45 protein-coding genes and 3 pseudogenes are annotated in these 53535 nt (G+C 44.0%); 11 read left to right on the top strand and 37 right to left on the bottom strand.

Features of this window, described 5'->3' with window-relative positions; genetic code table 11:
- Nucleotides 1–161 precede the first annotated feature (161 nt).
- The 14 genes and pseudogenes from BK127_RS45185 to BK127_RS36840 all read right to left on the bottom strand — a co-directional run.
- A pseudogene (locus BK127_RS45185) lies at nucleotides 162–349 on the bottom strand (sugar ABC transporter permease); the annotation flags it as partial.
- 192 nt (nucleotides 350–541) lie between these two features.
- A complete protein-coding gene (locus tag BK127_RS36900) occupies nucleotides 542–982 on the bottom strand; it encodes an HIT family protein (RefSeq protein WP_179097735.1) in 441 nt (146 codons plus the stop codon).
- Entirely contained in the window at nucleotides 975–2603 is a 1629-nt protein-coding gene (locus tag BK127_RS36895; protein WP_076237684.1) for a response regulator transcription factor, read from the bottom strand. Before BK127_RS36895 ends, BK127_RS36900 begins: the two co-directional genes overlap by 8 nt.
- A 28-nt stretch (nucleotides 2604–2631) precedes the next feature.
- The gene (locus BK127_RS36890; protein ID WP_076237683.1) at nucleotides 2632–4497 is read right to left on the bottom strand and encodes a sensor histidine kinase; all 1866 of its coding nucleotides are present in this window, start codon (nucleotides 4495–4497) and stop codon (nucleotides 2632–2634) included.
- Nucleotides 4498–4699: 202 nt separating this feature from the next.
- The gene (locus BK127_RS36885) at nucleotides 4700–6286 is read right to left on the bottom strand and encodes an ABC transporter substrate-binding protein (protein WP_076237682.1); all 1587 of its coding nucleotides are present in this window, start codon (nucleotides 6284–6286) and stop codon (nucleotides 4700–4702) included.
- An 82-nt stretch (nucleotides 6287–6368) separates the two neighbouring features.
- The gene (locus BK127_RS36880; RefSeq protein WP_076237681.1) at nucleotides 6369–7193 is read right to left on the bottom strand and encodes an ABC transporter permease; all 825 of its coding nucleotides are present in this window, start codon (nucleotides 7191–7193) and stop codon (nucleotides 6369–6371) included.
- Nucleotides 7194–7246: 53 nt separating this feature from the next.
- Nucleotides 7247–8191, bottom strand: coding sequence for an ABC transporter permease (locus tag BK127_RS36875; protein ID WP_076237680.1), 945 nt, complete (start codon nucleotides 8189–8191; stop codon nucleotides 7247–7249).
- Between the two features lie 4 nt (nucleotides 8192–8195).
- A complete protein-coding gene (locus tag BK127_RS36870) occupies nucleotides 8196–9212 on the bottom strand; it encodes an ABC transporter ATP-binding protein (protein ID WP_076237679.1) in 1017 nt (338 codons plus the stop codon).
- Nucleotides 9209–10201, bottom strand: a complete 993-nt coding sequence (locus BK127_RS36865; RefSeq protein ID WP_076237678.1) for an ABC transporter ATP-binding protein — start codon at nucleotides 10199–10201, stop codon at nucleotides 9209–9211. Before BK127_RS36865 ends, BK127_RS36870 begins: the two co-directional genes overlap by 4 nt.
- Before the next feature lie 292 nt (nucleotides 10202–10493).
- Nucleotides 10494–11216 (bottom strand): GntR family transcriptional regulator, encoded by a 723-nt coding sequence (locus BK127_RS36860; RefSeq protein WP_179097734.1) that lies wholly within the window; start codon nucleotides 11214–11216, stop codon nucleotides 10494–10496.
- Between the two features lie 119 nt (nucleotides 11217–11335).
- Complete coding sequence (locus tag BK127_RS36855; RefSeq protein ID WP_076237677.1) at nucleotides 11336–12340, bottom strand: SIS domain-containing protein; 1005 nt, start codon at nucleotides 12338–12340, stop codon at nucleotides 11336–11338.
- A gap of 29 nt (nucleotides 12341–12369) precedes the next feature.
- On the bottom strand, nucleotides 12370–13191 hold the full coding sequence (locus BK127_RS36850; RefSeq protein ID WP_076237676.1) for a PfkB family carbohydrate kinase: 822 nt from the start codon (nucleotides 13189–13191) through the stop codon (nucleotides 12370–12372).
- A gap of 27 nt (nucleotides 13192–13218) precedes the next feature.
- On the bottom strand, nucleotides 13219–14955 hold the full coding sequence (locus BK127_RS36845; RefSeq protein WP_076237675.1) for a hydantoinase B/oxoprolinase family protein: 1737 nt from the start codon (nucleotides 14953–14955) through the stop codon (nucleotides 13219–13221).
- Nucleotides 14952–17027, bottom strand: coding sequence for a hydantoinase/oxoprolinase family protein (locus BK127_RS36840; protein ID WP_076237674.1), 2076 nt, complete (start codon nucleotides 17025–17027; stop codon nucleotides 14952–14954). The genes BK127_RS36845 and BK127_RS36840 overlap by 4 nt, the downstream gene beginning before the upstream one ends.
- A 291-nt stretch (nucleotides 17028–17318) precedes the next feature.
- Between BK127_RS36840 and BK127_RS44180 the strand changes: the two genes are divergently transcribed.
- Nucleotides 17319–17549, top strand: coding sequence for a hypothetical protein (locus BK127_RS44180; RefSeq protein WP_076237673.1), 231 nt, complete (start codon nucleotides 17319–17321; stop codon nucleotides 17547–17549).
- 18 nt (nucleotides 17550–17567) lie between these two features.
- Here BK127_RS44180 and BK127_RS36830 read toward each other — a convergent pair whose 3' ends face one another.
- Nucleotides 17568–18356, bottom strand: a complete 789-nt coding sequence (locus BK127_RS36830; RefSeq protein WP_076237672.1) for a DeoR/GlpR family DNA-binding transcription regulator — start codon at nucleotides 18354–18356, stop codon at nucleotides 17568–17570.
- Nucleotides 18357–18611: 255 nt separating this feature from the next.
- Here BK127_RS36830 and BK127_RS36825 point away from each other — a divergent pair, with 255 nt between their 5' ends.
- Genes BK127_RS36825 through BK127_RS36805 form a run of 5 tightly spaced genes read left to right on the top strand, consistent with a single transcriptional unit; the run spans nucleotide 18612 to nucleotide 24382 of the window.
- Entirely contained in the window at nucleotides 18612–19391 is a 780-nt protein-coding gene (locus tag BK127_RS36825) for an MBL fold metallo-hydrolase (RefSeq protein ID WP_076237671.1), read from the top strand.
- Between the two features lie 30 nt (nucleotides 19392–19421).
- Nucleotides 19422–20750 carry an ABC transporter substrate-binding protein gene (locus BK127_RS36820; protein ID WP_076237670.1) on the top strand — a complete coding sequence of 443 codons (1329 nt, stop codon included), beginning with the start codon at nucleotides 19422–19424 and terminating at the stop codon, nucleotides 20748–20750.
- Nucleotides 20751–20802: 52 nt separating this feature from the next.
- Entirely contained in the window at nucleotides 20803–21738 is a 936-nt protein-coding gene (locus BK127_RS36815; RefSeq protein WP_256711603.1) for a carbohydrate ABC transporter permease, read from the top strand.
- The gene (locus tag BK127_RS36810; RefSeq protein ID WP_076237688.1) at nucleotides 21738–22568 is read left to right on the top strand and encodes a carbohydrate ABC transporter permease; all 831 of its coding nucleotides are present in this window, start codon (nucleotides 21738–21740) and stop codon (nucleotides 22566–22568) included. The genes BK127_RS36815 and BK127_RS36810 overlap by 1 nt, the downstream gene beginning before the upstream one ends.
- Before the next feature lie 32 nt (nucleotides 22569–22600).
- Nucleotides 22601–24382: a metallophosphoesterase family protein gene (locus tag BK127_RS36805; RefSeq protein WP_076237669.1), complete on the top strand. Its 1782-nt coding sequence runs from the start codon at nucleotides 22601–22603 to the stop codon at nucleotides 24380–24382.
- Nucleotides 24383–24668: 286 nt separating this feature from the next.
- Here the strand turns inward: BK127_RS36805 and BK127_RS36800 are convergent.
- The 3 genes and pseudogenes from BK127_RS36800 to BK127_RS43235 form a co-directional block, all read right to left on the bottom strand.
- Nucleotides 24669–24863, bottom strand: a pseudogene (locus tag BK127_RS36800) (aldo/keto reductase); the annotation flags it as partial.
- A 1490-nt stretch (nucleotides 24864–26353) separates the two neighbouring features.
- Nucleotides 26354–26485, bottom strand: coding sequence for a hypothetical protein (locus BK127_RS45890; RefSeq protein ID WP_179097733.1), 132 nt, complete (start codon nucleotides 26483–26485; stop codon nucleotides 26354–26356).
- Nucleotides 26440–27045, bottom strand: a complete 606-nt coding sequence (locus BK127_RS43235) for a sulfatase-like hydrolase/transferase (RefSeq protein ID WP_076237668.1) — start codon at nucleotides 27043–27045, stop codon at nucleotides 26440–26442. The genes BK127_RS45890 and BK127_RS43235 overlap by 46 nt, the downstream gene beginning before the upstream one ends.
- Nucleotides 27046–27249: 204 nt before the next feature.
- Here BK127_RS43235 and BK127_RS36785 point away from each other — a divergent pair, with 204 nt between their 5' ends.
- Nucleotides 27250–31551 carry an S-layer homology domain-containing protein gene (locus BK127_RS36785; protein ID WP_076237667.1) on the top strand — a complete coding sequence of 1434 codons (4302 nt, stop codon included), beginning with the start codon at nucleotides 27250–27252 and terminating at the stop codon, nucleotides 31549–31551.
- 42 nt (nucleotides 31552–31593) lie between these two features.
- Here BK127_RS36785 and BK127_RS36780 read toward each other — a convergent pair.
- A pseudogene (locus BK127_RS36780) lies at nucleotides 31594–31802 on the bottom strand (SDR family oxidoreductase); the annotation flags it as partial.
- A 326-nt stretch (nucleotides 31803–32128) separates the two neighbouring features.
- On the opposite strand from BK127_RS36780, the gene BK127_RS36770 reads away from it, so the two are divergent.
- Both BK127_RS36770 and BK127_RS36765 read left to right on the top strand, forming a co-directional pair.
- Nucleotides 32129–32467 (top strand): ArsR/SmtB family transcription factor, encoded by a 339-nt coding sequence (locus tag BK127_RS36770; protein ID WP_076237665.1) that lies wholly within the window; start codon nucleotides 32129–32131, stop codon nucleotides 32465–32467.
- A 2-nt stretch (nucleotides 32468–32469) separates the two neighbouring features.
- On the top strand, nucleotides 32470–32919 hold the full coding sequence (locus tag BK127_RS36765) for an SRPBCC family protein (protein ID WP_144026666.1): 450 nt from the start codon (nucleotides 32470–32472) through the stop codon (nucleotides 32917–32919).
- Nucleotides 32920–32983: 64 nt separating this feature from the next.
- Here BK127_RS36765 and BK127_RS44170 read toward each other — a convergent pair whose 3' ends face one another.
- The 16 genes from BK127_RS44170 to BK127_RS36685 all read right to left on the bottom strand — a co-directional run bounded on the left by BK127_RS44170 (nucleotide 32984) and on the right by BK127_RS36685 (nucleotide 48846).
- Nucleotides 32984–33199 carry a hypothetical protein gene (locus BK127_RS44170; protein WP_179097732.1) on the bottom strand — a complete coding sequence of 72 codons (216 nt, stop codon included), beginning with the start codon at nucleotides 33197–33199 and terminating at the stop codon, nucleotides 32984–32986.
- Nucleotides 33186–33905, bottom strand: a complete 720-nt coding sequence (locus tag BK127_RS36755) for a metallophosphoesterase family protein (protein WP_076237662.1) — start codon at nucleotides 33903–33905, stop codon at nucleotides 33186–33188. Before BK127_RS36755 ends, BK127_RS44170 begins: the two co-directional genes overlap by 14 nt.
- 46 nt (nucleotides 33906–33951) lie before the next feature.
- Nucleotides 33952–35427 (bottom strand): DUF4340 domain-containing protein, encoded by a 1476-nt coding sequence (locus BK127_RS36750; RefSeq protein WP_076237661.1) that lies wholly within the window; start codon nucleotides 35425–35427, stop codon nucleotides 33952–33954.
- Nucleotides 35428–36867, bottom strand: a complete 1440-nt coding sequence (locus BK127_RS36745; RefSeq protein ID WP_076237660.1) for a GldG family protein — start codon at nucleotides 36865–36867, stop codon at nucleotides 35428–35430.
- A gap of 2 nt (nucleotides 36868–36869) precedes the next feature.
- The gene (locus BK127_RS36740) at nucleotides 36870–37733 is read right to left on the bottom strand and encodes an ABC transporter permease (RefSeq protein ID WP_076237659.1); all 864 of its coding nucleotides are present in this window, start codon (nucleotides 37731–37733) and stop codon (nucleotides 36870–36872) included.
- Nucleotides 37717–38673: an ABC transporter ATP-binding protein gene (locus tag BK127_RS36735; RefSeq protein WP_076237658.1), complete on the bottom strand. Its 957-nt coding sequence runs from the start codon at nucleotides 38671–38673 to the stop codon at nucleotides 37717–37719. Before BK127_RS36735 ends, BK127_RS36740 begins: the two co-directional genes overlap by 17 nt.
- A 14-nt stretch (nucleotides 38674–38687) precedes the next feature.
- Nucleotides 38688–39554, bottom strand: a complete 867-nt coding sequence (locus tag BK127_RS36730; protein WP_076237657.1) for a carbohydrate ABC transporter permease — start codon at nucleotides 39552–39554, stop codon at nucleotides 38688–38690.
- 9 nt (nucleotides 39555–39563) lie between these two features.
- Nucleotides 39564–40469, bottom strand: a complete 906-nt coding sequence (locus BK127_RS36725; protein WP_076237656.1) for an ABC transporter permease — start codon at nucleotides 40467–40469, stop codon at nucleotides 39564–39566.
- A gap of 107 nt (nucleotides 40470–40576) precedes the next feature.
- Complete coding sequence (locus tag BK127_RS36720) at nucleotides 40577–42142, bottom strand: extracellular solute-binding protein (RefSeq protein WP_076237655.1); 1566 nt, start codon at nucleotides 42140–42142, stop codon at nucleotides 40577–40579.
- Between the two features lie 41 nt (nucleotides 42143–42183).
- Nucleotides 42184–42912 carry a histidine phosphatase family protein gene (locus BK127_RS36715; RefSeq protein ID WP_076237654.1) on the bottom strand — a complete coding sequence of 243 codons (729 nt, stop codon included), beginning with the start codon at nucleotides 42910–42912 and terminating at the stop codon, nucleotides 42184–42186.
- A 186-nt stretch (nucleotides 42913–43098) separates the two neighbouring features.
- Nucleotides 43099–43992, bottom strand: coding sequence for a dihydrodipicolinate synthase family protein (locus BK127_RS36710; RefSeq protein WP_076237653.1), 894 nt, complete (start codon nucleotides 43990–43992; stop codon nucleotides 43099–43101).
- 202 nt (nucleotides 43993–44194) lie between these two features.
- Nucleotides 44195–44929, bottom strand: a complete 735-nt coding sequence (locus BK127_RS36705; RefSeq protein WP_256711604.1) for a PHP domain-containing protein — start codon at nucleotides 44927–44929, stop codon at nucleotides 44195–44197.
- Between the two features lie 236 nt (nucleotides 44930–45165).
- Nucleotides 45166–45342, bottom strand: coding sequence for a hypothetical protein (locus BK127_RS43230; RefSeq protein WP_144026665.1), 177 nt, complete (start codon nucleotides 45340–45342; stop codon nucleotides 45166–45168).
- 1631 nt (nucleotides 45343–46973) lie between these two features.
- Nucleotides 46974–47432 (bottom strand): DUF2269 family protein, encoded by a 459-nt coding sequence (locus tag BK127_RS36695; RefSeq protein ID WP_076237650.1) that lies wholly within the window; start codon nucleotides 47430–47432, stop codon nucleotides 46974–46976.
- Between the two features lie 14 nt (nucleotides 47433–47446).
- Nucleotides 47447–48175 carry an NAD(P)-dependent oxidoreductase gene (locus tag BK127_RS36690; protein WP_076237649.1) on the bottom strand — a complete coding sequence of 243 codons (729 nt, stop codon included), beginning with the start codon at nucleotides 48173–48175 and terminating at the stop codon, nucleotides 47447–47449.
- Nucleotides 48176–48513: 338 nt separating this feature from the next.
- Entirely contained in the window at nucleotides 48514–48846 is a 333-nt protein-coding gene (locus BK127_RS36685; RefSeq protein ID WP_076237648.1) for a winged helix-turn-helix transcriptional regulator, read from the bottom strand.
- Nucleotides 48847–49269: 423 nt separating this feature from the next.
- Between BK127_RS36685 and BK127_RS36680 the strand changes: the two genes are divergently transcribed.
- Nucleotides 49270–50490, top strand: a complete 1221-nt coding sequence (locus tag BK127_RS36680) for a leucine-rich repeat domain-containing protein (protein ID WP_076237647.1) — start codon at nucleotides 49270–49272, stop codon at nucleotides 50488–50490.
- A 250-nt stretch (nucleotides 50491–50740) separates the two neighbouring features.
- Here the strand turns inward: BK127_RS36680 and BK127_RS36675 are convergent, their stop codons facing one another.
- Nucleotides 50741–50926, bottom strand: coding sequence for a MerR family DNA-binding transcriptional regulator (locus BK127_RS36675; RefSeq protein ID WP_076237646.1), 186 nt, complete (start codon nucleotides 50924–50926; stop codon nucleotides 50741–50743).
- 75 nt (nucleotides 50927–51001) lie between these two features.
- Between BK127_RS36675 and BK127_RS36670 the strand changes: the two genes are divergently transcribed.
- Nucleotides 51002–51583 carry an SDR family NAD(P)-dependent oxidoreductase gene (locus BK127_RS36670; RefSeq protein ID WP_076237645.1) on the top strand — a complete coding sequence of 194 codons (582 nt, stop codon included), beginning with the start codon at nucleotides 51002–51004 and terminating at the stop codon, nucleotides 51581–51583.
- Here the strand turns inward: BK127_RS36670 and BK127_RS36665 are convergent.
- The coding region (locus tag BK127_RS36665) for a 3-keto-alpha-glucoside-1,2-lyase-like domain-containing protein (RefSeq protein ID WP_076237644.1) at nucleotides 51522–53535 on the bottom strand (2014 nt) is incomplete at its 5' end. The genes BK127_RS36670 and BK127_RS36665 overlap by 62 nt on opposite strands.

Genomic DNA, 53535 nt, shown 5'->3' with positions numbered 1-53535 from the left:
CTCTTCGACATCTTCTGTGGAATACTGGATAAAAAAGATTGAGGCCCAGGGGTTCACTGTTAAAGTAGAATCCACCGAAGCCTCTTAAAAATTTTTTAACATTCTTGTTTTAATAGAGGAGTGTCTTTTTGCGCTTTTTTCAGACATTCATTTTCGTATAAAAAGCCAAGGAAAGGCTGATAGTCTTTGAACGCAATAAATATTCCGTACATGGGCCAGTACTTGAAGATCAAAAAGTACAGAACACCAGGTAAGACCATGAAATAGAGCATCGGTTCCGCTGTAGTTTTTTCCATAGCGTGGATGAGTTCGAAGCCGCTGGAATGCGTGCTTCCATACTTGTTTGCATATTACTTCCTTCCTCTCGTTTCTCTTTTCTCATGACTAATGCAACAGTTACAAATTTCGTAGCCTTATCATAATGGCGAGGTTCGATTGCCGTCCATAGTCCCTATCTCATCAACAAATAACCGTCCCCAATTTGAAGCTTCTCTGGGCACGGCATTATTCTCTTGAGTATAGATGATTATTTCGACTCATTTTATTGAACTGATTTGCCGTTGAGTACTTGTACTCTCTCTATAAACTGCTGGATATCCGCTTTACTAACAGGTTGACCCGTCCCCATGGGGCCAGCTGCCCGTTGAATCAACTCGAGACCATCGATTGCATCACCTGCGCACCTCGGAATGAGATGGATATGCAGATGTCTGACAACCTCTCCCACTGTCAACGTGTATACCCTCTCAGCCTGAATTTCCTGATAGAGCATTTTTTCCAGCTGTGCAATGATCTCAGGAAGCTCGCTTTTTTCATCGGATGATAATTCGTGCCACGATTCAACATGCCTTTTCGGTTCAACATACAAATAACCAACCAATTGCTTCTCTACAGGAGCATGGTAAATCACATAATGACCTATCTCCATAACGAAATACGGATCTGAGCTTTGTTCCTTCAAGCAAATTTTGCAATTACTCATAAGTACCGCCTTTTCCTTTAATTTTCCCCGGACTGACTCCAATATATTTTTTAAACAACTTGCTGAAGTAGGCCTCATCCTTGATCCCTACTTGCTCCGCCGCTTCATACACCTTCAGGTTTCTTTTTATAATCAAATCCCTGGCTTTTTCCATCTTGGTTCGATTCACAAAATTAGTAAAGCTATCACCCATTTCTTTCTTGAAAATGTAGGAAAAATAACTTCTACTCATGTTCGAAAATTTGGCTGCATCCTCAAGTGAAATAATTTGTTCAATATTGTCGTAAACATACCTCTTGACGTTCATAATTTCAGGTCTTGCAGCTTCTCCCTTGATGGAAAGCATAGATTGTATGAAACCGGCAATGAATTCATCTACGCATCCTTTGATGTCGTGCAGTGTTTCTGCGTCCAAGATCATTTCCGTCCACTTCATGTTTGAATCGTTGTATGCCGGAGGCATTTGCTCCTCGTAAGGCTTGAATACTTTCATGAAAATATACAGCACATTTAAAACCGCCATCTTAACTCTCATCGGATGATGGATCCCATTGGACAAAATCGTGTTAAAAAACCGTTCGATGACAATCTTCACTCCGTCATAATCATTAGCGTGAATGTATTCAATCAACAGCTTCTCTTCCTCTAAGCCGAAAATAATTTCTTTATCGATGAAATCCGTCATACCGTCAGCAAAAATAATACATTCTCTCCCTTGATAGAAGCGGTAGCCGGAAGCGTGTTTGGCTTTACTGTAGAGTGCAGGAACATCCTTCAGGCTAGTGGTCTTTCCGGAAACCGCAAAAGAAACAGTAATGTTTAAATAACGCTTGAGCGAATGATTCATTTTCCGATAAAATTCAGTCATCACTTGATGATTTGAAGCCGCATGGACCGAGGCATCCAGCAATATCAAATAATCCCCATCGTCCAATTCTGCAAACTCGGCTTTCGTAAATTCAGTTAGCCCTTCCTTCAAAATATTGAGAAATGAGGAGCTTAGTAAATGGCTGTCTCTCAATCTGCTTTTCGTAGGGGCATTAAAATAGTCATCGATGGTACAGTAAATGACAAGAAATTGGGTGAAATCCGGCTGAACCTGCATAATCGATGCTTCTTTTTGAAAGTCGGAATAAGCCGTGGAGCCGCTCACTAATTTCTTATACAAACCGTTTTTTATCACCTGTTTATTCGCTCTTAACACCGATTCAAAATTGATTTTCTCTTCATTTTGCAGCCTTTCCTTTTCCACCTGCGCCTTCGTTTTGAGCAGCACCTCCAAAAGACTATCTGGCTGCATAGATAGCTTCAATATATAATCCTCGGCTCCAAGTCTCATCGCCTTTTTGACGGCATCCATCTCATTATGACAGCTTAAAACGATGACTTTGATATGCGGGTAACGGGTTGACAGTTGTCCAATCAGCTCCAGGCCATTCATATTCGGCATTAATATATCGGTAAGCACGATATCAGGACGGGTTTTCTCAATCAGCTCCAACGCCTGGACTCCATCCTCCGCTTGTCCGACAAATTCAAAATCGTACTTTTCCCATTCAATACATGACTTGATGCCTATTCGGACTAATGCTTCATCGTCCACGATAATGACTTTTAGCATTGGACTGACCTCCCTTTCCTTCAAGCCCTTAATATGAACTGTCTTCCTCTTTGATAGTCGCCGGAATAGTCACAGATACCGTTGTCCCTTCTACCTCGGATGACGATAGCCGTAATCCGAACGGCTCACCGTATTTAAGCTGCAGTCTGTCATGAATATTTCGAAGACCTACGCCGCTGAATTTATGTTGAGTTCCTGTAACTTCGTTCGTATCATCAAAAATTTCATGGATTCTTCGCTCTTCAATTCCTTCCCCGTTGTCGGTCACATCGATTCGCAAGCATCCCACTTCCAGTTGTGCACATATTCGGATTCTGCCGCCGGTCTTTTTGTTCTTAAGCCCATGTAAAATGCAATTTTCCACCACTGGCTGCAGCAGCAGCTTTATGATCTGGTATTTCTCCAAGCTGGGATCGATATCAATTTGCAATTCAATGCTGTCATTATAGCGTGCGCTTTGAATGTTCATGTACGCTTTAACGAGATGCAGCTCTTCTTTTAAGGTGATTTCTTCGTCACCTTTCTTCATGCTGACTTCCAGAAGCCGTCCCAAATCGGCAATCATATTCGAGGCATTAACCGCTCCGTTCATCATAGCGGTCCATTTAATAATATTCAATGTGTTAAACAGAAAATGCGGGTTAATCTGCGCCTTCAACGCTTCATATTTCAGTTCTTGTTCTCTGCTTTGCTCTTCGACTACCTTAAGAACCAACTCGTCAACCCTTTTAAACAGATGGTCAAAGCTTCTTACGATACTGTTCACATCGTTGGAGTACGTAATATCCTTAGTTCCCAGGCTGTACACCCCGATTTTTTTCTTTCTTAAATCTTTAATAAGAAGCTTTAAAGGGTTTGTTATATAAAGGATCAGCGCGACGCTTGATAGTAGAAATAAACCAAATACAATATAATTAATAGTCAAAACCTTGTTTTTAAGGCTGGACGTATTTTTCATAACATCCTCATAAGGAATAACCGATACGACCGCCCAATTAAGCCGGTTTAAAATATAATAAGTAACCATATAACGCTTGCCGTCGGAGGTTCCTATAAAATAACCCTTTTGCGTACCGTACAGCTTCAGGTCTTTTTTTACATTATTGATATCGCCTATCTCTATCTCGCCGGAGGACTTGATGATTCGATCCTGGCTATCCAACAACAGGATAGAGCCCTTGGAACGAACCGTAAATAAAGAGACGAAATTATCGAGGTCCAAATTTATCATTACGACACCCAGCATTTCGTTGGTAAAGCTGCTTTTTATTGACCTGGCAAGGGATACGTATTGTTTATCATCATTTAATTTGGACGAATGGTACATGTATGGAACCGTCCAGACCGAATCTCTTTCATGCCGTACGAGAGAATTAAACCACTCATCCTCTTTTAACCAAAAGCCGAATTCCTGCTTGAAATTCAAATAATCATGATTCATATCGATATCGCTTACGATATTGCCCATCACATTACTGACAATTCCGTCTGAACTGATCACGACCATATGCGCATTATAATTAAAGAAATTGTTGTTTTTCGTAAAGGTTAAACGGTTTTCGATCTTGGACATTCTTGAATAATCTTCAGTTGTCAGCTCTTGTGGAAGCTTCATCCTACTGAATGCTTTAAAATCCGTACTTCGTGAAAAAGCACTTAAATTCGTTGTGATGGTATCATCCAGACTTAACACATTAGATAGCTTCATCATGTCCAAGGTAACATTCTCAACTTGATTGCCAACCTGCTCAAGGTTGCTGATTAACAGGTCAGAGGTTTCTTTCTCAAATAACGTTTCCGTATGCTTAAAATTAATGTTCAGCGAAAAAAAGACGGCGGTAAAAACAAGTATGACAATGGAGATGATGATCCGAATCTGCAGATTACGATACAAAAAACCAATCCATTGCTTAATCTTGTACAGAATCGGGTTCTCCTCCTAAGAACTTTCCATACGGAAAGTTTACTTCGTTAGCAAAACTAGCTTCGTAAGCATGGTGTTGTATCTTATTGTACTGGACTCCTATTGGACCAGCAACCATTATATATGCAGCCCCCAGACACATGTTCTGGGGGCTGCATATGTTCAAGCGCCATTACTTAATAACTGTATCTTCTAGCGTAATGCCAGATTGGAACGATAAGAATCCCGGCATGTTCTTAAATCCTTCGACGTTCGCCTTCATTCCGAAGGCTTGCTCACGCCACGATAAATACACGAACGGCGACAAGTCCAGCGCACGGTCAATCAATTTTTCATAGATTTCTTTACGTTTCGTATCATCCAGCTCTTTTCTTCCGTCGACCAACAGTTTGTTAATTTGTGCGTCGTCAAAGTATGCTGAGTTGTTAAGTCTTGCCGGCCCACCGCTATAAAAATTACTGAGCCAGTCCGCGTCCGTAATATCCCCTGATGTACCCGCCACGACAAAATCATAGTTGCCTTCGGTATTTTTCTTCACACGGGTGGCCCAATCCGGAAGATCAAGCTCAATGTCAATCCCAACCTTCTTTAGCTCCGACTGAACAGCAACCGCCGTTTGCTGGTGGAAAGAAAATTGTGAAGTAGCTAGCAAGCGCGCTTTAAAGCCGTTAGGATAACCCGCTTCTGCAAGAAGCTTCTTCGCCTTTTCAATATTGTACTCGAAATATTTCTCATTCTTTTCATTATAACCCATATAGCCTTGCGGGATAGCCATACCGTAGATCGGCTTCCCGCGACCGTTGAACGCTGTGTTGATAATCGACTTGCGTTCGATCGCATATGAAATGGCTTTTCTGACTCTTGGATCGCTGAACGGTGCAAACTGCGTATTGAATTGCAGCTGCATAAAAGGTCCGCTTACACTGTCAAGCTTCAGCTTCGTGTCCTGCTCAATCGCAGCCGCGTCCTTCCAAGGCACATAGTCGATCAAATCCACATCGCCGGCCTTAAGCGCATTGACTCTTGTGTTCTCATCCGGATAAAAAACGAATCTTATATTATCCAGCTTACCCTTATCCTTCTTATAATACCCATCGAACTTTTTCACAACAAACTCTTGACCCTTCGTCCATTTAACAAACTGAAAAGGACCTGCTCCCATTGGGGCTGAGTTCAAGTCGCCGTTTTTCTCCTCGGTCCACTTCTTAGATACAATAACCGACTCGGGAAGAGCTAAGTAGTGAATGAAAGGAGCGGATGGCTCTTTTAGTATGAAAGTAACCGTTTTGGCATCTGTTGCTTCAATCTTGTCGATGACAGACAATTCATTGCGGAATGTCCCGTTATTTTTCGGATTCGCAATCCTCTCGAATGTATATTTCACATCCTCAGCAGTTACAGGATCGCCGTTTTGAAATTTAGCGTCGCGAAGCTTAAATGTGAACGTTTTCTTATCAGATGATAAAGAATAAGACTCCGCCAATTCATTGCTTAACTTACCTTCCTTGTCATAATTGACCAACCCGCGATAGATAGCAAGTTTAATCGTTCGTCCTGGACCGTTCTGCACCAGCGGGTCCATGCTCGTCGGCTCGCCAGATAGACCGAAGATGAGGTTACCGTTTTTAGTACTTCCTTTATCCGTGTTATCGGCTTTGGCAGAGTCCGCCGCTTTGTTTGGCCCCGCCCCTCCACATCCACTGACAATCAAGGCAACGACCATAATTAAAAACATCATTTTAGACAAACGCTTTCCCATACTGCATGCCTCCCCTTATTAATTATAATACGGTATTTATAATAGGGACAGCCATTGTTAATGGCTGCCATTACTACCAAGCTTAAGAGCGGTTCAGTTTCGGATCCAGTATGTCTCTCAGACTGTCACCCAACAAATTGACGGCTAGAATGGTAATGCCCAAACATAGGGAAGGCCAGACGGCATACATGGGGTTTAAGCTGATATACCCCCTTGATTGACCAATCATTTGCCCCCATGAAGGTTCAGGGGGAATTACGCCTAATCCAAGAAAGCTAAGTCCGGATTCAAGAAGAATGGCGGCAGCTATAGTCAAGCTGATCTGGATGATCAGCGGGGACATAATGTTCGGTAAAATACAGCCGAACAACACCCGCATATGAGATGCTCCCAAAGACAGTTCACTCTCTACATATTCCTGCTGCTTGATCTGCAAAGTCGATGAGTAGGCGATCCGGGCAAAGTGAGGAGCATAGACGATTCCGATAATAATGATCAGATTTTTGATACCTGCTCCCCAAAAGCCAACTACCATCAGTGCTAACAAAATCGGCGGGAAGCACAACACTATATCCACAGCGCGCATAATCGTTTTTTCGACAATCCCCCGGAAATAACCCGATACAATCCCAAGCAGCATTCCGACGGTAAATGCTACTATAGTTGAGCCTATTGCTACTGTAAGCGAGGGACGTATTCCTAAAATGAGCCGGCTTAATATATCTCTGCCGAATTCATCCGTGCCAAAGGGATATTGCGGCAATGTTGATTTAAGTACGATATCGGGATGGATTTCAAGCGGATCATGAGGAATGATCCATGGTCCGATCGCGGCAATGATTAATATAGGAAGCAGCACTATAGAGCTGATGACAAACGTTCTGTTCCTGATGCACTTGTTCAGCATACATCCAACTCCTTGACGATTTTCGGCATATCACAGCTCGCGCTGCCTTGGCTTTAGCGAACTCTTGGGTCCATAAGTCCATACAACAGATCAACTAATATATTAACTACGATAAAGAAAGTGGCCATGACGACAATACAGCCTTGAATTAATGGATAATCACGGTTAGCTATTGATTTGACCAACAGCGTGCTCATCCCCGGCCAGTTAAACAAGTACTCGATGAGAACCGTACCCCCTATCAGGTTACCGAGCTGCAAGCCGATTATCGTAATGACGGGAATAATCGCATTCCGGAAAGCATGCTTGGAGATAATCTTCCACTCCGGTACCCCTTTTGCTCGAAGCGTCTGAATAAAATCCTTGTTTAATACCTCCAGCATGGACGACCGTGTCATTCTTGCGATCGAAGCCGCTAAGCCCAGTGCAAGCGTTAAGGAAGGCAGGATCAGACGCAGCATATGCTTACCCGGGTTATCGGTAAACTCGACAAAACCGCTGGCAGGAAGCCATTGAAGCTTGAAGCTGAACATGAGAATCATAAAGGCTCCCAACACATAGACGGGGAAAGAAACACCTAAAGCCGCTACAGACGAAAGCGCCAAATCAATGAAGCTCTGCCGTTTCAAGGCAGCAGCAATTCCAAGTGGTACTCCGATTATCATTGCGAGAATGATCGATACAACCGCCAGTTCTATCGTGTTCGGAAGTCTTTGCGAGATATAAGTGTTGACCGAGGTTTTATCAAAAAGGGATTGCCCCAAATCAAATTTCACAAAATTAACAAGCCAATTCCAATACTGCATGATCAAAGGCTGGTCCAGCCCAAGCGTATGGCGCATTTCCGCCACTGCCGCAGCGTCTCCTCCTCTTTCCGTACCAAGCACGAGAACTGCAGGATCACCCGGCATAAAGTGAATCAACGAGAACACCAAAGTACCGACGACAAGCACCTGAACGATAAGCAGCACTACTTTTTCACCCAAATAACGTACCATTCGATCACCCTCTATTCAGCAAAACCGGTTGTTGTTGTACTTCTGCACTTGAGTTTGTAAATAAATGGCATGCAACGGCATGCTTGTCGCTTAGTTCAATAAACTCCGGAGCCACTTCGCTGCAAATCGGCATAACATCCTTGCACCTTGTACAAAATCTGCAGCCTGTCGGAGGATTAACAGGGCTTGGAACGTCGCCGCTTAATATAATGCGCTCCTTGTTGAAATCAGGATTAGGCATAGGGATGGCAGACAGCAGCGCTTTTGTGTATGGATGTTTGGCATTAGCGTATAATTCCTCTGCATCGGCAATCTCGACAATACTCCCGAGGTACATGACGGCTATACGGTTGCTCATATGCTTGACGATCGATAAATTGTGGGAAATAAACAAGTAGGTCAAACCGAATTCTTTCTGCAGATCGTCGAGCAAATTCAGAATCTGGGATTGGATAGACACATCCAATGCGGATACAGCCTCATCGCATACGATAAGCTTAGGATTTAAAGCAATCGCCCGCGCGATTCCGATTCGCTGCCTCTGTCCACCTGAAAATTCATGAGGATAACGGTTGATATATTGTGGACTTAGACCCACTAATTCCAGCAGATGCTTTACCCTTTTTTCCTTTTCTGCCCCCGTTGCAATACCGTGAATTTCAAACGGCGCTCCTATTATCTGTCCAACCGTCCTTCTCGGATTTAACGATTCGAATGGCTTCTGAAACACCATCTGAAATTTGCCGCGCTGCTTCCTTAATTGCTCGCCTTTCAATTTCAACAGGTCGATATTGTCAAATTTAATTTCTCCGCTGTCAGCATCGGTAAGCCGCATAATGACGCGGGACAACGTGCTTTTCCCGCAGCCGGATTCACCAACAAGTCCGAATGTCTCCCCCTTGAATATGGAGAAGCTTACATCATCAACCGCCTTGACAGAACCGAGCCGTTTTGAAAACACACCCTTTTTTAATGAAAAGTACTTTTTAACGTTGTTAACCTCCAAAAGAACCTCTTTCATCCCGCATCACCTTCCCTCCATGCCTGATCCAGCTTCCAGCAGCGAGCCTTACCGTTATGATTGGTTTGTATCATCTCCGGTTCCTTTTGTCGGCAAATATCAGCCGCATCCGGGCATCTGGGGCTGAACCGGCAGCCATCTGGCATAGAGCTTATGCTCGGAACGGTACCGCTAATGCTGTAAAGCTTTTCATTCTTTTGATCCATATGAGGAATCGACTTGATGAGCCCCTGGGTATACGGATGCTGCGGATTGTGGAAAATCGACCTGACATCCCCCTCTTCCATTACTTTTCCGGCATACATAACGGCAACGCGGTCAGCCATTTCGGCTACGACTCCGAGGTCGTGCGTAATCAGCATAATGCTCATATTCATTTCGTTCCTGATTTCTTTCAACAAATCCAGGATTTGCGCCTGTACCGTCACATCAAGTGCCGTAGTGGGCTCGTCCGCAATAAGAAGCTTAGGTCTGCATGACAGCGCCATCGCAATACTGATTCGCTGGCACATCCCTCCGGAAAGCTCATGAGGATAAGCATTCATACATCTTTCCGGGTGAGGGATGCCAACTTGCTTTAACAGCTCTACTGCCTTGTCGTACGCATCTTGATGCGATATTTTCTGATGAATTTGAACGGCTTCAATAACCTGGCTGCCGCATGTATATACGGGATCCAAAGACATCATCGGGTCCTGAAAAATCATCGCGATGGACTTCCCCCTAATTTGTGACATTTCCTTTTTCTTAATCTTTAGCAAATCCCGACCTTCAAACGAGATCTCGCCTGTCGTTATTTTCCCTACCGCAGGAATGAGATTCATCAAGGAAAGCGAAGCTACGGTTTTCCCGCTCCCGCTTTCGCCGACTATGCACAATATTTCCCCTTTGTTAATCGTTAAATTAACACCACTAATTGCCGGGAATACGCCTTTGTCCGTCTTAAACTCCGCAGTCAGGTTGCTAATTTTCAGTAGGGTATTATTCATGAGTATCACTCCCAGCTCTGTCCGCCTTACAACGATGTAATCGCTTCAAGACTATTTGCACCACATTATATCTAACACGAATATCACATTATTCGTTGCCTCTCTATAATTTATTATATATTCATGTTATATTTCATACCATGCAATACCGTATGCTTTCCTTGTAAATTCATATCGTATTTCATAAAAAAAACATGATCCAGAATCAGTTGGTACAGCGGATTCTAATTTGTTCTACTATATTTAGAATTTGTTGTACTATCGTCTTGTTATTGATGAAGGAACATACAATTTACATTTGAAACCGGAACCGATCTCCTCGGGAAACGATTTTAACGTATTCCATAACTTGTCTTCGCTCCGAATACACCAATGCGGTCATCAGAAACAGGGACGAGCCTTTTACGATATTCAACAGTTTGCTCTCGCTTGGCGAAGCGTAGACGAGTTCCAGTGTTTTACTGGAATATGCAGGTCGCAGCCCATATTTTTCATCCAGTATCTGATACAAGGATTGGTCAACCAGATTTTCATGCTGAATCCCCGGACACCGTTCCACCGACAAGTAGGAGGTTTCCATCGAAACCGGTTCATCGTTAATGAGCCTGAGCCGCTGAATTTCAGCGATCTCTGAGTTTTCCTGCACACCCAGCAATAAGGCCATCTTCAAAGGCGCTGGCGTTACTTTTACGCCCATCGATCTGGCTCCTGCAATCATCCCTCGTGCCTGCATGCGATCCGTGAAGCTAGTCACGTTAACAAGCCCCCGATCGATTTTCGGCTTGGATACAAAAGTCCCTTTGCCCTGCCTTCGGGCTAATATCCCATCATTCACCAAATCTTCAATTGCTTTGCGGACGGTAATACGGGAAACCCCATACTCCTCGGCTAAATCCATCTCTGCGGGAAACCTGTCGCCAAACTGAAGCTTATCCGATAGAATCAATTCCCGGAACAGCTCTGCCAGCTGAATATACAGCGGTGTTGAAATAGCGGGATCCAGTATGTTCTTCACTTGACGTTCACCTCCGTTTACCTGTTGCATCAAGCTTCTCTTAGTCCAAAAAAACGGCCACAGTACAGTGAAATACATCTGTACCATGACCGAAGAAATGGTTGTACGATGGCTCCAAATTAATAAGGAACCTTGAACATGTAACGCCGAGTTTCAAGTGGATGATTTCTGGTTTTCGACAGCGCCAAGGCAAACATGCGAAGTACGACATTGATGACGAGCGGAGCCAGATACCCTTGCACTTCCTCGTCAATACCAGTAAGATCGAATTTTTTGGCGTCAATCACTATCAGTTTCTCCCCGTATTGTTTAAGGAACGTCAGCGCCCGCTCTTCCAAAGGACGAGTTTCATCCAGGCCCATCAACAGAATGAACGGAACATCCTTATCCAGAATCTCAAACGGCCCGTGGAAAAATTCCCCTGCATGAATGGCGTGAGAATGAATCCGCTGCATCTCCATCAAAATACATATGGCGAAGGAGTATGCCATACCGTAACTCGCACCACTGGCCATCGTATACATAATTTTTTCGTCCTTATATTGCTCGGCATATACTTGTACTTGATCTGTATTCTGTTTCATGACTTTCTCAAATACAGTGCCGAGGTTCTCCAGGCTGCTAAGCAGCTTTTCATATTTGTTGTTACCTTCTTTCACATACAGAAGCCCCATAGCCAGCTTATAAAGGATGGCATAGTTCATAATTTCCGGGAGTGGCTCCATATTACCCGCCGAAATCCAGCTGTAGTTCACGATGAAGTCCGACTCCTCCGCAAGCGGGGCCGTCTCCACATACATCAGCGAAACCGTTAAAGCACCTTTGCTTTTGGCAAATTTGGCAGCTTCCGTCGTTTCCGGAGTCTTACCTTTATGCGAGCACAAAATAACTAATGAATGTTCGCCCAACGATTGCGGATTTCTGTGAATGAATTCATTGGAGCTATAAATTTCAGCTGTAATCTCGCTGGATTCACGATCAATGAAATATTTACTTGGATACATAAGTGCCGATGAACCGCCACACGCCACATAAAAGACGCGAGTAATCGTTCTTTGTTTAAAAGCCTCAAAAACCTGTTCAAGCTGGGCATTTGCATTCATATAAGGTGCTGAGTTTACCATTTGTATAGTCCCTCCTGTAATGTTGCTTATTATTTTTTATAGCCGTAGCCGAACGCGCCGTAATAGCTGCAGGTAGCCGCAGCGGACATGGAAGCTTGAATCAGTGCAGCCTTCACATCCCGATGCTCGTGATAATGCGCAAGGAATCCCCCGATAAAAGAATCGCCGGCACCCATCGTATCGATGACATTACCCGCCATATGAGGTTGGCTGCAGATGATGCCGTCTTTCGAAAACACAGCAGGCTCAGCCCCTCTTGTCACACCAACCACTTTTACACCCAACTGATGAACTTCCTCTAACAAGGAACTGATTTCGCCATGAGACATGTCGCTGCCCGAGAAAAAGGCATAAGTCAAATACGGGCAAATACGCTGCAAATATGCCTTATCCCAGCGCTTTGTTGTGGAAAAATCAAACGAAAGCGGTTTATGCGCCAAACGAGGCAGCTCGTGTTCCATATCACTGTTGACACTTGTATGCACGATATCATATTCGTTAATATAATCGAGATCATGCTGCGTAAGCTTAAGCATCAGTAAGGACTGGATCCGGATTCCCCGGTTTGTACCTACAAAAATCCGGTCACCTTCCTCATTGAGGGCAATGACTGCCTCAGCATTGGGGCCGCATGCCCGGCGAATACGGGAGATATCGATTCCTTCTTCACCCATGCATTTCACTACATGCTCAGCCGCCGCATCATCCCCGACGATTCCCAGATAAGCGCATGCACTCGCACCGTTTCGTTTACTGGCGATTGCCACATTCAAAGCGTTGCCTCCCGGATACATCAGTCCTTGGTCCTGATAATAATCGACAACGTTATCTCCGATTCCAATCAGCTTCATGGTCTCGCCCTCACCTCTTTTAGGCCTTTACTCATTTCGTAATTTAGTAGTCGCCAGCTCGTCAATTTGCAATCCCGCAGAGGAGTTCACCAACACTACCCCGTAATCCTTTTGTGCTGATTCCAGGGAAACTTTCCCTTCACGCACATCTTTGAGCACGGACTCCGTCGGGCGTTCATATGGATTTCCATATCCGCCTGATCCCGGCGAGCAGACGCTTATCAAGTCCTCTTTGTTCAGCGTAACCCCGGATATTTTAGAACCCAATTGCTTTAGCTCGCTTCCGCCCAGAGCTGCATGGAAGCTGCCCGGACTTCCGCTTTGCCCGCCCTCCAAGCCCCAGGGGGAGAATTTATGGCGGTCACCAAGACCTGTATAGCTCATCCCATCGTTCAAAATTCGGAAGTCTCTCTGAATGCCGAGGCCGCCTCTAAACCGTCCTGTTCCTCCCGAATCAGCACGCAGCTGGTACCGCTCTACCAATACCGGGTATTCGCGTTCCAACGCCTCCACCGGCAGGTTCGACGTATTGGTCATATGCACTTGAACGCCGCTTAACCCGTCTCCCCGGCTGTGTGCCCCGGAACCGCCTGCAATCGTTTCAAGATATACGAAATAGTTACCTGTCTTCGGGTTCGTACCCGAGAAAATAGCTGATGTCACGACACTGTTGCACGCTGCGAGGACACGTTCCGGGGCCACCTGGGCTAACGCCCCCAAGATCACATCCACCACTCTTTGGGCTGTATCGATCCTCTGTCCAACCGGAACTGGCAGCTTGCAGTTGACAATCGATCCTTCTGGTGCCGTTACCTGCAAAGCCCGGTAAATTCCTTGATTCGCGAAGATGGATTGTCCGGCAACTGCTTTGAAGCAATAGAATGCCGTTGTCAGAAGTCCCGAATATGTCATATTCAGCGGACCCGGCACCTGCGGGCTAGTTCCAGCGAAATCCACTTTAGCCATACCGTCCTTGATCGTTATCGCTGCCCGAATCGGAATCGGAGTATCTGAATTCGCGCCTGCATCATCCAAATAATCTTCAAACGTGTAGGTTCCCTCCGGCAGCGTGCGGATACCGGCGCGCATCAGATGTTCCGCATAGTCCAGCAGCGCATCGGTACATTCGGCAAAATAATCCGCACCGTATTTCCGCACGACCTCGCCCATTCGTTTCGCACCTGCAATATTCGAAGCGATTTGCGCATCCAGGTCCCCGCTCCGCTCCACAGGCGTCCGGGTATTCAGGATAATGTAGTCATACGTCTCCTGAACGAGATCTCCCGCCCGGCAAATGCGTCCTAACGGAATCCGCAGGCCTTCCTGGTAGATGTTGTCCGAATTCGCCGATACACTGCCCGGTACCATCCCACCAATATCGGAATGATGCGCAATATTGGCCACGAATGCTACCAGCCGTTCACCGATAAAAACAGGCGATACCATCGTGATATCGGGTAAATGAGTCCCACCTCCGGCATAAGGATCGTTGGTAATGAACATATCGCCGGGACGCAGCGACTGCGCCGGAAACTTCTTCAACACTTCGGTTACGACGCCGAGCATCGATCCAAGATGCATAGGCACATATTCAGCTTGCGCGATCATTTGCCCCTTTCCGTCGAACAGCGCTGTCGAGCAATCTTTTCTTTCTTTAATATTGGTGGAGTAAGCCGTCTTCACCAAGGTAACGCCCATCTCTTCTGCGACGGAGAGCAGCAAATTCCCGACAATTTCTAATGTAATGGGATCTATCCGTTTCATTGGTGTTCCTCCTCGCCAAAGGTATGAATCAGCAGATTGCGGTATGCATCCACTTGCATGGTTTGCCCCGGCAGCAGTAGGATCGTAGAATCCATCTGTTCGACAATCGCAGGACCCGTGACCCGATCCCCGGGAACCAGCTCGCTCCGCTGATAAATAGCCGTCTGGTAATAATCCGGACGGTTCGCTTCCGAGAAGTACACTTCCCGGTACAAAGACGATTGCACCGTCCGACTGCCGTTCTCATCCGCTCGCTGCAGTGTCGCCTTGGGCAGCTCACCAAGAGCGGTGACCCGATAGTTGACGAACTCCACGATTCCTGTCCGGTTTGAGTATCCGTAGTTTTTCTCATGCTGCTCATGGAAACGTACCAGTATCCCTTGCAGCCCTTCGACGGTTAATTCAGACCATTCGACAGGTATCGTTAATTCATAATTTTGTCCCTTGAACCGCAAGTCCAATCCCAGTACATATCTACGTTTCGCCTCTGCAATGCCTTCCTTCTCCAGCATCTCTGCTCCCTCTTGCTCCATCCCAGCGAAAAGTCCGCGGATTGCTTCCATGCTGCCAGCACTTGATTCAAGCAGTGAAGACCGGACATAGTCGGAACGAACGTCAGTCACCAGAAGGCCAAGTGAACAAAATGTACCCGGTGAAGGCGGAACCAGAATCCGGGGAATACCGAGTTCACGCGCCAACGCTCCACAGTGGAGTCCGCCTCCTCCGCCAAAGGAAACGAGCGTAAATTCCCGAGGATCGTATCCCTTCTCGACGGAAATCAAGCGGATCGCCCGCGTCATGTTCGCGTTCACCACAGAAAGGATACCCATTGTCGCTTCGAGCAGCGACAAATTCGTCCGGTCGCAAATGTGCTCCTGCACGACCTGTTTCGACGCTTCCACATTGAGAGCCATTCTTCCGCCCAGGATACCGTCCGGATTTAAACGGCCGAGTATCGTATTGGCGTCAGTCACAGTCGGCCGCGTACCGCCACGCCCGTAGGCTGCGGGTCCAGGCATGGAGCCAGCGCTTTCCGGCCCTACCTTCAGCGCACCGCCGGCATCCAGCCATGCAATCGATCCCCCGCCCGCACCGCATGCATGAATATCCAGCATCGGAATGCGTGCGGGAAAACCTTCAACTTCACGTTCCATCGAAATTTTTGGCTCGCCATTTTCAATCAGACTGAAATCAGCCGAAGTGCCTCCCATGTCAAACGTAATCATATTTTTATAGCCCGTCAGCTCGGCCAGATGCGCAGCTGCCACGACGCCGGCTGCAGGTCCGGAAACCGCTGTGCGTACCGGATTAGCTACAGATTCCTGAATTGAAATGATACCGCCGTTTGATTGAGTAATGTAGGGATCTACCGGAATACCCGCCTTCCGAACAGATTGCTGGAAATTTTCCATATACCGCTGCATAACCGGACCGAGATACGCGTTGAGAGCCGTTGTACTTAAGCGTGCGTATTCTCTAAACTCCGGAACTACCTGATGCGAAGCGGAAACGTAGGCTTCCGGGTACAAACTTCTGATTTCCTCTACCGCTTGCTTTTCATGTTCCGGGTTGAGATAGGAGAAGAGGAAACATACCGCTATTGATTGCACACCCTCTTGTTTCAAACGTTCAATCGCTTCACGTAGTCTATCACGATTGAGCGGCTTGCGTATGCTGCCGTCCGCATATAGGCGTTCGTCGACCTCCAGCCGCAGATGGCCGGGAATAAACAGTTCCGGCTTTTCCTTGAAAAAATCGTACAGACTTGGGCGGGTTTGACGCCCGATTTCAAGCAAATCACGGAACCCTTCGGTGACGAGAAGCCCCGTGAGCGCTCCTTTCCTTTCGATCAGCGAATTGGTAGCTACCGTCGTACCATGAGCGAGATAACGAACCTCCGATACCGGAACTTCGTTCATTTCCAGAATCTGCTCAACACCATTCATGATGGCCCGAGATGGGTCCTCCGGTGTGGAGGGTACTTTGTGGTTCAAGATCTCTCCCGAATGTGTATCAACCAATGTTACGTCGGTAAAGGTTCCTCCGACATCTACTCCGACCATGTAACGCATGTTTTTCCTCCTCGTACGCACTTGTACTGTACCCAGTTGTACTATGTTGTCTTCGATGTACTGTATTGTTACAAGGAAATTATATATCGGCGGTTTTGGTCAAACAATGTAATATATGACTTATTACTTGTCATATCGTCCTATAATTATTGGTTAAATCGGCTTTTTCCGAACGATAACAACCCAACACAGACGCACTTGTGGGTCAAAATTTGAAAATGCGGAATCGTACATGAATAATACGATATAATACAACTTTACAAAATAAATATTATCTCTCAGAGTTTTCCATTGCTCAAAAAAGCAGCACCGGAAAGCGTTCGCGCGACGCAGCCCTTCAGGTTCGTCAATGGTATCGCTTATTCGGCCACCGAAGGGCAAACCATTCGTTTGCCGTCATTCTGTGCAGTCATCGTTTCAGATGACGTTATATCCCTGCAACACCAACAAAAAACGTTCAAGCAGCTTCTGCATCCGCTTGAACGTTTTTTGCTTAAAATTCAGTATTCGGATCCTGAGTAAGGATTGCCCCGGTTCGAATCAGGCTTTATCGGAGATATCCCTGACTTGAATCACTTTCACCCCATTTGAATGAAGATGTTCGATATCTTTGGCATTGGTTTCCCAATCCGTAATGACGCAATCAAACGTCTCGATTGGAGAAACATAAGCTTTGTGGATTTTGCCGAATTTGCTGTGATCTGTCACCAGAATGCGTCGAATCGAGTTCGTGATCATTTTTTCCTTGATTCTCGCAGCCGATAAATACGGATCTGTAATACCTTGCCTTATATCAATCCCGGAAGTTCCAATAATACACAGGCTTGCTCGAAACTGCATAATCATTTGCTCTGCAATCGGTCCGACGATTCCGGCTTCCGAACGGGCATCCTCCGCAGTACCTCCACAAACAAACACCGATAACCCGGGTTTACGCATACATGTATAAGCGATGCCGATACTGTTGGTTACTATCGTAATGTCTTTGAACGTTGTAAGCAGATTAGCAAGATGGCTGTTAGTTGAGCCGGAATCGATAAATAGGGTATCACCCGGCTGAATCAATTTGACTGCTTCGGCCGCAATAGCCTTCTTATGCGATTCATACGGATCGCTTGGGCTTGCTGCTGCAGCACCCCTGTCCCCGACCTCGGTATTTTTGAGAAACGCCCCGCCATTTACCCGTTGGATATGACCCTCTGTCTCCATCTCCTGAAGGTCTCTGCGTATGGTGGGAAGCGATACTTCAAGCAGTTCAGCCAATTTGTTGACATTTAGAAATGTATGCTGCTTCAGGTAATTCATAATCATCCGGCGTCTGGCTTTCATGTATCCTCATCTTCTCTCGTATCATTTTTCAACCTCGATATCTGATTCTACTTTACTATAAACGAAGCGCCTCGAAATTAAAATATTTAAATGAATAAAAAAGAAAATTATGATTGATATCGATCATATTTACATGATATTTTGAATGATATTTACATATTATTCGTCTGCATTTTATACAAATCTGATATTCATCCCCTATTATTGAGAAAGAACGTGATCATTTTCAATCAAAATAAGAAAGGAATGTTGAACATGCGAGTACAGACAAAAGTGACGTTCTTTGGAACAGAAGCTGCAATTCCAGAATTAGGAGGTGAAACGGCCAGTTTTCTTATCAATGATGAGGTGATGGTCGATACGGGGTGGAATATCGTGGAAAATCTACGGCGTCACGGCATTGATCCCGGGAGTATCCGATATCTTCTGCTCACCCATATGCATCACGATCATTATATTTCCCTGCCCTCCCTTCTCTATTACTTTTTGATAACCAACAAGGATTTGTCCGGATTGAAGATTTTGGGTCCGGAAGAGGATTTGCAGCCAATTATGGATCATACCCTTGAATTTTTATTTTTGGGCCGCAAATTTTATCCGAACCGCAGCTACCCGACCATCATACCGCTGAAGCCGGGTGATCGTTATGACGACGAGCATTTCCACCTAGAAACAACCTCATCCCTGCATCCGGTACAGGCGCTGTGCTACAAATATACGGATAAGAAAACAGAAAAATCAGTTACTTTTACCGGTGACACGGCTTATCATCCGCCTATCGTCGATCTCGCCCGCGGCAGCTCGCTGCTCATACACGAAGCAACTTACGGAGCATCCCCAGCGAATCCATTGAAAAACGGCGGCTTACATTCCAGCGCAATGGATGCAGCGGAGGTTGCTAAAGCGGCGGAAGTTGGCCAGCTCGCCTTGATTCACGGCTTGCGCCGTAATATCGAATCCAGCATACAAGCAGCACAATCCATATATTCCGGCCCGGTTATGTGGCCTGCCAAGGATCAGACGATCCTGCTTTAAAATAAAAATACAGAAAGTGGTGAAGAAGTAATGAAACGCGCTGTTCGTACTAACTTGACGTTCCTCCTTGCCTTCATAATTGTGCTGACCGGCTGTTCACAAAGCAATCAATCGCCCAATGTCACTCCAACAGCTGAAGGCTCCAAGCCGTCTCCAGCAGCGGGCGCTGAGAAAATCAAGCTGAGAATGACCACATGGTCGAGCGCTTCCAGCTTGGAAATGCAGCAATCTGTTCTGGACAAATACATGAAGGAGCATCCCAATGTGAGCATCACCTTCGAATCGGTTCCTAATCAATACTCGGAAAAGCTGCTTTCTCAATTCGCCATTGGAGACGCGCCTGATATCATTATGGTGGGAGACAGCCAGGTACCGTTGTTCGCAAAGAACGGCGGCTTAGCCGATCTGACAGCTTTGTCAAAGGGAGCGAACGGGATCAACAAAAACGATTTCTATGAGGATGTACTGAAATTCGGTATGTATCAGGACAAGCTGTACGCCATGCCCAAGGATTGGACCAACATGGCCGTTATTTATAACAAGAAGCTTTTTGATGAAGCGAAGCTCCCTTATCCGGAAGCGGGCTGGACGTGGGAGCAAATGTACGAAACAGCAAAAAAACTCACTAAACGCGACGGAAATAAGGCGATTCAGTGGGGTCTTAAGCTGCCTGGAGCGGATCAGAGACGGGTACATCCACTCGTTTTTGCTTATAGCAACGGTATTGTCAGCCCGGATGGTCAAGCCTATGAAGGGTATATGAACAGCAAAGATATGGTCAAAGCGATGCAATTATTCAATGATGCGTATCATAAGGATAAAATTACGCCGAGCAGCTCCGACACCGACTCGTTTAAAGGCATTGATTTATTTGCTTCGGGAAAAGTAGCCATGGAGCTGAACGGACGCTGGCCCATTGAAAATTATTTAATAAATCCCGATTTGAAATTCGGTACCGTCCCGCTTCCCGCAGGACCCAAGGGCGGAGGAAATGTTATATTTTATGGCGGCTGGGGGATTTATGAAAAATCGAAAAACAAGGATGCTGCATGGGATGTAATCAAATATATGTCATCCAAGGGCGGAGCGGAAACTTTCGGCGATTTCGCTTTTGTCGGTTACAAACCGGTTGCCGAAGCAAAAGGGCAGCCAACCGATCCCAATTTCAAAGCCTTTATGGATGATATGAAGAACATCAAAATTGTTCCCGAATTTATAGATCCTGATTACCCCAAGACCGGACAACCTCCGTTTAAGCAAGTTCTTGAAAAGCTGCTGCTTTCCGGAACTGTAGACATCCAAAAAACATTGGATGAAGCTGCCGCTGAGGCTACGGCTAATAAACGCAAGAACAAATAAATGCTGCAGGCGGGTTTCATCCCGCCTATCTTTAGTAAAGGGGCCTGTTTTTATGGACGTATCACCCGCAAACATGCTTGAAAAGCCCCGGGTCCGTAAATCGGTTTTGGCACGGAAGGAAGCCCGGATTTTCTATCTGCTTATTTCCCCTTGGCTTATTCACCTAATTGTGCTGGATGCCGGACCCATGCTGGCTTCGCTTTATTTCAGCTTTACAGAATGGGACATGTTAACGAAGCATCAATGGATAGGCCTACGCAATTATATGACTGCACTAAACGGAGATCCTCTTTTCTGGAAGTCTCTGGCTATCACATTTGGTTTTGCTATTGTTTCGGTGCCGCTGAATATGACTTTCGGCTTGATTCTGGCGCTGCTCTTGAATGTATCGCTGCCGGGAACTAAATTATTCCGAACGATTTTTTATTTGCCTTCCCAGATCAACGGGGTGGCCGTTATGGTGATGTGGGCCTTTGTGTTTAATCCGGAAATCGGCTTGCTGAATGGATTCCTTGACATTTTTGGCATACAAGGACCGAAATGGATCTATGAGCCGGACTGGGCGCTTCCCTCTCTTGTTTTCATGAGCTTATGGGGCGTCGGAGGTAGTGCCATCATCTGGCTGGCCGGGTTGAAGGGAATTCCGGAATCGCTGCTTGAGTCAGCCAAACTGGACGGGGCGAATGGTTGGAAACGCTTTTTGCATATCACGCTGCCGCTTTTAACACCAACCATATTCTTCAATTTGGTGACCGGCATCATCGGGGCTTTACAAAAATTCGGTGAAGCTTATGTGATGACAGGTGGAGGCCCGTTGAATGCCACCCGCTTTTTTAACTATCATTTATACGATTATGCTTTCCAGAAATTCGAAATGGGCTATGCCTCCGCTCTCGCTTGGTGCTTATTTGTACTTATTCTCGCCTTGACGTTGTTGGTATTCTCAAGTTCCAGTAAATGGGTTTATTACGGAGGGGAGAAACAATGATGAGCAGAAACGGATTTTTTCTTCGTATTGCTGTCTATTTGCTCTTAAGCGCAGGCTCAATCGGTATGCTGTTTCCGTTTGTGTGGATGCTATCCACGTCCTTGAAGAGCAATGCACAAGTCTATGCATGGCCGCAAAAATGGATTCCCGATCCCATCCTGGGAATCAATTACATTAGAGCATTTACTAAGCTGCCGTTTGGCTTGTGGTTTGGTAATACAGCATTGATAACAGTGATCAGCGTGTGTGGCACTCTTCTATCCTGCACATTAGTCGCCTATGGCTTTGCCCGCTATCGCGCCCGCGGCCGCAATTTGCTGTTTGTCACCATGATCTCCACCATGATGATTCCATGGACCGTTGTCATGATCCCCAAGTTTTTCTTATATACTCAGCTCCACTGGGTCAATACGTTTTTACCGCTAACGGTGCCCAGTTTTTTTGGCAGTGCCTTCTCTATTTTTCTGCTTAGACAATTTTTTCTGACTGTACCTCCGGATACGGAAGAAGCAGCAAAAATCGACGGTGCTGGCGTATTGGGCATCCTCCGGCACGTACTGATACCGGTCACAGTACCTGTATTAGTCACAGTTGCCATCTTCCAATTCGATGCCGCATGGAATGATTTTCTCCAGCCTCTTCTATATTTGAATAAAAAAGAGCTGTTTACAGTTTCGCTGGGCATGAACTACTTTAATGCCGAGTATGATGTGCAATGGAATTACCTGATGGCCGTTGCTTTTGTGTCCATGGTTCCGAATGTCTTACTTTTCTTTATCGGGCAAAAATATTTCGTACAGGGGATTGCCTTAACCGGTTTAAAAGGCTGATCGTTTGCAACGTTTTTGGGAGGTATGTTTCGTTGAGAATAGTTATACTCGGAGATTTTCATATTGACCCTCAATATCCGGAATTGACCGTCCAAGCGATGGCTGATACGGCGCAGGTTTCTCCGGACTTGGTCATTCCGCTCGGCGACTTTGGAAGAAACGGGCTCATCGGCCGTCCTGAGGGTCTTCAAGAAGCAAAACGGTATCTCGACTTGATTGGCGCTCCCCTTCGACCTATTATGGGAAATCATGACTTGGAGCGGGAGTCCGGTTGTGGCGTACAACAGAAAGGAACGATGGAGGAAGCGTTCTTGCAGCTGTTTCAGCTTTCCGAGCCTTATGGAGTGATGGAATTTGCTGAATGGAGACTATTTTTCGCTTCTACAGAACCGCAACCGGAAGATTCCTGCTACGACGTTCAAGAGTGTTATGCAACGGATCATCAGTTCCAAACGCTCGTTTCAAAATTAAAAGAGCGTCCTGGCGTCCCGGTTCTCTTTTTTACTCATGCACCGCCTATCGGAAGCGGCCTGAGGACAGTCCCTCGTGTTCATGTCCGCTCCACGAACGCCTACTTGGATCAGAATCATGATCCATACCGTTGGTTAGAGCTGGTAAAAAAATTCCCGGAAATCGTCATGTGGTTTTCTGCTCATTATCATCTCAGTCATTCCTATCCGGACTCTCATACCCACGTATATGGAACACACTTCTTTCTTAACGGAGTACACGGTCCTTGTACCCGAGATGGGAAACGGCAGTCCAGAGTGATCGATATTGGGCCGGGAGGCGTGACGGTTCGCACTTTGGACCATGTCATGCGTGAAATTACGGAGGAAGGACGGTTCGAATGGTATGGAACGCTTTCGGACATGATGACCACGAATTCGAATGCTCCTGTCCAGCCTGTTTTCGCCGGCTCTTCTTCTTCAGTCCGTCTTATCTACAAGTGCCCAATCGGTGAAGGAGCACCCTTGCTATCCTGCATTGCGCCCATATCCAATGGCCGCTACCTCGTTGCAACAGCAGGAGGGTACTCTTGGGAGGTAGAACCGGCAACGACGGCCGTGTTGGGGACGCTGCATATTGGCCCTGCACTTCGCGGCATCGCGGCAGCAGACGGGATCGGATGGCTTGCTTGGGATCGTCATATCGGTTATTCCCAATTGTCCAATCCATGGCGATTCGTTCGGCGGGAGGATGATTCATGGCCGAAGGCTGTATATTCTTTTAAAGCGCCTGTTGAAGCCATTGCGCCAAAGACAGGGGGCCATATCTGGGTATCAGCCGCTGGCTGGTTATGGGAAGCGTTTTCGACGGTATCCGGCGGCTTGGAAACCAAGCGATTGGCGCGACTGCCTGAGCCATGCAAGCAGCTAACAGCATCCGGCGAAGAAGTGTGGCTAACCGGGCTGTCGGGTGCACTGTATGCTTGGCATGCCGCTTGCGACAAGCTCATTCAAGTACGGGAACAGGTTGCCGCCTGGGATTCATGGAAAGGTGAGCACGCCGCCTTAATCCCGGCAAAAAGCCAATATGAAGTTGAAACGGGTTTACGAAAATATCCGATTCCAATCACTCCCGCTGAGAACGATGCGGCCCAAATCATGTGTCTCGGACAAGATACTTTCTTGCTTACCTTACAGGAAAAAGCTTATTTGGCCGGAGCCCGGTTTGTGTCACCCATACTTCTGAATGACGATTCGGTCCAGGTTTATGCAATATCCAGAAGCATTGAAAACTCCTGCCAGTTTGCAGTATCAGCTGCAATGAAAAATGAAGGAACAGGCTGGCTCCAAATATGGAAGTATTAAGTTGACAGACAAAAGGGGGCGACGGAGTTCGATATGCCCCTTTTTGATCATAATTGAAGCAAAGAACAGAGAACCAGCCACATTTCCGGGTCTATTAGGGGCGAATATTGAAACTGATAATGAAGGTCATCTTATAATTAATTTCTCTTGGCTGATCGAAAAACTACAAGTTCTTCAGCGGCCTCCAGTTGCAGGAGCTTATTTTTCTTGGTCTCTTGGTCCCTACAGAATAAACATGATCGGTTAATTCAACCCCTTTTGGGGCAAAATCACCAACCATGTTGTGTGAAGCAATGACGACCTCATCACGACGGGCGAATTCCTTCAATGCACGTCCGACAATTTCCTCGCTTGTTCCGTCAGAGTATACATTCGCCGTATCGAAGAAGTTAATGCCTAATTCTAGCGCTTTTTTAACGGGCAAGACCGATTTTTCGAAAAATTCGATTCTCCTTGCTCCCGCTTGCGGCCGGAAAGGCATTTTTGTACCAAATGTCAAGAGCAGGGCTGCGGCAGAGAGGCCGACGGCGAATAGAAACAGAGCGTGGTACGACAGGTTCTGTGTGACCCAGATGCCGAATATCGGGCCGACCGCCATAGCATGGCCGCGGCCGTGCCAAACCATCCCATGCCTTCACCACGGCGGGCAGTCGGGATCATATCCGCAACCGCCGTATAAATGTCAGTTGTGGAAACGGCCCAGCGGCTGATATACAGTATCGCCATTACCATAGCAATGACCTGCAGTTAATATACCAAAACCCCCTTGACTAGAGGACATATGCTTAGAGTAAAGAGGTTTCTCAGCAGGCTGAACGGGCTGACCATATGGTCAGCTCGTTTTTCGAAAAATCCCTTTAAATAAACTAAATATTTTTATTATTGTTTTAGAAGAACCTTGAAAGAAGTCACTTAGATATTTTTGGACTAGGAACCCTACCAAACTAAAGAGTAGTGAAATAAATATTATAAACACAAATAGTTTTATTCCTGTTTCTATAAATTCCATTTAGACACAGCACCTCCTATTCAATTATCATTATATACTTAACGTTCGATAAAGCCTTTAGAGTATATCCTTATATATTCGAAAGAATTGACTATTGATCTCCACTTTTGGACGACCAAACTTTACACCCTCAGCCATAGCAACCTCAATACCTTCTGCTTGTCGTTGCTTATTTTTCCCCTCTCCTGCTCAGCCACATATGCTAACAAGCTTAAAAATTGGTCTTCCATAACTTTTCCAAAATCACCCATAGTCCGAAACTTTCTGGAATCAAATATTGTTTCATTATCTAAACAAAAGATTTTTTAGTTCACGAGTAATATACTTCAAGTCACTAATTATTCCATCGTAATCACGTCCTAATCTATCAAGGGCATCGATAGAGATTAGATCACCTTCTCTGATCATAAATCTCATTACCTGATAACGCGGTCGATTATAATCTTTACCACTTTATTTATCTACGAAAACGTATCGGTCATCAATACCAAGCTCTCTGAACTTGGCAAGTTGTCATTCAAGGTTCTGATCTTTGGCCGATACTCGTCCATATGCCATTTCCATATATTTCTCCCTAAATAATTGTGCCATATTGTATAAATGATCTCAACTATTCACAGCGAAGATATTCAGATGAACAAGAATAGAACGACAAATACATTTCAAAAGCGTTGACGTTCCCATTAAATTGTAACCAAGGTCATCCCTACTAAGTTCGCGTCGTTTCCCTGCGAGGACAATAAATAGGAGAAATTAAAAATAGAGGCGTGTTGTGATGCTTTTCCCGAATGATCGATACCATGCCAATAATTGCAGAACGAACATCTCGATACACCGAGCATACGATACCACGCACGCCTTCGCTTTCCCCTGCAAAGATTGGACACAGACTTAAGCCTTCCGTTTCCTCCGGCAGGTCGACGTCGCATAGCCCCGCAACGGTAGGGAAAATATCGATATTGCTAGCCAGCGCAAGCTCCTGCTTGCCCAGGCCCCTGGAATATAAGTGGAATGCGTACGCGGTGCTCGTACACGTTCTGTTTGCCCATCAGTCCGTGCTGCCCGACCGCCAAGCCATGGTCCGCAGTGTACACGATGTTCGTGTTGTCATAGATACCCTTAGCTTTGTCGTACATGCTTGCATACGGCTCCGGCGCGGTTCGCGGATCATTCGGCGCGGTATAAGCCACATACAATAACAACGGCCGTTCCATCCGGTATCCCTCAATAAAGCTGACTGCAGCGTCCGTAAACAGCTCTCCGTCGAGAATGTATTTTCCATGTATTCCTGTTCCTTCGGATAAGCCCCAGTCGGGACATAATCGTATACGGGAACCTGGGTATGCTCGCTCATTCCGTGAAAATACAGCTTATCCCCACCTTCAAAGCTTCGAGCAAAGCTTGCCTTGTCGTTATGCCATTTGCCGATCGCGTGAGTTTGATACTCGGCTTCGCGCATCGTTTGCGGCATCAGCCGAACTTCAGGACGAATTACGCTCGAATGCTCTCGGTTCGTCATGTCTTTGCCGATCGTTGCCCGGAAGATCGGAATGCCTATATGAACGCACGCTCTGCTCGGCGCGCAGACCGCACCGGATAATCGCAAATACTTCATGCTTGCTTTCACTTCACGATTACCTTGGCTTTCGTACATTGTAGTTACAACGGACAGCCTTCACAGCTTGCAACTCGGAAATGTCAGCTTACTCTGATGTACAAGCCTTGTGAGAAACTCTAGTAAAGCTTATTTTTTGCTTAACATTGGGGTGACACTGCGATGACATTGCAACGTTATGCTTATCAATGGTTCTAATACATAGGTCAAATAAGTACAACAACTTGAGGAGCGTGAAGGTTCGTGATTTATCATCATCCATTTTTTAAGAGAGTTTTGACCGGAATATTGGCAATGGCGGTTCTACTCCCGTACATTCCAGCATCCCTTTCATCCTCGTCCACCGTTTCTGCCGCACCCGTGATTCCTGCGAATCCTAGCGGTGTCGTCATGGTAGAAGATTTCGAAAATGTCAACTTGGCTGATTTATATTTGGACCAGGCACGCATTTACAGCGCCAGTATGTCACTCGAAACGAATCCGAAATACGTTCGTAACGGGGCAAAATCCTTACGAATTGATTATGATTTTATTGGAATTACAGATAATCCCTCTCAAGTTGCTGTGGGGCCGGCAACTCAATTGCCGTTGACCAACAGGGTTCCCAAGAAAATCGGGATGTGGGTATACGCCAATAACGAAGGACATGGTCTAACCAGTAAGTTCTACATTCCTAGTGGAAGTTCTAGAACCTATGAGATAAGGGATGAAGTGACAGGTATAGACTGGAGTGGTTGGAAGTATGTAGAAGCACCAATAGGGGCGGATATGACTGTACCGGGCACTCTGGCTTTTTACTTCCAGATGAAGGAAAGGCAAATGAGCAAAAAGAATAAAGGCTCGATTTGGATTGACGACGTCAGGCTCATCTATGATGAACCGGTTAGTGAAGATATGACCGTGCCTGTGATCTCTCCGACTTCACCGACACCAAACCAGACTTTGAATGCACCTATCTCCAGTATTACCCTGTCTGCGGACGACGTTGGATTGTCCGGGAATGGACAGTCTGTTACATCCGCGACCTACGCCTCGGGCATCGATCCAAACTCGATACGACTGTCCGTGAATGGACAATCTGTTTCATCGGCGACCTACGCCTACGATCTGAATAATAAATTGATTACGTATCATCCAAACACACCGCTTGATGGCGGCTATTATGAAGTGCATGCAACAATTAAAGATAAATCCGGTAATCCCGCAACAGCAGATTATTCTTTCAACATAGAGCATGGGGTACGGTATACCATGGAGGCACCAGAAGAATCACTCAGCAGTGAGATTTACCGATTGCAGCTCGGAGCGAAGGATGTAGGCGCAGCCAAGAGCGCACATGTTAAGCTCAAGTTCGACCCCGCGACTTTGCAAGCGAAAGCAATAACAGGGCGTTCCGACTTGACCAACGTGCAGACCAATATCGATAATGTAGGCGGTTTTGTTACGTTTAACGCAGATGGATTGCAAGGAAACAACGTGCAACCTTTGGCAAGCATCGATTTCGAATTCAGTAGAACGGCCAAGATGGAACGTGGCGAGATGTTTAAACAAATTCGCATGGCCGAAGGCAGCTTCGGTTATACTGGCGGCACTTCGGTAAATTCCTTCGCCGCTCCGATTAACTATAAGATCGGGTTCCCATACAAAATGGCAATCAAAGGAGCAGGTTTGCAAACGCAGAGCGTAATCACTGTTACAAATCACTCTGGAGCACCGGTTGCAGGAGCGGCGATTGAATTCAATGATGCAAACGGTCCTCAGACCTATGTGACCGTGACAGCTGCAAATTCCAAGATATATAAGAGCGCTGACAGCGCGTCCTCCGTGTTGCTGACGGTAAAGAAAGATCAGCAATTTTTCGCAACAACAGGAAGTACTTCCGGATTTGTAAGTGTCTTTACGCCTGATGGAACCAAGAAAGGTTTTATACCTTCCGCTGATGTTCAGCAGAATGATCTTAAACAAGGCTTGGGCTTAACGGATTCCAAAGGAGAAATTCTTACGTCGCTCTTAACCCTTGCGATAGGCACTTGGAGAGTTCAAGCGGTAAAGGACGGCAGCACCAGCGAGAGTATGAACATGGAAATTGTTTCTCAGTTTGGTGACGAAAACCCGCAATATGTTCAAACCTTTGTTAACGAAAATATGGGTACAATGATGAGCGTAGGATGGCAAACTGCACCTAGAGTTCAACAAACCACAATTCAATACGTGAAGGATAGCGATTTTGCTAATGCATCAGAGAAATTAATCGAGCAGGTCGCGAAATACGAAGTACAAGTAATGCAGAATGTTAATAACGGTCCATTGGGCGAAATAAAGTTCCATAAGGCGCTGGTTACTGGCCTCGAACCAAGTACGAAATATCATTATCGGGTTGGCTACGAAGGACATTGGAGTGCATGGAACGAATACAAGACAGCGGATTCCGCACTGGATAAGCCCGTTTCTTTCGTATACGTAACGGATTCGCATACCAAAGGTGATAATGGGCTTGAAGCCTATCAAAAACTGCTCAAAAACGCTTTCGCAAATTACCCGAATGCCCAGTTCATTATGCATGGTGGAGACATTGTTGACGACGGAAAATTGTCAGATGAGTGGAACCAGTTCTGGAAAGCTTCGTCGTTCTACGCAACCTCAATTCCATCGGGTTACACAATGGGTAATCATGATGTTAAAGGTGAAGGCAAAGAGGTTTTTGTCAAGGGATTGGAGCTTCCAAATAACGGACCGGAGAATCAGAAGAAATACGTATATTCTTTCGATTCAGGCGAGGTACATTTCACCGTGTTGAATTCCGAAGCAGACGCAGTAACCATGGCCAAGCAAGCAGAATGGCTGCGCGAGGATATCAAGAAGAGTGATAAAAAATGGAAAATGGTTATGTTCCATAAGCCCGTTTATCATACCGAAAGCGGACGCAGCGAATTAATTGAAGATTCACGCACCTATTTCGCACCGATACTGGAAGAATTGGAAGTGGATTTGGTGCTGGTAGGCCACGACCACGTCTACTCGCGTACGTATCCGATGAAAAAGGGCAAGCCATTGTTGAATGGAGAGCGTGGGACAGTCTATTTGGACGGAGGAGCATCTGGCTGGAAGTTCTACGATGGAACAAAGTATGCGTATCTTGATTTCATGTTCGATGATGACGTTCCGGTATACTCTGCAATTCAAGTTAGCCATGATAAGATCTCTATTCAAGCCCACACAGTAAACGGGGATATGTTTGACAATTACTCTATCGAGAAAAAGGATGCAGCAGTAACAAGTGTAAGCGTAAGTCCAGCATCAGCTAGTGTGGTTCAAGGCGCAACGCAGCAACTGACAGCTGCAGTAACCGTAGTGAGCGGAGCCAAACAAACAGTAACATGGACAAGCAGCGATTCGAAAGTAGCCGTTGATGCAAATGGATTAGTAACGGTTGCAGCAGATGCAGCGACTGGCAACTATTCCATTACAGCAACGTCAACCGTTGATTCAAGTAAAAAAGGAACAGCGACGATTACAGTAATAGCAGCACCAGTAGTAACAAGTGTAAGCGTAAGTCCAGCATCAGCGATTGTGGCTCAAGGAGCAACACAGCAACTGACAGCTACAGTAACAGTAGTAGGCGGAGCGGAACAAACAGTAACATGGACAAGCAGCGATTCAAAAGTAACCGTTGATGCGAATGGATTAGTAACGGTTACAGCAGATGCAGTGAGAGGCGATTATACCATTACAGCAACATCGACCTTTGATTCAAGTAAAAAAGGAACAGCAGTGATTAATGCAATACCAAGAAGAAGTTCACCATCAACAGGATCACCATCAACAGGTACTCCAACAACAGATACACCTTCAACAGGTACTCCATCAACAGGTACACCTTCAACAGGTACACCATCAACAGGTACACCTTCAACAGGTACACCAACGCCAAAATCATTCTTCAATGAAAAGGTTAATATTGATTTAATCAGAGCTCTAGTAGAAAAAGAAAAAACTGCACCCGCAGTAACATTCAAGGATGTACCTGCAAATGCCCAATACGCTAAAGCAATCGTATTAGCGGCTAAGCTTGGGATCATTGAAGGGTATGCGGATGGTTCGTTCCATGCGAGTGCTACGGTAACTAGAGCAGAATTTGCAACGATATTAGTAAAAGCGCTTGGTTTAGTGTCAGAAGGTGGTTCCAGCTTTGAGGACACCAAAGGTCATTGGGCGGCAAATACAATAACTATATTAAAAGCAAGTGGCATTATTAACGGTTACCAAGATGGAACGTTCAAACCGAATGAGTCTATCTCCAGAGCAGAAATAGTGGCCATGCTTTCAAGAGTAATGAACACTACTTTAGTAAAAGAAGCTAAGTTCAAAGATGTTTCGGGTAACTGGGCAGAGGGTGAGATTAATACGTTATCCGGTATGGGTATCGTACAAGGTACAGACGATGGATCGTTTAAACCGAATGCTAATGCTACTAGATTAGAGTCGCTACTCATGTTAATGCGCATGCTAAACGTCAGTCTAGGTCATACACTAGACTTAGAGTAATAATCGATATCACTCATACGGTAGGTACTGTTAATTCAGTGCCTACCGTGTTTTTATGTTTTCCCTCAAAAGCCTAGCTCTTGCATCAATCAATTGACCGGTTACCCAGCGGCTGTCCGATGAGGCAAGAAAGGCGCAATATCCGCCACATCTTCAGGCTCTCCCCACCTTTTGAAGGTTGAAAGGCCAGCAGCAAATTTCTGTTCATTGGGATCTCGCAACGTTCCGGCATTCATCTCTGTATTAATAATAATAAGGCCTTGTTGGTGTCGCCGGACACTCCAGGTTACTACATTTTCATTTGTCATACACTATATAACCCCTTTTTTCATGTTAAAAATAATAAGTTGCTGATTTACCCTCATTCCAAAAGGCTGCCGAGTCAATTGGCAACCTTGCATGAGATTTGATTGTTGAACAGATGCAAGTTCCCCCACAAAGCAAGTTTTCTCGCTGTACCAGCGTTTCTTTTCCTTCTGTTCTCCACGCTGTGCGTCATTACCCTTTCTAGGCAGCTTGACATGATTACACATTGTGGAATATATTTAATAATACCCTTAATTAAGGAGGTTCTTAATTGGCTGCAAAGGACTCACTCAGCCTCATCTTCGCTGCGCTCGCCGATCCGACACGCCGAAACATCCTGACCAGGCTGTCACAGAGGCCCGCGACAGTCGGGGAGATCGCCGAGCCCTTCGAGATTAGCGCACCCGCGATCTCCCAGCACCTCAATGTGCTGGAGCGAGCAGGACTGATCGAACGCACAGCGAACGCACAGTGGCGGACCCTGTCGATGCGCACCGAGCCACTCGATGAGGCATCGGCCTGGGTCGAGAAACACCGCCATGAGTGGAACCAGCGCATCGACGCACTGGAAGAACACCTCAAGACCATGATCGAAAAGGAGGAACAATGAACATGAACAAGACCACATCCGAACCGGAGTTCACCATCACCCGCACCCTGAATGTCCGCCGCGAGCTCGTGTGGCGCGCCTGGACCGAGAAGAAGGAACTCGCCGCCTGGTTGCCTTCGACACCTCTGGAGTCCATCTCCTTCGACGTCCGCGAAGGCGGACGCTACCGCTATACAATGGTCAACGTCGAGACCGGCGAGGAGTATCCCACCGGAGGTGTGTTCCTCGATGTCGTACCTTTCGAACGGCTCGTTTTCACCTGGGGTTCCCCCGATGATCCCATCGAGAATTCCCCTGTCGTGACCCTAACCCTCACCGAACAGGGCGACCGCACCGAGATGATCTTCCACCTGCGCGGATTGGCCGGTCACCCCGGCGATAAGTACTTTTACGACGGCTGGTCCAATGCGCTGGACGATCTGATGACGCACCTGCATAACCAGAAGCAGTAGACGGCGAGCAAGAACAGAAAAGGAGCCTTCATGGCTCCTCTCCTCTCAAAGTCGAACAGATCCTCTACGCAGACGGCTGCTCGCAAGATGCATACGGCGGCATAGGCCAAGTCCCACCGACCGACCGCGGCGGCGGATGCGACGCCCCCCCACCATGGTCCTCGTCGACTTGGGCATCGGGTGTCCGATCGGGACGCCTGAAAATCTCTACTCCGAGATCCCGAAGCACCTGGATTTGACTTTTTTCATTTTGATCCTTTCTACCTCTAGTTTTCCCCAAAAAAAACAAGAGCTACATCTAGTTCTCCTCTTTGCTTGAGTGTTGTGGACATGGTTGCCTGCAGTAGGTGGGAGCGATCGTACTGTAAGCTCTTCATATCGATACGTCCATCTGTAATCGTCATATAATGTGCCTCTTTACATGGATCGTCAGGTCTGCGATACGAGATGCTTCCCGGATTCATCCACAGTTCCTGGTTGCTTAGATAATGAATAGCTCTCCGATGCGTGTGGCCGAATATCATTCGTTTATGTTCCATGCTAGTAATCGGTTCCTTGGTCTGCTGTTCCCAGAAGCTATAATAATGATAGAGACTCGGAATGGTCTCGTAATTGTTGTACATATGCTGCATGGTATATCCAATAGAATCCATAGTGAATGCAAGTGAATGAGGCAGATTTTCCAAAAATTCAATATCCGCCTCACTAAGCTTTTGAGCATTGTCATGCGCCCAAGTTCGCTCTTCAAGCGAAACATTCCACAATTGATCTTTGTTGCGATATAAGGCAGCTACACGCTCATCATGGTTTCCCTTCACGCACAAAGCCTTATGCTCCGTAATCCATTGTAGTACTTCCTTGGGAAAAGGTCCATAATCAACCAAATCTCCTGCACAATAAATGACATCACTGTCTTTTTCTTGTTTCCATATGTTTTCTAATGCATAAATATTGGCGTGGATATCGGAAATAATCAGTGCCTTCAATGAGCGTCATCCCCTTAATATGTGATAAAAGAACTTAAAATTGAGCTCAAAATCTATCTGACAAAATATCTTTACAGGCCATTATCACTTCATCAACCGCTTGTTTATTTATTAAATATTGAGCAGCTCCATCGCCAACTTTTACTAAATAGAAGTTATCATTATAAGCATAGAAAGTTACTGTCTTTTCTCCTTTTTTAGTTGTATATGCTATCGTAGTTAAAGGATTTCCAGGCTTTTCTACAGGTTCAATAACCGCATCAAAACTTAGTCCTATTATCATTTCGTAAAAATTTCTTAATTGATCAACCTCAACCACTTTACCGTTAAATATTCCGCTTTGTTCTTCTCCTTGAGTTGCTTGACCTCTTGCTAAGGGTAATTCTTTATGATTAATTGTTACATTGAATTTCGAAGATGAGGCTTCTATTGAAATTTGATCACAATCAACAATATTGATTAAAGCTAAAAAGCGATCTATAAACTGAATGGGCTCAAATGTAAGTAAGGAATGGATACTTTCTCGGTTTATCGAAAATATATAGTTCTTGTCAGCAAATTTAGCATAAATGATATCTCCGCTTGCATCACCTAACATGAGATGGTAATCATTTTTATCATCTTGAATTTTCAGCTCTAATGCAGGCACCGAAAGTCCGAAATGTCCCATGTCTAACGGCTTCTCATCAACTAGGGATAATACTTTTATCGTATTATTAGTCAAATTGGTAGTACCCCCAGGTAATCCGAAAGTCTTTTTAGCAAAATCCTCCAAGTAAACATCTCTGTCAAGTACAGGATACTTCATAACTAAATGATTAGTTGGTAAAAGATGTGCTCCGGGTAAAGATGCAGATGTAGACTCTTTATTTTGTTTTGCTTTTAGATCTAAAAAAAGCTTTCCTGATTTAAGGATCTCAATCGACTTTAAGTTTTTTAAATTAATTTCAGGAATTTTTTTGTCAAACAACTCGTTTATACTTACTAATATTTTTTTTGCATTACCGCTATTCATTAAATAAATTCCCTTTTCATTGTTAATAACAACATAATAATTTGTCTGATCCGGAGTTGGTTTACCTATTTTTATAGTATGAGTTCTACCATTATTAAGAGTAAAAGTCACATCAGCATTTGCAGGTTCTAACCCGAATTGCTTTAAATTCGTTGCATGTTCGTCAAGCAAATTGAATTTGGTTAAAGCACTTACAGCAATATGGTTTAACAAATTCTGGTCAACCGGAAAGTCCGGCTTGGTTTCCAAAGCCCAATCTATACTCTCGCTACCCGAAATCCCCTTTGTAGGTACCAATTTAATCGCACCAGCTGTGTTAACGATTTTAATTTCTTTTACAACGCTTTCACTGTCACCAATCGAAAATGTTGGTGTTGATACGGTAGTTGCCGCTGCCGCTGCTTGAGTTCCTTCTTTCTGATTGTTAGTTTGAATTGCAAATTGAATAATCAGCAGGATAACCAAAACTGCGACTACTGCGATAAAAAATATAATTTTCTTTTTCATTTAGCTATTTCTCCTTTTAGCCCAAACCACAATACCCGTAACTAAGATTATCAATGGAATAACAATTACGGTCACTAATGTGATGATAACCGCTTGTGCGCCGCTTAATTGTAATTGTGTAGCAGCATTAGGAGCTTTAGGAGGGATGTAGCTTCCGCTTTCTTTGCCTTGAGTCCAATTTATTGAATTTACTAGGAAATTATAATTCGTGCCTCCGGATACGGAGTTGGATTCAGGTGATATTAACGTATCTGTACCAATAACGACTAATTTTGTTTCCAAATACGATTTCGTATTCGTAAAATCCGTAATCATGACTGCCAAATTAAATGGCCCCGACATATAGTCATTCGCTTTTTCAACACTTTGAGCTGAACTATTTTTAGCATATGACTTTGCTGAACTGGTTAATAACGGAGTAACTTTTAATGAATTTCTCTTAATATCATTTTGTTTTATGCCAGTTGCTACCGGCAACAATACTTTGTATTGTTTGTCTGCCAAATTTTGGGTGATTTCATTGGCTTCCAGGTTAGGCAGCAATACCGTAGGTTGATTTGGTAAAGAATGATTTGTATTTGGTTCTATGATCACTTTATTGTCTACAGACACTCCATAGGCACCTACAACTGACATTAAATTAGGAAAAGCAGAAGTAGTAAAATTAAGTGCAAAAACCGCTCGTCCTCCATTTTGTAAAAATGTTTTTACTTTATTTACCATATTTGATGTCCAGTCTTTGGCAGGTGTTGTTACAAATATTAAATTTGCTTCCTTTGGAACATCTTCTGTTAATAGATTTATATCTTTCCTATCATAATTGGCAAGTTTAATGGCATCAGTGAGTTTTTCTGGCAAAGATAGCTCACCATTGCCTGTTATACTATAAATGATATATGTTTTATCACTTGTAACATTTTCAATAGCATTCGTAATTTGAGGCTCAACATCGATGGACTGCACGTATTCTTTATAGGTTTGCTGGTCAAATCCGATTGTAATCATTTGCCCGGCATCTATTAATTTGAACTTATTTGTTTTTCCATTTTCCACCACAACACTGTTACTTGAAACCGCTTGCGACGGGTCCGATTTAAATTTTTCCACAAGCTGCGGATATAAATTGGGATCTTTTACAGCAACCTGAATGTTACTGTTATATTTTGTATAATCAAGGATAATATCTTTAAAATCAGGATTTTCACTCCCAGGTTTTGTAAAAACATAAATATGTATGGGGTCTTGTACTTTTTTAATAATATCTATTGAATATTGGGATATGGAGTATGCTTTGTTTTTACTGACATCATAACTTAAATTTAAACTGGAAAAGATTAAGTTTACAATGATCAACACCGCTAAAACGACTATTGCTGTTAATGTTGAAAATGCTCCATATCTAAATTTTTTATTATTCAAGGCATGAATTAAATTCGTCATTATTACCTCCACCTTCTCTTTTCAATTCCATTTATAGTTAAATAGGTGAACGCAATAAAAAAGGTAAGGTTATAAATAATGTCAGATACATGTAAAACGCCTCGCTGAAAATTAGTAAATCTGTTAAACACGGAAAACCATTGTAAAACATAAGCAATTGTACCCTCAAATAAGTTTGGCTTTATGAAATATAAAACAGCTTCTACGGCTAAGAATAAAAGGGTTATACAAACGGCTACAGCTTTATTTTTCGTACTGTCGTATACGATGACTCCAAATATACCTATTATTGCTGTAATAAAAAATATGGAGCTCATTTTATCAGCTGGCAGTGCTTTTGCTAAACCGTCCATGATAAAGAACAAAAATACCGTTGCAAATGTGATAACCGCAGCTATGATTTGGTTTTCAGTTAAAGACGATACAAACATGCCAACACTAATTAAGCTTAAACCAAACAAGATAAATCCCAAATAACTAACAACGATGAGCATCAGGTTAATATCTGAAAACAGTATTAATATGATAGGAAAGATGAATGTAATTACCGTACCTATACATAATACAATCGAAGCAGCTACAAATTTGCCCACAGTGATATCCGTAATTGAAACAGGCGACGTGTATAATAATTGGTCTGTTTTTAATTTAGCCTCTTCCGCAAATAACCTCATGGTCAATATGGGAATTAAAAATAAGTAATAAACCGCAATACTTGTTAATACTCCTGAAAAATCTGCTGATTGTGCACTTATATTTCCAATTACAAAATATACCGCTGAAAGTAATAATAAAAATGTCAAGAAAATATATCCTGACATGGTAGTAAAATAGGTTCTTAATTCTTTTTTAATTATGCTTGTCATAATGGATCCTTTCTCCTGTTGCTTCTAAGAAAATTTCCTCCAGGGAAAGATTAAGCGGTTGTTGTGTTAATACCGGTAAATTATTTTTTGACATAGCATGAAAAATAAATTCTCTTATATCTGTGTGATTGTCGCCCTCAAAAATAACATCCAGTGTATCGCATTCTTTGCTGCCCACTATTTGTACATGCTTGATCAATGGAAAACTGGCAATCGCATGTTTAATTTCTGCTTCTGTCCCTTTAATACGAGACAACAATTTAGAACCTTGTATCAAGTTATTTGACAATTTGTCAGGAGTGTCGCTAGCAACAATTTTGCCTTTATTTATAATGATCACTCTGTCACAAACTGCACTAACTTCTGAAAGGATGTGTGAGCTTAATATGACGGTATGTTTAGTACCTAATGTTTTAATAACGTCGCGCATTTCAATAATTTGTTTAGGGTCTAACCCTACTGTAGGCTCATCTAAAATAATGATTTCAGGATTACCTATCATAGCTTGTGCTAAACCAACTCTTTGCTTATAGCCTTTAGATAAATTTTTTATTAATCTATTAGACACATCCATTATCCTTACCGTATCTTTTATTTCTTTAATCATTGCCTTTTTTTGACTTGACTTGACTTTTTTTATATCAGCCACAAAGTTTAAATATTCATCTACTTTCATGTCAAAATAGAGCGGTGGTTGTTCAGGCAAATAGCCTATTTTAGATTTAGCTTTTTCCGGCTCATCCAAAATATGATGTCCCGATAGGATAACCTCACCTTCTGTTGAAGCCATGTATCCGGTCATCATGTTCATTGTAGTCGATTTGCCTGCTCCATTGGGTCCAAGAAAGCCTACTATTTCTCCATCGGCTATTGTAAAACTTACATGATCTACCGCTACATGTTTTCCGTAATGCTTCGTTAAGTTTCTTACTTCTATCATAAGTACCTCCTGAATTAACCTTTTATACCACCAATCATAACGCCTTTTACAAAGTATTTTTGGATAAATGGATATACAAGCAAAATAGGTAAAGTTGTAATAAATACCATCGCCATTTGAATTTGATAGGCTGGAGGAACTGTACCCGTATCCACATTAGTGTCGGCGGCTATCGTTGTACTTAAAATATTTTTCAAGACTAGCTGTAAAGGCCATTTGTCCTTGGTGTTTATAAAAATAGATCCATTAAACCAAGCATTCCAGTGATCTACAGCATAGAACAAACCAATTGTGCTTATAGCTGCCATAGATAGCGGGAATATAATTCTGAAAATCATTTGTATCTCTGATAAACCATCAATTCTGGAAGCATCAATAATTTCTTGTGGAATCGTTTCAAAGAAGCTAATCATAACAATGACGTTAAATGTATTAATAAGTCCGGGTATAATTAAAACCCATATCGAATCGATTAAGTTTAAATTGATATAAAGAATATAAAGCTGCACAATACCTGGTGGAAAAAGCATGGTAAGCAATAAGAAAAATTTAACTGGTTTTCTGTAAGGTAAATATTTTCTTGATAACGGATACGCTGTAACTACTGTAAAAATTAAATTTAAAGCTGTACCTATGACCGTCACAAACATAGTTACATTAAAACCCGTCAAAAGTTGACTGTAATTAGCCAGATATTTATAGGCTGCTATATTAAAACCTATCGGAAAAATAGTTATTGATCCTGTGTTAGCAGCAGCCGTAGAACTAAAAGAGATAGCAATAATATTAATAAATGGATATAAAATAGTTATACAGAAAATGATTAGTAGCAACCCATTAAAGTAACCGAATATTTTCTCACCTGTTGTTCGTCTTGTCATCTTAGCCTCCTACCATATGCCATGTTCTTTATCCACATATTTGACTATTTTGTTTACAGCAATAATCAAGAGTAAACCTACAACTGATTTAAATATGGTGATAGCCGTTGCAACTCCATAGTTGAAATTATTCTGAATACCAATACGTAAAGCCAATGTATCCAAAATATCCGCAACAGGATATACAGGTGGCGTATAGAACAAGTAAATTTGCTCAAATCCCGCGTTAAGAATACCTCCTAAATGCAAAATCAACAGTACAATAATCGTTGGTATCATACATGGAAGTGTTATATACAGGGCTTGTTTAAATCGGGAACACCCATCAACAATTGCCGCCTCATACATTTCTGAATCTATTCCGGATATGGCAGCCAAATAAATAATGGTACCCCAGCCTAGGTTTTTCCATACTTCGGTAATGACCATAATGCTTCTAAAATATATGGGGTCTGCCAAAAATATAATTTTATCTTGATGAAGCAGCTCAACTAAAACATAATTTATGATACCTTTAGAAGAAAGGATCCCTGTCAATATACCGGCAATGATTACCCATGATATAAAGTGAGGCAAATACGATATGGTTTGGATTATTTTTTTAAATTTAGTACCTATGACTTCATTGAGTAATAATGCCAAAATAATGGGGCCGATAGTTCCAAAAATAAGTTTATATACACTGATTATGAGCGTATTACTTAAAGCGTTTACAAAATTGTTGTCTTGAAACATGAAGCGAAAGTTATCTAAGCCGACCCACGGACTCCCGAATAGACCTTTACCAATTTTGAAATCTTGGAAAGCCATTAAATAACCAACAATAGGCACATACTTAAAAATGATATAAAATGCGAGCCCAGGCAATAAAAGCATATAAAGTGAAAAGTGCTTCTTGATATTTTGAACAAACATTTTGGCATCTCCTCTTTACTAAACGGAGTTTATCTTTTAGTCAATGAGTGCAAGGACAAAATGTACTTTATCCTTGCACTTGTAAGTTCTACAATAATTCGCTTACTTTACTTAGCGTTTTTAGCATATCTTTCGTTTATTTCTTGAGACATGACATCGCCTTTTAACAATTTAAATTGTTTTTCCCATTCAGCCCAACCTGCTTCTAATTCCACTTTACCTGAAACAATTTGTGTAAATATTTCAGTTGCTTTAGCTGTAATTTGTGTTAATTGTGCATCCGTTGTAGGAGTTGAGAAATAGATGACTCTTGGTTGAGTGGATAATCCTGTATTAGCCATGTTAGTAGCTGTTTCTGCTGGCCACAGGTCTTTCCAGAACTCTCTTTGCCCCTCCATATTGCCGATGGTGTAAACGTCCCAAGCCCCATCTTGTCTTAAACCTTTTAAGTCTTTAGTTAGTTTATATTCATTACCTGATTTGGTGTAATCTTTACCTTCAACACCAACTGTCATTAATTTGTCGCTAGAGGAGGTAAAGTCAAAAATTCTTGCAATACCGTCCAAAACATCGGCACTTACTTTTGAATTCACAGCCCATATGCTAGAGAAACCAACAGGCAAACCATCATTATTTTTTTTAATAATGTTTCCATAAGCGGATACACTTTTTGCTATTCCAGGTGCTGGTGGAACCTCTAGAACAACGACTTTAGCATTAGGTGTCTTTTCCTGGATAATAGCTAAGTCTGCAGCAGCACCCGACGAAACTCCCTGATATACACCGACTTTGCTGTTTCTTATAAGTTGAGTTTTACCATTGTTTGGTTGATAGGTTACAAATTCAGGGTCAACTATTTTGGCTGCAACTAATTCTCTGGCAAAACCGATTGCTTTTTTGTATTCAGGCGTTATTTGTGACCAAACTAATTTGTTGTCAGCCGTTTTCATCCAATCTGCGTAAGGAACACCGAAAGGTGCTAATGCGGGTTCCAAACCACTTTGTTTATCAAAAACAGCGCCGTAAGTATCGCCATCTTTACCATTTTTGTCTGGGTCTTTTGTTGCAAACTGTTTTAAAACTTCCTTATATTCATCAAAGGTCTTTGGAGTTTTTAAACCTAAGTTATCCAACCAGTCTTGTCTAATAAATACTGCGCCATAACCAACATCTCTTGGTGTAGGTAATATGTATAAACTGCCATCTGCATTTACAAATTTGCTTTGCATCTCTTTATCATAAAATTTTTGAACATTAGGCATTTTAGGTAATAGATCAGACATTTTCTTTAACAAACCGTTTGCGCCAAAGTTGTTAATCATCCCAATTGTTGTTGTATCCGTACTAGCATGAACGATATCAGGTGCCGTACCACTGTTAAATTGTAAGGTGATTTTTTGAACATAACTATCGTCCGGCATTTCTTGAACTTTAATGACCGTGTTTGTTTTTTTCTGCAATTCTGCTAATACGGGGTTGTTTGTTCGGTCACCATCTGCATACACGCCTTTGAAACCAATATTGATTGTTGGCGCAGGCCCTGCAGGAGTTGAAGATGATCCAGAAGGTGCAGGTGAAGCCGTAGTACCACCAGAGCTGGAACATGATGTCATCATAGCAACGGTTAATCCAAACGTAGCAACTTTACCAAATAAATTGAAACTCTTACTCATTGTAATTCCTCCAAAAATTTATTTGTTAGGACTTGATTTATCTATTGAAATTCCACACCTTCAGTGACCATATCCTGCCGAAGATGCCCAATATAATTCAATAGTCGGAGACTTACCGCACCGTCATCCTCTATATCAACCCTGGCAATGGCGGCATGTGAGAAGCTGAACCGGTTATGGTCGCATGGATCGCATCCCAGCAGGTCGTTAAGCATAACGGAACCAAACGCCGCATGGCATACAATAGCAATCGTGACATCTGTGCCTTCATGAATTTTTCTGATAGTCGCCATGACACGTCTCGCGCGATCATAGGTTTTCTCTCTCGTTTCCGCTTCTAGAGCAGGCTGCCAAATATCCGGCCAATCGAAGTTCCCTCCTGTTTGTACACCGGGGAACAGCTCTCCTAATTTAGATAATAGCGGGTAATGCTCGCTTTGGGCGGCTTTGTTAGCAGCTGCTTCTTCAGCATGGTGCTCATAGCTCCCTGCACCTACCAACTCACGCATCAGTGGCCAGCCTCTGCGATCCGTTTCAGACAACGCCGGATACACATACCAAGCTACGCTCCTTCTTCTATGGATCGCTTCTGCTGTTTGAAGTGCTCTTTGCAGAGTACTGGAATAAATAACATCCAGTGGCAGCCAATTGGCGAATTGTTCTCCTACACACGCTGCCTGCTCCAATCCAAGCTTGCCCAGCGGGTAATTAGGCCCGCCTGTATAGCCCGGCTCTTGATTCGCTGGCTGGGCATGCCTGACTATATACATTCTTATGGTCATACTCCTTCACGAACCTTTCCTACTTTTCTTCAATCCAGAAAGATGATGTTCCATTCGTCCTTTATGCCTTCAATCACCCCCTTCTTTATTAAGATATTCACTTTATCATTTAGAGTCCATTAAAGCGTTTACATTGATTTGGTACGACAATTCATCTAAATGATTGTTTGTTTTTCATATGGTTGAAATGTGCCATGCGCGTATCGCTGCTGCCGCTTCTTCGCTCAGGCTTTTATTTGATCTCGTTACATGACTCATTGGTATTCCACGTAATGCCGCAAGATACTTCGCAGTTGCTGTATAGCCCAAGCCAAGCGCGTCATTTAAAGCTACAAGCTTCTTGTGAGTCTTGACAGCCACGTCGGAATGGGTTGTTGCTTCGCGCCATAGCTGTATCACGACGTCAGCCGCAGCCGTTGCCGTAATGGCCATGATGCCTCTTGCACCGAGATGAATTGCATCCAACATGTGCTGCGTATTTGCTTGGTAGACGATACTATTTGGAGCACCCTTGATTTTCGCCTCAATACCTTCGATCGTACAAGTCGTGTCCTTTATCCCTACAATTCCATGATTAACAACAAGGCTGCTGTACACATGTGGATCGATAAGATGCGGCTTATTTAACGGACACTCATACAAAATGACGGGCACAGATGATCGACTGGCCAGATCAGCAAAATATGCACCAAGCCGTTCTTGATTTTCACCCATTCCTTTTGGAGGAATGAAAACCACACCTGACACGCCGGTCTCCTCCATACGGCGCAATTCTTCAGCGTGGTTGCCAGTGTCGGGGCTGACGTTGGCAGTAGCGACAACTGGCGTATTGCCTGCTCTCTTCACAGCAATTTCCGCAAGGGACAACCGTTCATCCAAGGTCAGCATCCCCATCTCACTGCTGCCGCAAACTGCAAATAGGCCGTTTGGCTGCATGGAGAGCTGCCAATCTACATATTTATCGTAGCAGTTCCAATCTATACTTCCGTCTTGCAGAAATGGAGTAAGAAGCAATGAATACACACCGGAGAATGGATTGTTATGTTTCAATTCATGAACGTTTGACATACTATCACTTCCTCAATATTCGAAATTTAACCTGCAATGTGCACCGCCGCCCGCCCAGTTCGAAATATGCGTCACAGCCTATAGTTCTTACTCAGCCGCACATGAAGTTAAGTGCTTATTCGTTTAGAGTAAGCCGCTCGACGTAGTATAATCCACCCCCGGATTGGCGTATCTGAAGGTGTGATTCGCTTTAGTAACCTATCTACTCCAATAACTGTTTCAATCGCTCCAAGTGCTGGGACGTCGAGACGGCGGCCATCGAATGGGCGTCAGTACCCAAATGGAACACAACTCCAATCTCTTTGCCTATACGCCAGTATCGTTTCGAAAACTCCGGATCGGCGAATAAAGCCGGCACATTCAATTCCCAGGCAACCTGGCTTCGTTTCCCCTTTTTCAGTATATCCCCCAATTCGTTATCAGTGATCTCCTTCGTAACGAGCGTCTTGTCTTCGAAACAATGAATAAATCTGCCGATAAAAGGATGGGCTATGCAATCGGCCCTACTTGTAGCAAATAACGACTCCAGCACTTGCAGCGCATGCTGCACATACCCTCGCGGTGACTTGTCTTCGGGGTGTTCCCAGTAATCGAGGTGATAATGATTGTAGGCATACAGGCGGTAATCCAAAGCTTCATTAATGACAGGCGCATCGAGAAATTTGCCGACACCGTATGCTGACAACTCGGAGGCGTACAAAACTTTTAGATCCGTGCCGCATTCCTCCGCTTGGTTCTTTAACTCGCGATTCGTGTCCAGTATCGGAAAATCTCCACTGTTATAATGATCGGTAAACGCGATGACCCGAATGTCGTCCTTCACTGCCTTGTTCACAATATCGCGAGCAATCATTTCAGGTTTGGCACAAGGCGAATACGTAGTGTGAATATGCAGATTTTGTTGGATTAATCGTTCCAAATCGTAGGTTTGATCCATTTTGTACACATGCTCGCCTCCTTTCATTTTTTATTTTAATCAATAAGATAATTTGTTATGAAAACACTCATCTTGTCAAAACCGAGGAGTCTTTTTTTAAAAAATCACTTAAAGTATTTCACCAAGTGTTCGTAGGCTTTCACAATGCCTTGCTGGTCTTTCTTGATGGCACCTTGGAACCGATGATCCTCAAGTTCGATGCAAATCGCTCCTTTGTAGCTCTAGCGACACTTCCGTTACCTATAATTCCCAGCAGCCAATTGAGTGAATGCCACAGCCATCGTTCCGCTGCAGCCTACTCCCAATGCCGAGATCAAAGCTGCAATGAACGAATCTTCGGCTCCAGTGATATCGATGGCTCGCGCAACAGCTCCTGTCGAAACAAATGTACGTAATTGAATTCTAATCCACATGGCGCCTTTTTCACCCAAAAATAAAACAGCAGGGTTTGCCTACTCGATCCGACAATTGAACCCTGCTGTAATTATTTCGTGTTGACTTTCTTGTAGGAGGGAGAAATTCTTAAATACTGAGCAAGACCTCGACTTCATTAGTTTTTACAATCAATCCTTGAAATAAGTCAATTCTGTTGCGGCTATCGACATAATCAATGACACCAATCACATCAATGTGGGCAGCCATCCGATCCAGCTCCGGTATTTCACAACTCTGTAATCCATCTCTCCAACTGCTTCTCAGTCAGCAACATTGGATATTTCCCCCATACTTCGTTATATACTTTAATGATTAAGATAATATGATTATAACAAACGTTTTTTTGTATGTAAACTAATTTATAAGCGCTTTCATTCATACATGGCTAGTCTAACATTGAGGAATTACTCTTGCACGAGCATCATGCATAATGCAGGGTAAACTGGTAAATGCCTCTCCCTGTATGTCAGGTGTTTCATCATACGGAACCGGAATGACCATATCACATAGAACTTTTAAACGCCCTTTCATCGTTATTTCGTCTTTTCAGTCTCTTCGGTCAGGGGAATCGAAATATGTCCCCTCTTACCCAAAGTTCACATCATAGACTTCTCTTATGGTGACCGGATTCTTTCTGGTGGTGCGTTCCAACGTATTGAAGATAATCAGCCTTGTAACGTTCGGCTTCATGTTCTGCCAGAACGTCCCCAATGGCCCTCCGAAATGCTAGGGCCAAGAAACTATTACGATTTTCTGATATGCAGCTAGCCTGCTTGTTCACTAATTAATCCAGGTAGAGTCTCATTAAACCATGGTTAAACCCGATCAATTCAACTGATTGAAAAGATTAATTATTCTATGAATACAATATTTTCGTCTGTATTAACGGAGCAAACAATCGCATCAAATCTGCAAGTAACTGATCCATCTTGGGTTAATGAGCTACCCTCTGCGATCATTGAATCCTATAATATCGAGTCCGTACAAGAATCTGACAATGCGGTTTATTTTCGAGCACAAATGTATTCGTACATACAGGATAAATATGTATGGATAGTCGGAGGATTCAATTGGTACAAGGCTCACACTGATTTTAAGGGGACTTAACAAGTTTGTACAGGCTAAAGAATAAAGGTCTAACTGATGGGTTAAATCCATTACATGGAGTGACGGGTATGCTAGGCTGTCTAGTTTGCAATGCTCCCAAGCTTCACAGCAATCTTCCTTTAAAAAACTGTGATCAAAATTGATTTGGTTCTCATTAACCAGAATGTAGGGACATTTGTGTCATTGGACATCATTTAGTGTCATACACTATATCTCTCCTTTTTAGAGTTTATAAAAAAATAAGTTTAAAAAAACCGCCAATGGCGGCTCGATTTTTAAAATCATCAATTTGAAGGAAATGCTGCATCTTGCTCATTCTTTACAGCCTGATACTACTCGTTTTCGGTTGACAAGAACTTGATGTCATAAATGACAAGAACTTTATCCCATTCCCGAACGTCCCACATCTTATTAGCGTAATCTGCCACATTCGAAAGTCCTTTTACTGATGTTTACGATGCGTAGCGGTCAAAATGTGGTTAGGAGACTCCTATCGGCTTCTTTAAAATGGCTTAACGACCATAAGCACCAATATGGTAATAATCAGCAGCTGTGCAGCCGTCTCGATTGGTACGATCTTTTTTATCAGCAGTCCGAACTCGGCGGGTATTTCATTACCCTGGTCTTGATTTTCAGATATGATCTTTATGATCTTTTTCATACGCGGCTCGATCCATCCGTCGATCATGACGACCATGAGCAGCGATAAAAGGATGGATACATTCAGCCACATTTGGGATAACCCCATCTTGGTTATGAACATAAGCCAAACCCCGGTTAAAATAAGTACGGATCCGCCAATTTTAGGTATTATGGCAAGTTTGGTCGTTATACCAAAAGCAAAGTGCAGTTGGCCGACGGTTCTAGCGGATCTTCGAATGATGGGCATCCCGAAAGCGGGGCCAATTATGGCGATCGAAGCCAATATATGCAAAACGAGCAGTAATCCAAACAAACCTATTATCCCCCTTCTCCTCAGCGCGCCGTAATATTGCTTTGATAGGCTAGACCGACCCTTTTTCTTTTAAACGCTCCTCCGAGCTCAAGATGGTCCAACATACATGTTGCGACATCGTCATAAGCAACATTCAGCTCTTGAAGTCGGCTGAACAAGTAACCGGCTATATCTGCCTCGGAATATTCCTTGATCGTCTCCGGAATCGTAACGGGCAAGGTTTCCGTTGTTACATGTAGATGAACCGGATCTGAATGCTCTCTCGAATCAATCATTGTTCCCGGACACATAATGGACCAATCGAGTTGAGTCTGCTGTAGCCTTTCGAAATTCCGGTTGTGATTTCTATACTCAGGCGGGAAGCCGGGTAAATTGTTGCCGATAAGATCCGTATATGGAATATCCAGCAGGCCAGCTCCTCCCATTATCCATACCCGCCCAGAGAAACTAGGTTGGAATTCACATTGGCTTATAATGTTATCGACGATACGAACAAACTCTTCTCCCTGGCCCGCATGGCCGGCTGCAACAATAGCGGCGTCTTGATGCGCGAGCGCCTCACCGACGCTCACCGGGTCCATAATATCGTCCACGATCACCTTCACATGCTTTGCGGAATGCTCACCTAGTTGATCATAAAGCTTCTCAGAATTTCGCACAAATGCGGTCAATTCATGTCCCATTTTTATCCCTTGAACCAACACTCTTTTCCCTGTATTCCCCGTCGCTCCAAAAACAATAATTTTCATTGTTCTTTCCTCCTCTTAAATGGACCCCAATATTTGGTTAACTCCAGCTTAGCATCGCTTCAAAATTATGTTAAGAACCCACTTTAAAGTAGGGTACTTACTTAAAGGTAAGCATGACAGAAAGGGATACCATAATTATACGCGGAGATCGGGAGGACAGGAAAACTCTATATACAGATTGGCGACAATTCTACACTATAAGGAGTTTTATTATCTCAAACCCGATAATTAATTTCATATCAGGAGTGCGACTGTAGGTAACCAAAAGCTGCCCGGAATCCCGTGGCAGCTTTTGGTTTGAGTTGATTGAATTAGTGTACAAGTTCATCGAACCAGCTTTATGACGCTGACTCTTCATATTTCCGCTTATTATGATTTTCTCCCCAAGCACACATGATTTCTGCTACAGGAATCAATGTTCTGCCGTATTCACTAAGAGAATATTCTACTTTTGGAGGGATATCAGGGTAGACCGTTCTATCGACTATGCCTTCTCGTTCCAAATCTCGGAGATGTTGTGAAAGCATTTTTTGTGAAACATCAGGTATAAGCTTTTCCAGATCGTTGAATCTCTTTTTGGATTCAATCAAATGCCATAAAATCATTGGCTTCCATTTGCCACCTAAAACATGAATGAGTGTCTCAACTGGACATTCACGCTGATGAATCATTGATAAATCATCCCCTAACTTTTAAGTAAGTGCATTACCTAAAATTAACATAACAAAATTTTACGATAGCGCTACAATCAAGTCAATCACTGAAACTAAAAAGGATAACGACATTAACGAATTCAGTACTCACCTCTGCCCTACAATCCGTCGGGAATGGGATAAAGTTCTTGTCATTTGGTTTCAGAAAGTAATCGACGGAATAGCTCGGCTAAACTCCATCATTAAACAGTGTTGCCACAGCGGCACCGAGAAGGATGACATATTATCAGAAGATCGTATCGCAGCACTCGAGCAGGAACCCAAAACACTCCGGAATTTGTCTAAGCGAAACATATGGGAGTTTTGGCGGTGGTGCATATGCCTTCTGCCGGTATAAAATGATAGAGTAGCTTGGACCGATTGCTGAAAGGAGTAGGACAGATGAATATTACCCACGATTTTATTGATGAACAGTTCCGGACGTTCCTATTGGAAACGTATTGCGACGGCCGGGATTTGATTCGAACAAGTGATGTGGAAGGAATTGGCGAACTGCAAATCTCGCACAAAGACATCACAAGCTTGAACGGACTGGAGCATTTTACGTCGCTGGATGTCCTGAATTGCGCATACAATAAGCTGACTGAGCTGGATATTCGCCGCAACACACGTTTGGTGGACTTGAAATGCGACGGCAACGAGTTGAATGCGCTCAACACAAGCCACAATTCCGCGCTAAAGCGGCTGCACTGCAATTCCAATGCGATTTTGGCGCTGGATCTGTCGGCGAATGCGGCGCTGGAATCGTTGGATTGCGGATACAACCGGATCCGCAATCTGGACGTGAGCCAGAATCATATGCTGACGGAGTTGATTTGTTACTGGAACATCTTGTCCAAGCTTGAATTGGAGCGTAATCCGCTGCTGCGCCATCTGCAGTGCGGCTATAACGCCTTGTTTACCTTGGAGTTGGACCATCACACGAAGCTGGAGAAGCTGGACTGCGGCAGCAACCATTTGATCCAACTGCGGGTGACGAACTGTGAAAATTTACTGGAACTGCGGTGCAATGGTAATCATTTGACCGAATTGGACATTAGCGGCAGTCCGAGGCTGGAAAGCTTGCGCTGTTTTCAAAACCATCTATCGAAGCTGCAATTGAACCACCCTGAGCTGGTCGAAGTGTACTGCTCGGATAACAAAATTGCGGTACTGGACACAAGCAAGGCTCCAAAGCTGGAACGGCTGGATTACGCCAACAACCTGATTCGGGAACCAGACCATACCGTAAAAGGTGTTGGGACATTTATCTATGATGTGTCGGTGTCAGACTACAAGATGACACTGCCGTTTCACGGATCCGACATTCACCTTACAGCAGCAGTGCGCACAAAGGCGGAAATGAAACGGCTGTCACCGGTCGTGAAGAAAGCATGGGACAACATGGCGACGTTGCATGATCAAGCATTGACACTCATTGCAAATACGCATCTCGATGAGGATGTCAGCACACTGGTGCTGTCTGAGCTGGTGTTCGAGGAGCTTGGCACCATTCGACTTGGTTACGATGCAGGTGAAACGCCGGCAGGACAGCTGCTCATCTACGCTGTCTTTCAGAAAACGTTTCAACTCGACGACACACTTGTGTATGAAACATATTGACGGATGATACAAATGAGTCCGTTTGCCTGGACAAGCGAAATAGCAGAAGGAGAAAGCCGCTGTTTGGACATGCAAGCGAAAGTTCGGCGAGCTCCTTAGGTGATTAAAACGATATTTATGTTTGGAACCATGAAGATGATAGTAGAATATGGATAAGTTCTTCTCTATCAAGTTTTATAAGACTAATGGAGTATGATAGTTTAACAATAAGGGGTTTCACATATTAGATATGACTAGTATGTGAAACCCCTTATTTAATGTTTCTGGAACTAGCGAGTGCTCGATCAAGATCAAGCTGGACATATTCCCTCTGTCCATTTCTACTTCGTTTTGGTGAAGGAAGTAAATTGATTTTCTCGTAATAACGGAATGTGTCTTGGCTGAGTCCAGTTTTTAGAGAAATCTCAGCTATCGTGAATGGTTGTTCAATTTTCAATTCCTCCTTTCGCTTGTCTTAATAGTCTTGAATATTACAATTTGGAGTATACTCCATGTCAAGTACAAAACATTAATGGCTCAGCATAACATTCAAGTGGATGTAATCGTAGCTGATCTTTCCCAGGAACATGCAGCTCATACCGTCTATGATCAGGTAAAGCAATTGCAGCGAAAGGTAGATCTTTTAGTTAATAATTCGGGAGTGGCATCTTATGGCTACTTTGATAAACTGCCTTTAAAAAGGCAACAGAATGAAATTAAATTAAACGTTTTATCTGTCGTCAGCCTTACGCACCTCTTTTTGCAAGACATACTTGAACGCCATCAAGGAGCCATTATCAATGCAGCAGCAGCCGGTTTTCAATTGATGCCCTTCATGGCCGTTTATGGTGCAACAAAGGCATTTATTATTTCTTGGAGTGAGGCATTATGGGCAGAAACAAGAGAGAAAGGCAAGATGTCGGTTATTGACGGGAGAGATAATTACTGGAAGGCACAAATTATTCGTGTAATATCCAACACGAAACGAAGCTGTCCCGCGCAGCCGTTTCATGGCTTTGGGGACAGCTCCTTCTTATGCTCGCCGACCGACACTAGGCAGGAGGAGCCAGAACCAAAGCGTCATCAAAAGATACACCCGCCGAGGTGGTCCTGAATCCGATTTTCCCTGCTGTCAATTCCGTTACAGGATTGGTCCATTCCGTCTTTAATGCCCCATTCACATAACCTTTTATGGCAGTGCCTTGAACGGAGGCCTTAATCGTATACCACTGGTTCGCCTGAGTTGTGAAAGAGGTGCTGGATACTAGGGTCAGTTGTCCATTCACGGACTTGTACAACTCCAGTTTTTGATTCGATACATTGATTCGATACATATAATAATTATTTTCATTCTGCACCCTGAATATAATGCCTGCATTGGCATTGGCGATGGGCATTTTCACTTTGGCTTCATACGTATAATCCGTCCATGCATCACCGGCGGTAATGAGGGCAGTGGCTGAATTATTTTGGGTCAAAACTTTCGTGCCGTCTGTTGTCACACTCCAAGAACCGGAAGCAGACGCCCACCCTGTCGTATTTCCATCTTCAAAATTGTCGCTGAATAGGAGGATTGGGGTAACAGTTACATCGTCAAAATGGACGCCTGCCGAGGTGGTGCGGAATCCGATCCCTCCTGTTGTCAGTTCTGTTACAGGATTGGTCCATTCCATTTTTAATTCTCCATCCACATAACAGAAAATCTTGTTACCCTTTATAACCGCCTTAACCGTATAGAACTGCTTCTCCTGGGCTGTGAACGGAGTATTGGCTACAGACGTCAGTTGTCCGTTCACGGATTTGTACAACTCCAGCTTTTGATTCGATGAATTAATTCGATACATATAATAATTATTGGCGTCCTGAACCCTGAAGACAATGCCTGCATTGGCATCGGTAATGCCCATTTTCACTCTGGCTTCATACGCGTAATCCGTCCATGAGCCGCCGGCATTGGCGGTAATAAGGGATGTGGTTGTCTGGCTGCCGCTGGACAGCACTTTATTCGTGCCGTCTGTCGGTACGGTCCAGCCGCCTGTAACGGATGTCCATCCTGCCGTATCTCCGTCTTCGAAATTGTCGCTGAACAGCGGCTTGGAATTGGCAAAGTTGATGCCGTTTACATTGCTATTAACGGTAACTTTCAAGTCGCTGACATTCCCGGAAATTCTGGATTGCTCAGATCCCAGCTCGCGAACATTAATGTTCTTTAATACAACATTGTTTACATCGCCGGAAGTACTAGTAGAAACTCCAAGCCAATAGTTCCCGAATTGATTGATACCGACTCGTTCGATATCGATATTCTCAAACGTAATATTTTGAGCGTAACCTTCCTCCGGAAGCGTATTATATTGGTAACCATGATCAATCAGCAATGCCCGAGCGCTTTGATACACATATGAATTTCGGATGGTCACTCCGATCTGCGGCTGGGCTACTCCCATACCAATCTTGAAAGCCGCGCATCTTGTCCATGCAAAAGCGTCATCGAAGACCACATTTTCCAAATGTTCAAGCGCTCCCGGCCACCCTTTGGACATCCCCGTTTGCAGCCAGGTTTTAGTAGAATAAGTGTCATCATCCGATATGGCAATCGCATGTTTAACAAGCACGTTCTGACTCTCGTTTATATCGATAACATCATTCTCAATTTTGTATAAATCCTGGAATCCCTTGAGATTTTTTATGGTCACATTGTCGGAACGAACAACCATGAACGACCAGAAACCGCCATCCCGCAATATTAAACCATCAAATGTAAAATTTGTGGTTGCGATCGGAACCAGCAGGTTATTTAGGAATCCTTCATTTTTATTCGGTGCCGGCATCTTGCGCTCTCGCATCGCTATGCCTTTTCCATCAATAGTTCCCCGTCCCCGTATAGTGATATTGCTGGAGTCTACGGCAGTACGAATAAAATACGTTCCATCCGCATTTCGTGAATCCTTCCGAAAATCAATCACATAGTCTTCGCCCTTGCCTGTGCCGACAATGACAGCGCCTCCGGCCAGGTAAAAGGTCACATTGCTTTTTAACGTCAGGTTCCCGCTCTTATAGACACCG

This window comes from Paenibacillus sp. FSL H7-0331 (assembly GCF_001956045.1).
This window is presented reverse-complemented; position numbering and strand designations above follow the sequence as displayed.

Bases quoted from the DNA above. Each gene is read 5' to 3' on its own strand.
- BK127_RS36900 (WP_179097735.1), bottom strand. From the start codon at position 982: ATGAGTAATTGCAAAATTTGCTTGAAGGAACAAAGCTCAGATCCGTAT.
- BK127_RS36895 (WP_076237684.1), bottom strand. From the start codon at position 2,603: ATGCTAAAAGTCATTATCGTGGACGATGAAGCATTAGTCCGAATAGGC.
- BK127_RS36885 (WP_076237682.1), bottom strand. From the start codon at position 6,286: ATGGGAAAGCGTTTGTCTAAAATGATGTTTTTAATTATGGTCGTTGCC.
- BK127_RS36880 (WP_076237681.1), bottom strand. From the start codon at position 7,193: ATGCTGAACAAGTGCATCAGGAACAGAACGTTTGTCATCAGCTCTATA.
- BK127_RS36875 (WP_076237680.1), bottom strand. From the start codon at position 8,191: ATGGTACGTTATTTGGGTGAAAAAGTAGTGCTGCTTATCGTTCAGGTG.
- BK127_RS36870 (WP_076237679.1), bottom strand. From the start codon at position 9,212: ATGAAAGAGGTTCTTTTGGAGGTTAACAACGTTAAAAAGTACTTTTCA.
- BK127_RS36865 (WP_076237678.1), bottom strand. From the start codon at position 10,201: ATGAATAATACCCTACTGAAAATTAGCAACCTGACTGCGGAGTTTAAG.
- BK127_RS36855 (WP_076237677.1), bottom strand. From the start codon at position 12,340: ATGGTAAACTCAGCACCTTATATGAATGCAAATGCCCAGCTTGAACAG.
- BK127_RS36850 (WP_076237676.1), bottom strand. From the start codon at position 13,191: ATGAAGCTGATTGGAATCGGAGATAACGTTGTCGATTATTATCAGGAC.
- BK127_RS36845 (WP_076237675.1), bottom strand. From the start codon at position 14,955: ATGAAACGGATAGATCCCATTACATTAGAAATTGTCGGGAATTTGCTG.
- BK127_RS36840 (WP_076237674.1), bottom strand. From the start codon at position 17,027: ATGCGTTACATGGTCGGAGTAGATGTCGGAGGAACCTTTACCGACGTA.
- BK127_RS36830 (WP_076237672.1), bottom strand. From the start codon at position 18,356: ATGAAAGCCAGACGCCGGATGATTATGAATTACCTGAAGCAGCATACA.
- BK127_RS36825 (WP_076237671.1), top strand. From the start codon at position 18,612: ATGCGAGTACAGACAAAAGTGACGTTCTTTGGAACAGAAGCTGCAATT.
- BK127_RS36820 (WP_076237670.1), top strand. From the start codon at position 19,422: ATGAAACGCGCTGTTCGTACTAACTTGACGTTCCTCCTTGCCTTCATA.
- BK127_RS36815 (WP_256711603.1), top strand. From the start codon at position 20,803: ATGGACGTATCACCCGCAAACATGCTTGAAAAGCCCCGGGTCCGTAAA.
- BK127_RS36810 (WP_076237688.1), top strand. From the start codon at position 21,738: ATGAGCAGAAACGGATTTTTTCTTCGTATTGCTGTCTATTTGCTCTTA.
- BK127_RS43235 (WP_076237668.1), bottom strand. From the start codon at position 27,045: ATGTACGAAAGCCAAGGTAATCGTGAAGTGAAAGCAAGCATGAAGTAT.
- BK127_RS36765 (WP_144026666.1), top strand. From the start codon at position 32,470: ATGAACAAGACCACATCCGAACCGGAGTTCACCATCACCCGCACCCTG.
- BK127_RS36750 (WP_076237661.1), bottom strand. From the start codon at position 35,427: ATGAAAAAGAAAATTATATTTTTTATCGCAGTAGTCGCAGTTTTGGTT.
- BK127_RS36745 (WP_076237660.1), bottom strand. From the start codon at position 36,867: ATGACGAATTTAATTCATGCCTTGAATAATAAAAAATTTAGATATGGA.
- BK127_RS36740 (WP_076237659.1), bottom strand. From the start codon at position 37,733: ATGACAAGCATAATTAAAAAAGAATTAAGAACCTATTTTACTACCATG.
- BK127_RS36735 (WP_076237658.1), bottom strand. From the start codon at position 38,673: ATGATAGAAGTAAGAAACTTAACGAAGCATTACGGAAAACATGTAGCG.
- BK127_RS36730 (WP_076237657.1), bottom strand. From the start codon at position 39,554: ATGACAAGACGAACAACAGGTGAGAAAATATTCGGTTACTTTAATGGG.
- BK127_RS36725 (WP_076237656.1), bottom strand. From the start codon at position 40,469: ATGTTTGTTCAAAATATCAAGAAGCACTTTTCACTTTATATGCTTTTA.
- BK127_RS36720 (WP_076237655.1), bottom strand. From the start codon at position 42,142: ATGAGTAAGAGTTTCAATTTATTTGGTAAAGTTGCTACGTTTGGATTA.
- BK127_RS36715 (WP_076237654.1), bottom strand. From the start codon at position 42,912: ATGTATATAGTCAGGCATGCCCAGCCAGCGAATCAAGAGCCGGGCTAT.
- BK127_RS36710 (WP_076237653.1), bottom strand. From the start codon at position 43,992: ATGTCAAACGTTCATGAATTGAAACATAACAATCCATTCTCCGGTGTG.
- BK127_RS36705 (WP_256711604.1), bottom strand. From the start codon at position 44,929: ATGGATCAAACCTACGATTTGGAACGATTAATCCAACAAAATCTGCAT.
- BK127_RS43230 (WP_144026665.1), bottom strand. From the start codon at position 45,342: ATGTGGATTAGAATTCAATTACGTACATTTGTTTCGACAGGAGCTGTT.
- BK127_RS36690 (WP_076237649.1), bottom strand. From the start codon at position 48,175: ATGAAAATTATTGTTTTTGGAGCGACGGGGAATACAGGGAAAAGAGTG.
- BK127_RS36685 (WP_076237648.1), bottom strand. From the start codon at position 48,846: ATGATTCATCAGCGTGAATGTCCAGTTGAGACACTCATTCATGTTTTA.
- BK127_RS36680 (WP_076237647.1), top strand. From the start codon at position 49,270: ATGAATATTACCCACGATTTTATTGATGAACAGTTCCGGACGTTCCTA.
- BK127_RS36670 (WP_076237645.1), top strand. From the start codon at position 51,002: ATGGCTCAGCATAACATTCAAGTGGATGTAATCGTAGCTGATCTTTCC.